Annotated in this window: 59 protein-coding genes, 1 tRNA gene and 1 pseudogene (1 of these 61 cut by a window edge); 32 read left to right on the top strand and 29 right to left on the bottom strand. The window is 58.1% G+C overall.

Features of this window, described 5'->3' with window-relative positions; all coding sequences use genetic code 11:
- A protein-coding gene (locus BMZ40_RS16425) for a phosphatidate cytidylyltransferase (protein WP_218143790.1) crosses the window boundary here: on the bottom strand, window positions 1–150 show its beginning. Its footprint begins 798 nt before the window's first position; 150 of the gene's 948 nt are visible here — the first part of the coding sequence; the start codon lies at window positions 148–150; its stop codon lies beyond the left edge, outside the window.
- Window positions 147–752 (bottom strand): CDP-alcohol phosphatidyltransferase family protein, encoded by a 606-nt coding sequence (locus BMZ40_RS16420; protein ID WP_092378483.1) that lies wholly within the window; start codon window positions 750–752, stop codon window positions 147–149. Before BMZ40_RS16420 ends, BMZ40_RS16425 begins: the two co-directional genes overlap by 4 nt.
- Before the next feature lie 494 nt (window positions 753–1,246).
- Here BMZ40_RS16420 and BMZ40_RS16415 point away from each other — a divergent pair, with 494 nt between their 5' ends.
- Entirely contained in the window at window positions 1,247–2,443 is a 1,197-nt protein-coding gene (locus tag BMZ40_RS16415; RefSeq protein ID WP_092378400.1) for a pyridoxal phosphate-dependent aminotransferase, read from the top strand.
- Between the two features lie 347 nt (window positions 2,444–2,790).
- Here the strand turns inward: BMZ40_RS16415 and BMZ40_RS16410 are convergent, their stop codons facing one another.
- From BMZ40_RS16410 to BMZ40_RS16385, 7 genes are all read right to left on the bottom strand, one after another.
- Window positions 2,791–3,471 (bottom strand): response regulator, encoded by a 681-nt coding sequence (locus BMZ40_RS16410; protein ID WP_092378397.1) that lies wholly within the window; start codon window positions 3,469–3,471, stop codon window positions 2,791–2,793.
- 28 nt (window positions 3,472–3,499) lie between these two features.
- Complete coding sequence (locus BMZ40_RS16405; RefSeq protein WP_092378395.1) at window positions 3,500–4,942, bottom strand: HlyD family type I secretion periplasmic adaptor subunit; 1,443 nt, start codon at window positions 4,940–4,942, stop codon at window positions 3,500–3,502.
- A 59-nt stretch (window positions 4,943–5,001) separates the two neighbouring features.
- A complete protein-coding gene (locus BMZ40_RS19365; protein WP_143075673.1) occupies window positions 5,002–5,301 on the bottom strand; it encodes a hypothetical protein in 300 nt (99 codons plus the stop codon).
- On the bottom strand, window positions 5,294–6,433 hold the full coding sequence (locus tag BMZ40_RS16400; protein WP_092378392.1) for a response regulator: 1,140 nt from the start codon (window positions 6,431–6,433) through the stop codon (window positions 5,294–5,296). The genes BMZ40_RS19365 and BMZ40_RS16400 overlap by 8 nt, the downstream gene beginning before the upstream one ends.
- A 714-nt stretch (window positions 6,434–7,147) precedes the next feature.
- Window positions 7,148–7,223 (bottom strand) — tRNA-Ala (locus BMZ40_RS16395).
- 57 nt (window positions 7,224–7,280) lie between these two features.
- A complete protein-coding gene (locus BMZ40_RS16390; protein ID WP_092378387.1) occupies window positions 7,281–8,492 on the bottom strand; it encodes a bifunctional UDP-sugar hydrolase/5'-nucleotidase in 1,212 nt (403 codons plus the stop codon).
- A gap of 172 nt (window positions 8,493–8,664) precedes the next feature.
- Window positions 8,665–9,174, bottom strand: a complete 510-nt coding sequence (locus tag BMZ40_RS16385; RefSeq protein WP_092378384.1) for an O-acetyl-ADP-ribose deacetylase — start codon at window positions 9,172–9,174, stop codon at window positions 8,665–8,667.
- Window positions 9,175–9,542: 368 nt separating this feature from the next.
- On the opposite strand from BMZ40_RS16385, the gene BMZ40_RS16380 reads away from it, so the two are divergent.
- From BMZ40_RS16380 to BMZ40_RS16365, 4 genes are read left to right on the top strand one after another with little or no spacing between them, the layout of a single operon-like run.
- Complete coding sequence (locus tag BMZ40_RS16380; RefSeq protein ID WP_092378381.1) at window positions 9,543–9,794, top strand: DUF4212 domain-containing protein; 252 nt, start codon at window positions 9,543–9,545, stop codon at window positions 9,792–9,794.
- Between the two features lie 22 nt (window positions 9,795–9,816).
- Window positions 9,817–11,592 carry a sodium:solute symporter family protein gene (locus BMZ40_RS16375; protein ID WP_092378375.1) on the top strand — a complete coding sequence of 592 codons (1,776 nt, stop codon included), beginning with the start codon at window positions 9,817–9,819 and terminating at the stop codon, window positions 11,590–11,592.
- A gap of 51 nt (window positions 11,593–11,643) precedes the next feature.
- The gene (locus BMZ40_RS16370; RefSeq protein WP_092378372.1) at window positions 11,644–13,557 is read left to right on the top strand and encodes a DUF294 nucleotidyltransferase-like domain-containing protein; all 1,914 of its coding nucleotides are present in this window, start codon (window positions 11,644–11,646) and stop codon (window positions 13,555–13,557) included.
- Between the two features lie 2 nt (window positions 13,558–13,559).
- Window positions 13,560–14,294, top strand: coding sequence for a 3'-5' exonuclease (locus tag BMZ40_RS16365; protein ID WP_092378480.1), 735 nt, complete (start codon window positions 13,560–13,562; stop codon window positions 14,292–14,294).
- 191 nt (window positions 14,295–14,485) lie between these two features.
- Here the strand turns inward: BMZ40_RS16365 and BMZ40_RS16360 are convergent, their stop codons facing one another.
- Window positions 14,486–15,283: a sulfite exporter TauE/SafE family protein gene (locus BMZ40_RS16360; protein WP_092378369.1), complete on the bottom strand. Its 798-nt coding sequence runs from the start codon at window positions 15,281–15,283 to the stop codon at window positions 14,486–14,488.
- A gap of 185 nt (window positions 15,284–15,468) precedes the next feature.
- On the opposite strand from BMZ40_RS16360, the gene BMZ40_RS16355 reads away from it, so the two are divergent.
- Complete coding sequence (locus BMZ40_RS16355) at window positions 15,469–16,749, top strand: ATP-binding protein (RefSeq protein ID WP_092378366.1); 1,281 nt, start codon at window positions 15,469–15,471, stop codon at window positions 16,747–16,749.
- 61 nt (window positions 16,750–16,810) lie between these two features.
- On the opposite strand, the gene vapC is transcribed toward BMZ40_RS16355, so the two are convergent.
- From vapC to BMZ40_RS16300, 11 genes are all read right to left on the bottom strand, one after another.
- Window positions 16,811–17,218: a type II toxin-antitoxin system tRNA(fMet)-specific endonuclease VapC gene (gene vapC, locus BMZ40_RS16350; protein ID WP_218143789.1), complete on the bottom strand. Its 408-nt coding sequence runs from the start codon at window positions 17,216–17,218 to the stop codon at window positions 16,811–16,813.
- The gene (gene vapB / locus BMZ40_RS16345) at window positions 17,215–17,442 is read right to left on the bottom strand and encodes a type II toxin-antitoxin system antitoxin VapB (protein WP_092378363.1); all 228 of its coding nucleotides are present in this window, start codon (window positions 17,440–17,442) and stop codon (window positions 17,215–17,217) included. Before vapB ends, vapC begins: the two co-directional genes overlap by 4 nt.
- A 258-nt stretch (window positions 17,443–17,700) precedes the next feature.
- On the bottom strand, window positions 17,701–17,952 hold the full coding sequence (locus BMZ40_RS16340) for a hypothetical protein (RefSeq protein ID WP_092378359.1): 252 nt from the start codon (window positions 17,950–17,952) through the stop codon (window positions 17,701–17,703).
- Window positions 17,953–17,984: 32 nt separating this feature from the next.
- A complete protein-coding gene (locus tag BMZ40_RS16335) occupies window positions 17,985–18,935 on the bottom strand; it encodes a hypothetical protein (RefSeq protein WP_092378356.1) in 951 nt (316 codons plus the stop codon).
- A gap of 101 nt (window positions 18,936–19,036) precedes the next feature.
- Entirely contained in the window at window positions 19,037–20,032 is a 996-nt protein-coding gene (locus BMZ40_RS16330; RefSeq protein ID WP_092378352.1) for a glucokinase, read from the bottom strand.
- A 102-nt stretch (window positions 20,033–20,134) separates the two neighbouring features.
- Entirely contained in the window at window positions 20,135–20,533 is a 399-nt protein-coding gene (locus BMZ40_RS16325; protein WP_245751130.1) for a hypothetical protein, read from the bottom strand.
- 21 nt (window positions 20,534–20,554) lie between these two features.
- Window positions 20,555–21,016: a DUF3124 domain-containing protein gene (locus BMZ40_RS16320; RefSeq protein WP_092378347.1), complete on the bottom strand. Its 462-nt coding sequence runs from the start codon at window positions 21,014–21,016 to the stop codon at window positions 20,555–20,557.
- 37 nt (window positions 21,017–21,053) lie between these two features.
- A complete protein-coding gene (locus tag BMZ40_RS16315; protein WP_092378344.1) occupies window positions 21,054–21,464 on the bottom strand; it encodes a hypothetical protein in 411 nt (136 codons plus the stop codon).
- Between the two features lie 172 nt (window positions 21,465–21,636).
- A complete protein-coding gene (gene yjjX / locus BMZ40_RS16310) occupies window positions 21,637–22,212 on the bottom strand; it encodes an inosine/xanthosine triphosphatase (RefSeq protein ID WP_092378342.1) in 576 nt (191 codons plus the stop codon).
- A complete protein-coding gene (locus tag BMZ40_RS16305) occupies window positions 22,191–22,535 on the bottom strand; it encodes a DsrE family protein (RefSeq protein WP_092378338.1) in 345 nt (114 codons plus the stop codon). The genes yjjX and BMZ40_RS16305 overlap by 22 nt, the downstream gene beginning before the upstream one ends.
- Before the next feature lie 11 nt (window positions 22,536–22,546).
- A complete protein-coding gene (locus BMZ40_RS16300) occupies window positions 22,547–22,990 on the bottom strand; it encodes a DMT family transporter (RefSeq protein ID WP_092378334.1) in 444 nt (147 codons plus the stop codon).
- 151 nt (window positions 22,991–23,141) lie between these two features.
- Here BMZ40_RS16300 and BMZ40_RS16295 point away from each other — a divergent pair, with 151 nt between their 5' ends.
- From BMZ40_RS16295 to BMZ40_RS16255, 9 genes are all read left to right on the top strand, one after another.
- Window positions 23,142–23,663 carry a nitroreductase family protein gene (locus tag BMZ40_RS16295; RefSeq protein WP_092378331.1) on the top strand — a complete coding sequence of 174 codons (522 nt, stop codon included), beginning with the start codon at window positions 23,142–23,144 and terminating at the stop codon, window positions 23,661–23,663.
- Entirely contained in the window at window positions 23,660–24,226 is a 567-nt protein-coding gene (locus BMZ40_RS16290) for an NUDIX hydrolase (RefSeq protein ID WP_092378328.1), read from the top strand. The genes BMZ40_RS16295 and BMZ40_RS16290 overlap by 4 nt, the downstream gene beginning before the upstream one ends.
- A 34-nt stretch (window positions 24,227–24,260) precedes the next feature.
- Complete coding sequence (locus BMZ40_RS16285) at window positions 24,261–25,931, top strand: glutamine--tRNA ligase/YqeY domain fusion protein (protein ID WP_092378325.1); 1,671 nt, start codon at window positions 24,261–24,263, stop codon at window positions 25,929–25,931.
- Window positions 25,932–26,015: 84 nt separating this feature from the next.
- Window positions 26,016–26,771: an arginyltransferase gene (locus BMZ40_RS16280; protein WP_092378322.1), complete on the top strand. Its 756-nt coding sequence runs from the start codon at window positions 26,016–26,018 to the stop codon at window positions 26,769–26,771.
- 42 nt (window positions 26,772–26,813) lie between these two features.
- Window positions 26,814–27,998, top strand: coding sequence for a cysteine desulfurase family protein (locus tag BMZ40_RS16275; RefSeq protein ID WP_092378320.1), 1,185 nt, complete (start codon window positions 26,814–26,816; stop codon window positions 27,996–27,998).
- A 1-nt stretch (window position 27,999) separates the two neighbouring features.
- Window positions 28,000–28,602 carry an iron-sulfur cluster assembly scaffold protein gene (locus BMZ40_RS16270; RefSeq protein ID WP_092378317.1) on the top strand — a complete coding sequence of 201 codons (603 nt, stop codon included), beginning with the start codon at window positions 28,000–28,002 and terminating at the stop codon, window positions 28,600–28,602.
- Between the two features lie 16 nt (window positions 28,603–28,618).
- Entirely contained in the window at window positions 28,619–29,533 is a 915-nt protein-coding gene (locus BMZ40_RS16265) for a TIGR01777 family oxidoreductase (protein WP_092378314.1), read from the top strand.
- Window positions 29,534–29,643: 110 nt separating this feature from the next.
- The gene (locus tag BMZ40_RS16260) at window positions 29,644–30,957 is read left to right on the top strand and encodes an ATP-dependent 6-phosphofructokinase (protein ID WP_092378311.1); all 1,314 of its coding nucleotides are present in this window, start codon (window positions 29,644–29,646) and stop codon (window positions 30,955–30,957) included.
- 6 nt (window positions 30,958–30,963) lie between these two features.
- Window positions 30,964–32,037: a hypothetical protein gene (locus BMZ40_RS16255; protein ID WP_092378308.1), complete on the top strand. Its 1,074-nt coding sequence runs from the start codon at window positions 30,964–30,966 to the stop codon at window positions 32,035–32,037.
- Here BMZ40_RS16255 and BMZ40_RS16250 read toward each other — a convergent pair whose 3' ends face one another.
- The 3 genes from BMZ40_RS16250 to BMZ40_RS16240 all read right to left on the bottom strand — a co-directional run bounded on the left by BMZ40_RS16250 (window position 32,038) and on the right by BMZ40_RS16240 (window position 33,233).
- The gene (locus BMZ40_RS16250) at window positions 32,038–32,373 is read right to left on the bottom strand and encodes a hypothetical protein (RefSeq protein WP_092378303.1); all 336 of its coding nucleotides are present in this window, start codon (window positions 32,371–32,373) and stop codon (window positions 32,038–32,040) included.
- A 21-nt stretch (window positions 32,374–32,394) separates the two neighbouring features.
- Window positions 32,395–32,715 (bottom strand): PilZ domain-containing protein, encoded by a 321-nt coding sequence (locus tag BMZ40_RS16245; protein WP_177193232.1) that lies wholly within the window; start codon window positions 32,713–32,715, stop codon window positions 32,395–32,397.
- Between the two features lie 71 nt (window positions 32,716–32,786).
- Window positions 32,787–33,233 carry a 2-thiouracil desulfurase family protein gene (locus BMZ40_RS16240; RefSeq protein ID WP_092378296.1) on the bottom strand — a complete coding sequence of 149 codons (447 nt, stop codon included), beginning with the start codon at window positions 33,231–33,233 and terminating at the stop codon, window positions 32,787–32,789.
- A 77-nt stretch (window positions 33,234–33,310) separates the two neighbouring features.
- Between BMZ40_RS16240 and cobT the strand changes: the two genes are divergently transcribed.
- Entirely contained in the window at window positions 33,311–34,369 is a 1,059-nt protein-coding gene (gene cobT, locus BMZ40_RS16235; RefSeq protein WP_092378293.1) for a nicotinate-nucleotide--dimethylbenzimidazole phosphoribosyltransferase, read from the top strand.
- Between the two features lie 92 nt (window positions 34,370–34,461).
- Here cobT and hemC read toward each other — a convergent pair whose 3' ends face one another.
- Genes hemC through BMZ40_RS16220 form a run of 3 tightly spaced genes read right to left on the bottom strand, consistent with a single transcriptional unit; the run spans window position 34,462 to window position 36,294 of the window.
- On the bottom strand, window positions 34,462–35,397 hold the full coding sequence (hemC, locus tag BMZ40_RS16230) for a hydroxymethylbilane synthase (RefSeq protein ID WP_092378290.1): 936 nt from the start codon (window positions 35,395–35,397) through the stop codon (window positions 34,462–34,464).
- Between the two features lie 21 nt (window positions 35,398–35,418).
- On the bottom strand, window positions 35,419–35,661 hold the full coding sequence (locus BMZ40_RS16225; protein ID WP_092378287.1) for an FmdB family zinc ribbon protein: 243 nt from the start codon (window positions 35,659–35,661) through the stop codon (window positions 35,419–35,421).
- A 9-nt stretch (window positions 35,662–35,670) separates the two neighbouring features.
- Window positions 35,671–36,294 (bottom strand): D-sedoheptulose 7-phosphate isomerase, encoded by a 624-nt coding sequence (locus BMZ40_RS16220; RefSeq protein WP_092193944.1) that lies wholly within the window; start codon window positions 36,292–36,294, stop codon window positions 35,671–35,673.
- Window positions 36,295–36,728: 434 nt separating this feature from the next.
- Between BMZ40_RS16220 and BMZ40_RS16215 the strand changes: the two genes are divergently transcribed.
- The 14 genes from BMZ40_RS16215 to BMZ40_RS16150 all read left to right on the top strand — a co-directional run bounded on the left by BMZ40_RS16215 (window position 36,729) and on the right by BMZ40_RS16150 (window position 52,808).
- Window positions 36,729–37,892 (top strand): ABC transporter substrate-binding protein, encoded by a 1,164-nt coding sequence (locus tag BMZ40_RS16215; RefSeq protein ID WP_092378284.1) that lies wholly within the window; start codon window positions 36,729–36,731, stop codon window positions 37,890–37,892.
- 118 nt (window positions 37,893–38,010) lie between these two features.
- On the top strand, window positions 38,011–38,925 hold the full coding sequence (locus tag BMZ40_RS16210) for a branched-chain amino acid ABC transporter permease (protein ID WP_092378281.1): 915 nt from the start codon (window positions 38,011–38,013) through the stop codon (window positions 38,923–38,925).
- Window positions 38,926–38,986: 61 nt separating this feature from the next.
- On the top strand, window positions 38,987–40,063 hold the full coding sequence (locus BMZ40_RS16205) for a branched-chain amino acid ABC transporter permease (protein ID WP_092378278.1): 1,077 nt from the start codon (window positions 38,987–38,989) through the stop codon (window positions 40,061–40,063).
- A 48-nt stretch (window positions 40,064–40,111) separates the two neighbouring features.
- Entirely contained in the window at window positions 40,112–40,879 is a 768-nt protein-coding gene (locus tag BMZ40_RS16200) for an ABC transporter ATP-binding protein (RefSeq protein ID WP_092378275.1), read from the top strand.
- Window positions 40,879–41,604 (top strand): ABC transporter ATP-binding protein, encoded by a 726-nt coding sequence (locus tag BMZ40_RS16195; protein WP_092378272.1) that lies wholly within the window; start codon window positions 40,879–40,881, stop codon window positions 41,602–41,604. Before BMZ40_RS16200 ends, BMZ40_RS16195 begins: the two co-directional genes overlap by 1 nt.
- A gap of 76 nt (window positions 41,605–41,680) precedes the next feature.
- On the top strand, window positions 41,681–42,202 hold the full coding sequence (gene thrB, locus BMZ40_RS16190) for a homoserine kinase (protein ID WP_092378474.1): 522 nt from the start codon (window positions 41,681–41,683) through the stop codon (window positions 42,200–42,202).
- Complete coding sequence (locus tag BMZ40_RS16185) at window positions 42,199–42,795, top strand: hypothetical protein (RefSeq protein ID WP_092378269.1); 597 nt, start codon at window positions 42,199–42,201, stop codon at window positions 42,793–42,795. The genes thrB and BMZ40_RS16185 overlap by 4 nt, the downstream gene beginning before the upstream one ends.
- Before the next feature lie 29 nt (window positions 42,796–42,824).
- Window positions 42,825–43,322, top strand: a complete 498-nt coding sequence (locus BMZ40_RS16180; protein WP_092378266.1) for a hypothetical protein — start codon at window positions 42,825–42,827, stop codon at window positions 43,320–43,322.
- Between the two features lie 240 nt (window positions 43,323–43,562).
- A complete protein-coding gene (locus BMZ40_RS16175) occupies window positions 43,563–45,590 on the top strand; it encodes a type VI secretion system Vgr family protein (RefSeq protein ID WP_092378263.1) in 2,028 nt (675 codons plus the stop codon).
- Window positions 45,587–46,462, top strand: coding sequence for a DUF4123 domain-containing protein (locus tag BMZ40_RS16170; RefSeq protein ID WP_092378259.1), 876 nt, complete (start codon window positions 45,587–45,589; stop codon window positions 46,460–46,462). The genes BMZ40_RS16175 and BMZ40_RS16170 overlap by 4 nt, the downstream gene beginning before the upstream one ends.
- Window positions 46,462–49,875 (top strand): hypothetical protein, encoded by a 3,414-nt coding sequence (locus BMZ40_RS16165; RefSeq protein ID WP_092378256.1) that lies wholly within the window; start codon window positions 46,462–46,464, stop codon window positions 49,873–49,875. The genes BMZ40_RS16170 and BMZ40_RS16165 overlap by 1 nt, the downstream gene beginning before the upstream one ends.
- A gap of 34 nt (window positions 49,876–49,909) precedes the next feature.
- Window positions 49,910–51,103 carry a hypothetical protein gene (locus tag BMZ40_RS16160; RefSeq protein ID WP_092378253.1) on the top strand — a complete coding sequence of 398 codons (1,194 nt, stop codon included), beginning with the start codon at window positions 49,910–49,912 and terminating at the stop codon, window positions 51,101–51,103.
- 3 nt (window positions 51,104–51,106) lie between these two features.
- Window positions 51,107–51,550, top strand: a complete 444-nt coding sequence (locus BMZ40_RS16155; RefSeq protein ID WP_092378250.1) for a hypothetical protein — start codon at window positions 51,107–51,109, stop codon at window positions 51,548–51,550.
- 67 nt (window positions 51,551–51,617) lie between these two features.
- A complete protein-coding gene (locus BMZ40_RS16150; protein ID WP_143075671.1) occupies window positions 51,618–52,808 on the top strand; it encodes a hypothetical protein in 1,191 nt (396 codons plus the stop codon).
- A 123-nt stretch (window positions 52,809–52,931) separates the two neighbouring features.
- Here BMZ40_RS16150 and BMZ40_RS19705 read toward each other — a convergent pair whose 3' ends face one another.
- Entirely contained in the window at window positions 52,932–53,087 is a 156-nt protein-coding gene (locus tag BMZ40_RS19705; RefSeq protein ID WP_177193231.1) for a hypothetical protein, read from the bottom strand.
- Between the two features lie 71 nt (window positions 53,088–53,158).
- On the opposite strand from BMZ40_RS19705, the gene BMZ40_RS20080 reads away from it, so the two are divergent.
- A complete protein-coding gene (locus BMZ40_RS20080) occupies window positions 53,159–53,287 on the top strand; it encodes a hypothetical protein (RefSeq protein ID WP_281243816.1) in 129 nt (42 codons plus the stop codon).
- 268 nt (window positions 53,288–53,555) lie between these two features.
- Entirely contained in the window at window positions 53,556–55,622 is a 2,067-nt protein-coding gene (locus BMZ40_RS16145; RefSeq protein ID WP_177193230.1) for a WD40 repeat domain-containing protein, read from the top strand.
- Between the two features lie 11 nt (window positions 55,623–55,633).
- Here BMZ40_RS16145 and BMZ40_RS16140 read toward each other — a convergent pair.
- Window positions 55,634–55,957: pseudogene (locus BMZ40_RS16140) on the bottom strand (hypothetical protein); the annotation flags it as partial.

Here is a 55,957-nt window from a genome sequence, read left to right as displayed (position 1 = left end):
TCTCGTGCGCACCAGCACTTCGCTGCGTTGCCTGTCTTGGCCGGAGCGATGTACCTCCTTCAGGGCCACACCAAGGGTGACCACGGCCAGGACGGCAAGTGTGGAGATCATGAAGAGTCTGGAAGGCGGCAACGCGTGAAGCGCGATCATGCCGCTCCTCCCTGCAAAGCCTTCCCGGCCCTCCGGAAAATCGTGACGACCAGCAGCATGACAATCCCGATCATAACAGCATGAGGCCAGGTCTCTCGCGGCGCCCCGCTCGCAAAGGCCAGCGAGAGCAGGCCAAAGGCCGCGGCACGATCACTCTTGCCCATGGGGCCGTCATATCGCCGACCGCCCCCAAACTGGACACCGAGAATCCCGACCATCTCGCTGAGCGTCCCCAGCACCACAGCCATCACGACCAACGGCGCGGAGCATCCCGGCACCACAGTCAGGGGCAGATACAGCGCCGCGTCGGAGACCACGTCGCCCAATTCGTTCAGCATGGCGCCCACATCGGACCGCATTCCGTGCTCCCGCGCCAGCATCCCATCCAGCGCATTGAAAGCCATCCGCACGAACAAAGCGCACGGCAAGACCGCAAGGGTCCATCTTGCCCCGGCGGAAAGCCAGACAAGACTGCCCGCCGCAGCAGACAAGATCGTGGCCGAGACAGTGACCTGATTTGCCGTAACACCATTATCCGCCAGAAATCGGCAGGCGGGGCGGAGCATATTCTGAAACTTGGATTTCAACGCATAGACGGTCATGACAGGACTCATCACCAATCCTGCGCGCACGGACGCACAGTGTGGCCTGATAGACATGACGGGAAAGACGATTCCATCCCGTGTTTGCGTCGTGACAGTGCAGAGAAAATCCTCGACCCACAATCAGGGTAAATACTTATTTTTAAAAGAATAATATGCGCTTTTTATTGAAGAAGACAGCGATTTTGCCAATATTATAAAAATGGCAGGGGGAACTTGGATTGCTTCTGCGACACCAAACAATACCTTGAATACGTGAAGCTCCTCCATTACCTCCGACGATACGGGTACAACGATTATCTGACATCGGACACTTCGCCTGCTCACGGGGACATCAGGCGCACCTTCAAGGCCAATGCGCGCCTGAGCAATGCCGTGTGAACCATGCTGGACAGCATCGAAGACGAGATCACCCGGCTCATGCACGCCGAGGACTATCCGGTTGCCTGGCGTTTCATCGAATCAGCAATTTTCAAACTCAAGTGAGGTCATCCATGCGCATCGCAGACAGAATCGCACGACTCGGCACCGAGACGGCCTTTGCCGTGGCCGCCCGCGCCGCCGCCCACAAGGCCGCCGGCCACGAGGTCTTTCCCTTCCATCTGGGCGACATGAACATCCCGACGCCCCAAAACGTCATGGACGCCGCCTGCGGGGCCATGCGCGCCGGGAAGACCGGCTATTGCCCGAGCCCCGGCATCCCGGAACTGCGCGACGCCCTGGCCGGGGATGTGAGCGCGGCCAGGGGAGTGGACTACTCCATGGAGAATGTGGCCATCCAGCCCGGCGGCAAGCCCGTCATCGGCAAATTCATCATGGCCTGCATGAATCCTGGCGAGGAGGTCCTCTACCCCAACCCGGGCTACCCCATCTACGAGTCCCAGATCGAATACCACGGAGGGGTTGCGGTGCCCTACCGCTACGTACGTGACGACGCGGGTTTCCATATCGACCTCGATTACCTGGAGAGCCTCGTCACGCCGCGAACCAAGGCCATCATCATCAACGACCTGCAAAACCCGCTCGGGGCCGAATGCACGCCGCAGGAGCGCGAACGACTGGCCTATCTGGCCATGCGCCACAACCTGTCAGTCCTTCTGGACGAGGCCTATTTCGACATCCGCTACGGCGGAAAAAGCTCCTCGCTGGCCGCCATTCCAGGCATGCAGGCACGCAGCATCATCCTCTACACCTTCTCCAAGAAGTTCGCCATGACAGGCTGGCGCCTGGGTGCCGCCATCGGGCCCAAGGCGGTCATCGACATCATCGCCAAGCTCAACGTCAACGACGAGTCTTGCTCCAACCACTTCATCCAGCACGGCGCCCTCGAAGGCCTGACCGGCGACCAGTCCGGTCCCAGAGCCATCCTTGAAACCCTCAAGGAGCGGCGCGACATTGCCGTCGATTTGCTGAACTCCATGCCCGGCGTGAGTTGTCCCAGGCCCGAAGCGACCTTCTACCTCTTTCCCGAAGTCACGGAACTCATGGCGCGCAAGGGCTTCGGCGCCGACTATGCGGCCTTCGCCGAGGACGTCCTGGTCAGAACGGGCGTCTCGCTCTGCACGCGCCTGCACTTCGGCCGCCCTCTGCCCGGGGAGAAACAGCGCTTCGTACGCCTTGCCTATTCGGGCATAGGCGCGGACGAAATTCGCAAGGGCCTGCTCGCCTTGAAAGCCTACGCGGAAGCATAGCCGCCCTGAATCCGACACAAAAAACACGACCCGACAAAAGGCATACCAAGACCGTGCTGCAAAAAAGTAGCGAAAAAACCTGAGAGCCATCCCCTCGAACGTATGCCCAGCATGGGTAGGCGGGCCATGTAGAACAATGGCGCGAAATCCATTCTTTTCAAATAGTTAAAAAGTCGTCATCCCCTTCTCCAAGGGGATGACGACTTTTTTGCGATAATGAAAAATCTTGCGATGCAAATAAAAAATCCCACGCTCACTATTAAAAATATGAAACGAGGAATTTTGAAATTTTCATGAACAAACAATCTTTTATGCGAATAAAAAATTTTTTCATACTTTCTTCTGCGTTAGTTTTTTAATTTTTTCTTCTGACTCTCATCAATTATAGTATCCAATACATAAAGTTTTCTTTGGCGAAGCTCGGAAAGATTGTGAATTCCGAGTTTCACGAGAATATTTGATCTGTGTTTATTCACGGTCTTGATGCTGATGAAAAGAATATCGGCAATCTCCTTGCTCTTTTTACCGTCAATAATAAGCCTCACTATCTGCTTTTCCCGTGCCGTAAGATTGTGCAGAGGAGGAAGGGATTTGCGATGTTGGTTGACCAAGAGATAATCATCGACAATTATCTTGGCCAATTTTGGGCTTATAAACACCTCATTTTTAAGAGAATAATGAATCCCCAAGAACAATTCTTCCGGCCCTGCCCCCTTGAGCACATAGGCGTTGGCGCCAAGGGCAAGAGCTTGAAAAAGCAGTTCGTTCTCTTCGCAAATGGTCAGCAAGATAACCGGAACCTTCGGCGCCGCCTGTTTCAACTGCCGCAGTACCTCCGTGCCGGGGATGTCGGGAAGTCGCAGGTCGAGCAAAACAATATCCGGGTGGACCATTCCAAAAAGCCTCAGCGCCTCCTTTCCACTGCCCGTATCCGCTTCGATACTGAATCCGCCCCGCATCTCAATCATGGTTTTCAATCCCTTGCGCAACAGGAGGTCGTCTTCAACCAAGAGAATCGTTTTTTTCATGCCCTTTCTCCGTAATAAGTACGTCCCATCACCTCTCCAGTAACGAGCTTTGTGCAGTTTTGAGGATAGGTTTCAGAATATATTCCAACACGGTCTTCTTTCCGGTGAGTACGTCCACCTCCGCAACCATACCTGGTATGATCGGGAGTTCTTCGCCAGCACGTCCTTTCAAGGATGCTTTATGCGTTCTTACCTTGATGAGGTAATAACTCTGTTTTTGCTGCTCGTCCGTGATGGCATCGGCGCTTATATGCTCCACGATGCCCGGCATGCTGCCGAAGATCGAAAAATCGTACGCCGTGATTTTTACATCGGCGGCCTGACCGGAATAAAGAAACGCGATATCTCGCGGCGAAACTTTTGCCTCTATCAACAGAGAATCTTCTCTCGGCACGATTTCAAGCATCTCCTTGCCGGCACCGACTGCTTCGCCGATCGTGCTCACAAAAACCCGCTTGACCGTGCCGTCCACCGGAGACCTGACACTCGTGCGGTCCATTTTGTCTTCCAGCGCGGGCAAGGTCTCTCTCACGCCTTCCATTTGCGTGCGAATCGCGGTGAGTTCATCCAGTATGGCGGAGCGTTGTCTGCCCTTCTGCTCCTCGATGCGATGATTAGCCCCCTCGACAGCCGCGAGCACCTTGGGGATTGCTATACGCGTATCGGCAATCTGGCCGGAAAGATCGGAGAATTCGCGCTGCGCCCGCAAGAGATCCATGTCCGAAGCCGCGCCTTTGGCTGTCATGCCGCGAATCATCTCCACTTCCTGTTTGAGCAGAGCATGGGTTTTCAGCTGAAAATCAAGCCGACTCCTGAGCTCCTTGAGCTCCTGGACGCGTTGCTCACGCTCACACTCAAGCACGCTCAACGCGCTCCGGCGACTGTCATTTCGCGAACGCAAAAGCCGACGCTGATTCTCGACGAGATGCGGCTTTTGATTCAGGATCTCTTCGGGAAAATCCATGTCCTCCCTCGCATTAAGCTCAGCCTCCAATCGGGCGATGGCGAGAATGGAATCAAGGTAGCCCGAGTGCTGTTCCCGAAATCTGGATCCCATCTGAATCTGATTCAGCAGGATGAGCAGTTGTCCCTTTGAGACCAGCTCCCCTTCACGGACCAGTATTTCCTTGACTATTCCTCCCTCGAAATTTTGGACACGCTTTATATCGGATGACGGAATGACTTTGCCAAAACCCCTTACCGTTTCATCGAGCGGAGCGTACGCGGCCCACGAAACAACGACAACAAACAAGAGTATGGCGGCAATCAGCAGACTATTGGCCACGAACTGATCCTTGGAATCGAGATCACGCAACTCCCCCACAAATCCATAAGCCGCGCCAGCCTTGCCCTTCGCCTCGGACCGAGAGGTCAATGCTGTTTTTGGTGCGGCAGGATCTTCCGAGCCGCTCTCGCCAACGATTCCTCCAACTTGAGGCTGAAGCCCCGGCCGATTTTTTTGCGAGTTCATTTCACTTCTCCCTTGCATCGTCGTTTCTCTGGAGTGACCGGAACGATCCTGGCGTGCATTTACAGCCCCACTGCCTTCTTTGATCCACACGCTTCACCGACCATCGTCTTTAATGACGACACTGCAAAAAGTCGCAAAAGAACCCGAGTGTCACTCCCGCGAAGGCGAAAATCCCTTCTTTTCAAACAGTTAAAAAGGAATGGATCCCCTTCTTCAAGGGGATGACGACTTTTTGCAGTGACCTCTTTAATGCTTTGATTCCCGCAAGAGGTACGCATTGATACTAAATCCCAATTCAATCCATCAAGAAATGTTGCAGATTTCGACAAAAATGACTTAACAAAAGTAAATTCATTCATAAGAAAACATGTCCTTGATAGCCATTATTTCATTCAATGATGCGATAAATATGTCTACAAGCTTGGGATCGAAATGATTTCCTTTCTCGCTGAGGATGATCATGATCGCATCATCCACAGTAAATGCATGTTTATATGCTCTTCGTGAAATCAAGGCGTCAAAGACGTCCACAAGTCCGACAATCCGCGCTTCAATGGGTATGTTCACACCGCGCAAGCCCTGTGGGTAGCCCTTTCCATCCCAACGTTCGTGATGCGACAAGGCCACCCTGTGCGCCACGCGCAACAAATCAGACTTTCCATCCGCCAAGGCCCTCGCGCCGATCACGGTATGTTGCTTCATGATTTCAGATTCTTCAGAAGTGAGCTCGCCCGGCTTGAGTAGAATGTGGTCCGGAATGCCTATTTTTCCAAGATCGTGCATTGAACTTGCCAAACTCAATTGTTCGGCTTCTTCTCGCGACATTCCGCATTTCAAAGCGATTACTTCAGTGTATGCCTGAATGCGGTTGATGTGATTTCCAGTGTCTACATCACGCATTTCTGCAGCAAGACATAATCTGAAAATCGTCTCCCGCTTTACTTCATTGAGCTCAATATTTTTTTCTTCAAGTTTTTTTGTTCTCTCAACCACTTTTATTTCAAGATTTGCATTATGCTCTTTCAATTTACGCTCAGCAATTTTAAGCTTCAAGTGTGTTCGCAGCCGAGCATTGACCTCAATCGTATCAAAAGGCTTTTTTATGTAATCTACAGCGCCAAGTTCAAAAGCTTTACTCAGGCTTAAAGGATCGTGTGCTGATGTAATGAAAATAATTGGAATATCGCTAGTATGCTCATTGTTTTTTATATATTTGCAAATTTCAAAACCATTCATGTCAGGCATGAACAAATCAAGAAGTACTATGTCTGGTAATGAGTACGACAAAGAATCAAATGCTATCTTGCTGTCTTGAGAAACGGAAATTTTTGAGTATGATTTAAGCGCCTCGATCAAAACAAGAATATTGATTTCATAATCATCTACAATAAGAATCCTGCATTCTTCCAATTCATCATTGTAATGATATATTTCATTATTCAAATGAATATGTAATTGATCAAATTCTCTGATTATTTTTTGGATTTGCATAAAAACCTCTTGTATAAAAATGGTTTTTATCGTTACTATAAATAAAATTGCGCGAAAATTAAGGAATTCTCACCCATGAGTACTTACATTACTTGCATATACTTCTTAGCTACAATGCCTATTCAATAGTATTTTCATAAACGCTTCCCTACTCAATTTGATACGTACTTATTAAAAAACCATTGCGTAAAATTGAATGAAGTCACCGGAAGCTGACTGCACCCGTCAAATCAGAATTCAGCAAAAGACTGTAATAATAGTAGAAAACATCGCATCACCACAAGCTGAAAAGTCGACACCCTACTTGAAACACCATGCAACGGCGACCAAAAAAAGCACCACAATCAACAAATGGCGGAAAAAATATTCTGGGCACAGATGAGTAGTAATTCGAAGAGGAAAGCAACAGTCAAAATCGGAATCCCGGAAACTCTGCTCTACCGCCAATCAGTTTGCGCTGTATTACCTTGAAAAACATGACCAAGGCCTGCCCGGAGCAGCGCCTGTATTTTGAAGTGAGGCGACGGATCAAAGGTGAAATGGGGGGGGATCGACGCGGGAAGTCTGGAGTAATTCTTGGCCGCCATGAAAATATGCAAGCAGTCTGGCGGCGCGTACGGCAAAAAAAACGCCGCAAACGAAAAAGCCGCCCTTTCGGACGGCTTTTTCGTTTGCGGCATTCAAGTAAACATAATGTTTTTTCAAGCGTTTAAGTGGTGGAGCTACGCGGGATCGAACCGCGGACCTCTTGAATGCCATTCAAGCGCTCTCCCAGCTGAGCTACAGCCCCACAACGCGAAAACGGTTACTGCCCAAACCATTTTAAAAAAGCAAGCATTTTTTCCAGCTATTCGAGTTCATCCAGCATTTCATGAATTTGCGCATCGGGCTCCGCTCCCAGGAGCACTGGCATGGTCTGGGTGATGCGCGCAATGCCTGCATCCCGGTGTTCCAGACGGACAGATCCAAAACCACGCCCCCCTGGGACGGCGGGGATGTATGCGGGCCTTCCTCGCGAAAACTCCATGCTGTCGCCCAGAATCACCCCGATCTCCTCGGCTCCGCCAAGCAGGCCGGCCATGTCCTCTCTTCCAAACTGCGTCAGAAGCACAATGCAGTCCACCTTGTCTTGCAGCCCCGGCAAAAGAGCGCGCAGGGCGCGAGCCGGGGCAATGAAGCGTGCTCCGGTAATCACTGCCCCGGGAATCGGGGGCAATAGACTCACTACGGCTACCCTGAGTCGGTTTCGCTCGAAAATCGCATAAGGCTTGATCCATGGCGAGGCGCCCTTTCCGAACTCCAGATTGGAGCAGACAAGGGGAAATTTCGCCATGCCGACAAGCTCCCGGAGCGCCACCTCGCCCATGGCCAAATCTTGCGGCCCGAGGCCCATGGCGTCGTAGCGCATACGGTTCATGGCCCGGACCAGGACCTTGTTTGTCATCTCCGAGCCAGCAAATCCCGAGGCAAATGCGTCTCCCGCGTCAAGCAGAAGGACACCCGGATCCTTTTCCCTGAAATACGCAATCGTGGACGGACGCCGGGCCAGCCCGCCCACGTCTCCTGTCAGGCCGGACTTCGGGAACACGTCTCCCCGGGTGTCGCCACTGAAAAGAATCGTGACGCCGGGTTCGGGAGGCGCGGCGGGCGCAGGCGTGGTCGCGGGCGCGGGCCGAACCGTGGGCTCAGGTGCCACGGGAGCGCGCAACGCCTTGTCGAAGCGTTCCTCGAACTGCGCGTAAACACTGCTCTTGCCCCCATGCGTGCGGTAGGCAATGGAAAGGCCGGCCAAGAGGCGGGCCACGTCGCCCATTGCCGGGTCCTGCTCCAGGCTGCGGACCCGCTGCAACCAGTCGGCGTAGGGGGAATTGTACGTAAAGCCGTAGCGCCGAAAAATGTCATCTTCCCGGAAAACGAGAAACTGCTGATGCAGGGTGTTCAGAACCTCGAACTCGGGAAGAATGGGCGCTTGCACCGCGACCGGCGCCTGAACCGGAGCGCGTTGCCCGGAGCAGGCAAAAAAGGAGAAAAGGCACAGCAGGCAGACGATGATCTTCATGTTCTTCCCGGCAATTGTGTTCAGTGGATGCTCATCGCGTATAAGCGGCGGATTCAAAACGCTTTGTTGCCCAAGGTCTAGCCCATGCCCCCTGCAAAATAAAGGGGCTCCGCCCAGGACGCGAAAGTCAGGCGCGGCCCTCAGGCAAGAAAACGCCCCGCATCCGGAATCATCAGTCACCTTCTTTGGCAAGACATTGCTCGTACAAGCGCCGCATTGATTCGGAAAAGCATGCAATGACCACCGAGGCTGGCGCCAGATGCTCGCGCTGAAAAACCCGAACCTGGGACACGGCCACGGCACAGGCTTCTGCCGCCGGAAAACCGTACGCTCCGCAACTGATGGCCGGAAAAGCCACGCTGCCCAGGCCGTGCTCCAGCGCCAAAGTCAGGCAGGCCCTGTAGCAATTGGCCAATACTTCCCGCTCGCCCTGCCCGCCGCCTTTCCAGACCGGGCCTACGGTGTGGATTACGTATCTGGCAGGCAGACGGTAGCCTCTGGTTATCCGCGCCTCTCCTGCAGGGCATCCCCCAAGGGTGCGGCATTCGGCCAAGAGTTCGGGACCTGCCGCTCGATGAATGGCGCCGTCCACCCCGCCTCCGCCCAAGAGCGAAGAATTGGCCGCGTTGACGATGGCATCCACCTGCAATGTCGTGATGTCGGCTACGACAATGGAAATCATGATATCCCTCCTTCACTCGGCAATGTGTGAATTCGACCGCTGACCCTGCGCCTGACGCAAGTCACGGCCAAAATGAGTCCGTTCCCCGCCGTAAAACGCTTCCAGAGCCTCTGCACAATGTGCGTACATAGTTCGAACATCCACTTATTACCATCACTTATCACCTACAACCGAACGGTAGCCGCAACCCGGTCAGCGGCTACAAATTCCCATTAGCCAGTTCAATTCGACTCCTTTCGCCAATAACCTGTTTCTCCCTCCATTCACCGGAAAGCAGATGCAATGCTTTGCAAAGCGTGTCAGAAAACATCCAAGCTCAATCGGGTGAAGCCACATTTCATCAACGCTTTTTTCACAGGGGGGACAACATGGATATGTCAATGCAAAGTTACTGGAAAAGAAACAAAACGTACATGCTCATCCTTTTGGCCATCTGGGCGACGGTATCCTACGGATTCGGGATTTTATTCGTCGAACAACTCAACGCCTTCCATCTTGGCGGATTTCCTCTAGGTTTCTGGTTTGCCCAGCAAGGGTCGATCTATGTTTTCGTACTCATCATCCTTGCCTACTTCCTGCTCATGGATCGGCTGGATAAGAAATACGACGTGCATGAATAGCAACTGACCAACCGGAGGAATCATGTCACTGCAAATCTGGACTTATCTCATCGTGGGCGCGACGTTCGCCCTCTACATAGGAATCGCCTGGACATCCCGCGTCAAGGACACAAAGGGCTTTTACGTCGCCGGAGGCGGTGTTCCGCCCTTGGCCAACGGAATGGCCACGGCGGCCGACTGGATGAGCGCCGCCTCTTTCATCTCCATGGCCGGCATGATCTCGTTCATGGGCTATGCTGGCTGCATGTACCTCATGGGCTGGACCGGCGGCTACGTGCTCCTGGCCCTGCTCCTGGCCCCCTATCTGCGCAAGTTCGGCAAGTTCACGGTCCCGGACTTCGTCGGCGACCGTTATTATTCCTCGGCGGCCAGGCTCGTGGCGCTGATCTGTGCCATCTTCGTCTCCCTGACCTACGTGGCCGGGCAGATGCGCGGGGTCGGCATCGTCTTCAGCCGCTTTCTGGAAGTCGACGTCAATACCGGAGTCATGATCGGCATGGTCCTGGTTTTCCTGTACGCGGCCATCGGCGGCATGAAGGGCATCACCTGGACCCAGGTGGCCCAGTACTGCGTGCTGATCACGGCCTTCCTCATTCCGGCCATCGCCATCTCGCTCAAGCTGACCGGCAATCCCATCCCGCAGGCAGGTTTTGGAAGCACCATTCTCGCTGGAGCCGACTCGGGCAAGTATCTGCTCGAAACCCTGAACCAGATCGGCAGGGATCTTGGCTTCGCCGAGTACACCAGCGCGTTTGGCGCGGGCACGAAACCCATGATCGACGTCTTCGCCATCACCATGTGTCTCATGGTCGGCACGGCCGGACTGCCCCACGTCATCATCCGTTTCTACACCGTGCCCAGCGTCCGGGCCGCCCGCCTCTCGGCCTTCTACGCCATTCTGTTCATCGGCATCCTCTATACCACGGCTCCGGCTCTGGGCGCGTTCTCCCGCTATACCCTGACCAAGGCACTGAGCGAAACATCGTACTCCTCGGTACCCGCCTGGTTCGGCAACTGGGAAAAAACAGGTCTTCTGGCCTGGGTGGACAAGAACAATGACGGCATCATCACCTACAGGGCCGGTGCGGCCTTCGCGGGCAAGCCAACCTACAGCGGAGAAACGGGTGCACACGGCCAGCGACTGATCACGAACGCGCCTCTCGACAACGCCAACGAACTTTACATAGACAACGACATCATGGTCCTGGCCACCCCCGAAATCTCGCAGCTTCCGCCCTGGGTCATCGCCCTGGTCGCGGCAGGCGGACTTGCCGCTGCCCTGTCCACGGCGGCCGGACTCTTGCTGGTCATCGCCTCGTCCATCTCCCATGACCTCTACTACCGCATCATCAACCGCGGCGCCTCGGAGAAGATACGCCTGCTCGTGGGCCGGGTCATGATCGGCGTGGGCGTCATCATCGCGGGATACTTCGGCATCAACCCTCCGGGATTTGTCGCCCAGGTCGTGGCGCTGGCTTTCGGACTGGCTTCGTCCTCCTTCTTCCCCATCATCGTGCTCGGCATCTTCTGGAAGCGCGCAACCAAGGAAGGAGCCATCAGCGGCATGATCAGCGGTATCGGATTCACCATGCTCTACATCGTACAGACCAAGTTCATGGGCGTGTCTCCCTGGTTCTTCGGCATCAGCCCCGAAGGCATCGGAACGGTGGGCATGGTCATCAACTTCGCGGTCACATTCGGCGTCTCCATGATCACCAAGGCTCCGCCGCTCGCCGTGCAGGAGATGGTGGAAAGCGTGCGCATCCCGCGCGGAGCGGGTGCGGCCATCGATCACTAGCCAAACAAAACAGGGGCCGGGAAACCGGCCCCGCAACCCAAGGACAACGCCATGAACGCGGGAATTCAGCCTGCGGGATACGACAGCATCATCACCTTTCTTGAGAGCACTCTGCCCTTTTCCGAACTGGAGAGGCAGAGTCTTGTCCGTCTTGCCCGAGGCTGCCTGGTGGACTTCTTTCCAGCCGGAACGCGGCTGCTGCGCCGGGGGATTAGCGAGGTCGACGGCCTCTACCTGATCCAGAAAGGAGCCATCCGCCTTTTTCTTGAGGACGAGGGCATTCTCATGGACATCCGCACCGAAGGGGCATCCCTTGGCGCACTGTCGCTTTTCAACGGTGAAAAGGCGGCCATGGATGCCGAAACGGTCGAAGACACCTTCATCATCAAGATTCCCCGCGACCGTTTTTTCGAAGCCGTGCATCTCAACCCGGGCATCCCGCGCTTCTACCTCAAATCCTTCGCCGACACGTTCCTCTCAAAGGCCTTCGAGGAAATGCGCTGCAAGACCCTCCCGGCTCATGAAGACCACAGCCTGCATCTCTTCAGCAATCCCGTTGGCGATCTCGTCTCCCGCGAACCCGTCAGCGTGCCCTTTGGCCTGAGCATCCAGGCCGCGGCCAAGGAAATGATCCGGCACAACACGGGCTCGCTCCTGTTCCGTGAACCCTCTGGGGAGATCTGCGGCATCATCACGGACACGGACCTACGCAAGGCCATGGCCCTGGGCCTTGACCTGCAGGCCCCGGCCGAGACCATCATGACCACGCCGGTGGAGAGCATCGACGCCGGAGCGGTATGCTTCGACGCCCTGTTGACCATGATGTCCAAGAACATCCATCATCTCGTGGTCAAATCCAACAACAGGCTGCAAGGCATCATCAGCTCCCACGACATCATGCTCCTGCAGGGCCGCTCGCCCATGTCCGTGTTCCGGGAAATCGCCTCGCGCACCACCATCCCCGGGCTCTATCCGCTGCACGACAGCATCACCCCGGTCATCCGCACCCTGGTCCAGCAAGGCGCCAAAGCGGGCAACATCACCCGCATGATCGCAATCCTGAACGACCAGATCATGTCCAAGCTCCTTGATCTCATGCTGCGCGAACTGGGTCCGCCTCCGGTCAAATTCTGCCTCCTGCTCATGGGCAGCGAGGGCCGCCGCGAGCAGACCTTCGCCACGGACCAGGACAACGCGCTGGTCACTGAAAACTGCGGAGTGGATTTTCTGGAGCGCGCGGCCGAGACCTATTTTTCGGCCTTCACCGAACGCATGGTCGGGCATCTCATAAACTGCGGCTTTCCGCGCTGCCCTGGCGACATGATGGCCTCGAACCCCCAGTGGCGAGGCTCGCTTGATGCGTGGAAAAACCGGGTCACCACCTGGACCACCGCGCCCGAACCCGAGCGCGTCCTGGCCAGCTCCGTTTTTTTCGATTTCAGGGGCATTTACGGGCACAAGGATCTGGCCGAAAACCTGCGCCTGCACGTCACCAACGCCTGCGCCGGCAAAGATCTGTTCCTGCGCTACCTGGCCGCAGAATGCCTGAATTCCAAACCGCCGCTGACATTCTTCAAGAATTTCATGGTTGAAAAGGATGGAGCCCACAAGAACACCCTGGACATAAAAACCAGGGGCCTGCTGCCCTTCATGGACTTTGCGCGGGTCATGGCTCTTTATCACGGAATCCGGGAAACGAGCACCCTTGGCAGGCTTGAACTGCTGCATCAGGAGGGGCATCTATCGCGCGATTTGTTCCACGAAGCGCGGGAGGCCTTCGAATTCCTGCTGCATTCGCGGCTCATGCACCAGCTCGAACAGATGGAGCAGGGCGTGCCACCGGACAACCGCCTTGACCCGGGGACCCTCTCGGCGCTGGAAAAAAGAACCCTGCGCGAAGCCTTCGGCGTGATCACCCCGCTGCACGGAGTGTTGCGCGAAGTCTTCCGGCTGAACATGGCATGAGCATGAATCTTCCCACACCGAAAAGTCTGCTCGCCCTGATGGGACTTGGTCAAAAAGGCTCAAGCCTGCCCGCGCTGGACGAAAACAACCGTCTATGCCGCCAGCTGGACCAGACCCGCCCCCTGGAGGATTACGTCTACACGGTGCTGGACACGGAACTGACCGGCCTCTCAGCCCGCAAGGAGGAAATCGTCTCCATCGGAGCCGTGCGTGTGCGCGGACTGGCCATCGTGCCGGGCGAAAGCTTCAGCGTTCTGGTGCGGCCCAGCATTCCGCTCCCCAAGACAAGCACCCTCATCCACCGCATCACCCCCGAGGCCATCGCCAAGGCCCCGCCCCTGGTCGAGGTCCTTCCCGGGCTGATCGAATTCTGCAAGGGCACCCTCATCGTCGGCCACCACGTTGGGTTGGACATGAGCTTCCTGAACAGGGCCTGCAAAAAGAATCACGGCCGACCACTGGCCAATCCCTGCCTCGACACCATGCGCATGGCCATGCTGTGGCGCGAGAAGCGCACGCCCTCGCATTACGAACAGTACAACCTGAGCATCTCCTATGTGCTGACCGACCTGGCCCGGGAGTTCGAACTGCCCCGTTTCACGGCCCACGATGCCTTGGGCGATGCCCTCCAGACAGCCTACCTCTTCATCTACCTGGCCAAGAAGATCGCCGGCAACAGGCCGCTTACCCTGCGCGAATTGTTCCGCGCCGGACAGAGCTGGCGCTGGTACATGTAGAACCGTCACTGTCCCGGAGGCGAACGCGTCAGTTCCCGGTCGGCTGAAACCGACCGAGAGCGCCCGGCAAATGGCCAAAAAAAACGGAACGATTCCCCGTTATGGAAGAATCGTTCCGGATCAGTCAAAGACGCAATCATCCGGCAGGCAAAAAAACCGGGACCGCAAAGGACCCGGCCGCCCCGCCCCGGCTAGAAAAGCGAAACCAGCATCTTGGTGCCGACCAGAAAGAGGATCAGCGCGAACACCCTCTTCAGTTTGTCCACGGGCAGGCTGTGAGCCAGACGCACGCCCAGGGGAGCGGTGATGACGCTCATGACCGCGATGGAGATCAGCGCCGTCATGGATATGTAGCCGAGGGAAAAAGGCGGCAGGTTTTCGGTCCCAAGGCCGTTGACGATGTAGCCCAGGGTTCCCGCCACGGCGATGGGAAAGCCGATGGCTGCGGAAGTGCCGATGGCCTTGTGGATGGGAATGTTGTGCCAGACCATGAACGGCACGGAAAGTGTGCCCCCGCCGATGCCGACCAGGCTCGAAACCACCCCGATGACATTGCCCGCCCCAAACATCCCCGCCGTTCCAGGCATAACGCGCGACGGCTTGGGTTTCTTCCCGGAGAGCATCTGGTAACAGACGTAGTAAAGAAAAATGACGAAGAATATCTTGAGCGCTCCGGTGCTCATCTGCGCGGCCACCCAGGCTCCGAGGAACGTGCCGACCAGGATGCCGACTACGATGCGCCTGACCACGCTCCACTCCACCGCGCCCCGGCGATGATGGGCCATGAAGCTCGAAACCGAGGTGAACATGATGCTGGCCATGGAGGTGCCCAGCGCCATATGCATGATCAGCTCCTGGGGCAGGTTCTGCAACTCCATGCAAAAAACCAGCATGGGCACGATGACAAGTCCGCCCCCGATGCCCAGCAATCCGGCCAGAACGCCGGCCACCGCGCCCACGGCCAGATACAAAGCGACTACTTCAAACATGAGATCCTCCCGATGGAGGCCGCGCAGGACATGCCGCGAACGACCCGATAAATTGGTAGGACCAATATTTGAACCAGTCTGACGTGCTTGTCAACGCCGCGTGGCGCAAATGAGCGGATTCGTGCTTGCAATTCCGGCTGGGGCGGGGGCATCATCGCCCATCAACCGCGCAACCAGGGACCATCATGGGACACATCACAAGCAAGGACATCTTCCGCAAACTCGGACACCGCCTCGACCAGGCCCCGGTGCGCACCCCGTGGACACCGATCTTCAGACAATTGGTGGAAGAGCTGTATTCCCGGCCCGAGGCCGAACTGGTCGCGCGCATGCCCTACCGCCCCTCTACCTTGGAGCGCATCTCAGGCATGCTTGGCGAACCCGAAGACGCCCTGCGCCCCATGATCGAAGGACTCTGCGCAAAGGGCCTGGTCATCGATATCTGGGACGGCGCGCGCTACCAGTACATGGTCAGCCCCATTGTCATCGGCTTCTTCGAATTCACCATGATGCGCACCGGGCCGGATCTGCCGCGCGCACGCTGGGCGGAACTTTTTCAGGCCTACATGTTCGGAGACAAGGATTTCCTGCATGCCAATTTCGGTGACGGTCAGGCCACCTCGGTCATGCGTGCCCTGCCGCACGAAGAGGCGCTGGGTGAACATGTGGAGATTCTGGATTACGAGAAGGCTTCCGCGCTCATCGAGGAGCACACGGAATTTTCACTCGGCCTGTGCTCCTGCCGCCACGAGAAGCACCACCTCGGGCACGCTCCCTGCCGCACGCCCATGGACACCTGCACCTCCATGGGCACCGGCGCGCGCTTCCTGATCCGCAACGGCTTCGCCAAACCCATCGACAAAATGCAGATGCGCGACATCCTGGCCCGCTCCCGGGACCAGGGCCTGACCCTGACTGCCGACAACGTCCGCCGCGACGCCGGCTTCATCTGCCACTGCTGCGGCTGCTGCTGCAATCTGCTCCAGGGCGTGCGGGAGACCGGATACACGGGCATCCTGGTCACCTCGAACTTCGTGGCCGTGGTGGACGAAAACCTGTGCACGGGCTGCGGCCTGTGCGCCAAGGCCTGCCCGGTCAACGCCGTGGATATGCACGCACGGGAAGCCGCCAACGCGTCCCGCAAGCCCGCGAAACTGGCGCGGATCGAAGAAGTGTGCCTGGGCTGCGGGGTCTGCGCCCTGAAATGTCCAACCGGAGCGCTCAAGCTTAAGCCTCGCCCGCAAAAAGTATATCACCCCGAAGACAGCTTCGAGCGGGTCATGCTCCAGGCACTGGAACGCGACACCTTCCAGACCTTCATCTTCGATAATCCAGAGAGCCGCACCCAGGAGTTCATGCGCGCCCTTGTCGGCGGATTCCTGAAACTCCCGCCGGTCAAACGGGCGCTCCTGGGCGAAAAACTGCGCTCGCGCTTTTTGTCGGCATTGCGCCGGATGGCGGGATAGATAACGACATCAAATTTTTGTCACCGCGCAGGAAACGTGCGCTTTCAACGTGCCACTGATCTCATTCCACCGTCCAATTTTCCATTCGCAGGTGCGGAACGCGCACAAACTCCTTCAAATTATTGCTCACCAGAACACAATCCAGTGCCAGGGCGTGGGCGGCGATGAGCATGTCCAGCGAGCCGATAGGTGTGCCTTGCCGTTCCAGACAGGCTCGCAGGTCTCCGTACCGCCCTGCAGCCGAGTCATCATAGGGCATGATTTCCAGCGGGGCCACGAATTGCGTCAGTGCGATCCGATTCTGCTCGGGACGCGAACTTTTGGCCGCACCATACATCAGTTCACTGAACGTTATGGACGAAATGCCGATGCTTGAAACATCAGCCTTCCGAAAACGCTCCAGCACCTGCGTTGGGCTGCGCTTGATGACGTAAATGCAAATATTCGTGTCCAGTAAATAGGTGATCACAGCTCTTCCCGCGCATCAAGCGGCGGCTGCTCCCTCGTGTTCATGAAATCGGAAGAAAACTGGTCCAGACTGTTCACCAGTGGCGACCATGGATCGTCCTTGGGCAATAAAATTACCATGTTGCCGATTTTCCTGACGTACACGTCCTCTCCGGAAAACCGCAACTCCTTGGGTAGCCTGACGGCTTGACTTCGACCATTGTTAAAAAGCTTGGCGGTCTGCATGGTGAACCTCCGTTTTTGATAGATACCATGATATATACCACCAAGACCCTATTGGCAATTCGGAGGACTACCCAGTTATTAAAAGATTCGGAGTTTTAAGAATTTCAGCCAAAATACCAAATTGAATTCAGGAGCAGGTGGGCTCTTTGAACTCACCCTGTGCTTTCCTCAAGAGGGATCAATGCCCTCCCCACCACCGCTGGCGTGCTCATGACCCCGGGCAGACTGCGGTCAGGGGGCTGCAAAGCCCCCTTAAGACTATTCCTCCGGTTCCGAACTGTAGGTACGGATGGAAACGATCTCCTCCCAGCCATAGTAGGTATTTACGGACATTCCCTCTTCCTTCTCGGTCACGCGCAGAAAGTCGGAGCCCAGGAAAAGAACGGCCTTTTCATAGATCCGGCCTTCATTGATCTGAATCTTGAGCCCTTTTCTGAGCTTGCGCGAGAGTGTCCCATGCAGAGGCATGGACGCATATTCCACCACTTTTTCCAGACAACTTACGTTCACAATTCCTCCTTTGCGGATTGGTTCGTTGGGATCTACCACTTACCCGCGCCCATGGAGCACATGGGTGACAGCGACGGCAGCGGCAGAAAAAATCGGGAAGCCGTGACTCCTTCGGTCTTGACCTTGATGCGCGGGGAATCCGCGAAGGTGAAGCTGACCTGTCCGGGGCTGAAATCAAGAGTGATGGAGCCCGCCTCCATGCGTTCGCCATCACAGGGGTGACGGCGCAGGGGCGGGGCCAGGGTTCGCTTGCGGCCGTTTTCCAGCTCCACCTCGAAAGCGTGAGCCGCCGTCGTCAGGCCAAGCAAGGCTCCATTCTCGCGGAAGCGCAGTGAATTTCGATCGCCGCAGATACCCACCGCGTCCTGGTCAAAGGCCAAAAGTTCGCCCAGAGGCGTCCGCACGGCCACGGGACTGGCCGGTTCCAGGGAGCGCAACACCCCGCTGTCGAAAAACGAAACTCCGGACCTTGCACCGATGTTTCCCAATGGAGTGGGCACTTCGAGCACCGTGTCCGGCCAGAGGGTCAGGCTGCGCAGATTGCCTTCGGGGCCAAAATAGACGCAGACCGGCTTGACCCGGGCGCATCCGATGGGCGTGTCCAAGTTCAGGGGCGTGGCCATGGCGGCCTCGTCCTCCTGGGTCCAGTAACCGCTCAAGGTGCCGTTCAAGGGGAAGACGCGCTTGACGGCTCCGGTATCGTAGAAGGTGACCTGTTCGGCGGGCAGCATGCCAAGCGGAGTCGGGACCATGACCTGCTCTTCCAGCGGAAGATTGCGGAGCATGCCGTTTGGATGAAAGGAGATGGCCGGCAACTGGCGTTTGCGCAGGCTGCTGGCGGTGAACTGGGGGACAAGGGAACCAAGGGGTGTGAACAGCGGACAAGACCGGGCGGCGATGCAGGACTGCACGGTGCCGCCCGAAAAAAACTCGATGCTGGGAAGGGTTTCAAGAACTCCGAAAGGCGTTGTGATGACGGGCATGGCAGCCTCCTGTTGAGGAGGCTGAAGCAGCTCTTGTGCCAGTCACAACTAATTGATTTTTATACTGGCAGCTTAAAAAATACCGACACTTTCGTAGGTTGCTACCTCACAAAAATGTGGCTGACGTCCTTTATACCAGCGTCTAGGAGCGATCGTCCGTGGCTGGCCGCGCCGCGCAGGCCCGTATCGGGGATGGTGATCAGCCGGACGGGAACCTCGGCCAGAAGATGCCCATAGGCCGGGCAATCGCAAAATTCGCGCAAAAATTCATGGTGAGTGGCAAAAAAGGGATTCTTGACCGCTATCCCGCCGCACAGGTCAAGGCCTCCCCAGGCCAACACATTGAGAACGTAGCCCCTGCACACGCGGCCGAAGAACCGCGCGAACCAGGCAGTCGTTTCGCTTTCAGGCCCGATCTCCCGGGCCACCTCCGCCGGGGACAGGTCGCGCCCCGTCAGAAACAGGTGCATGGCGACAAGGCCCCGGCCCGAGACCACGATGTCGCCGAATGCGTGGGAATGGCCGGTGCGGTCCTTTAGAAAGCGCAGAAACTCGAACTCGCGTTCGGTGACAAAAGCCAGGGGAGCGTGACCGCCCTCGGAGGGCAAGGCCAGAAAATCAGGACAGCCGGAGGTCAGGGGAGCCAGGGCGCAAAGGCCAAGCCCCGTCCCCGGGCCTACCGCCGCCACCACTCCGGACCGAGGCACTCCCTTCTGTATCGAAATGGAGGACCCGGCCGCGTCGCGGGTCCGGCAGCCAAGGGCCTGAGCCACGAAATCGTTGATCAGGACGGTTCGCTCAAACGGTAATCCGCCCGTGGACTCACGCAGATCGATGTCCCAGGAGGCATTGGTCAGGCTGCAACTCACCCCGTCCCGAACAGGTCCGGCCACGGCCAGGACGACCTGATCCGCGTCCATGGGATCAAGGCTCAAGCCCCCCTCCCGAATCCGCAGCAGCAAGTGCTCAAGGGAAGAGACCGAGTCGGTCAGGACGGTAAATGACTCCAGAAGTTCCGGATCCTGGCCCGGCGAATGAGCGAAAAGTCCAAAACGGCTGTTTGTCCCGCCGATGTCGGCGGCCAGAATATACGCCATGCGCTGCTCCTGAAAATAAAAGCAGTGATCCGCTCAAGGTCTGCCAGTCATGGGCCTTGACCGGCAAGGACACGCCCTCTTCGGTCAAAAAGCCCAGCCGCCCTATTTTGCCGCGCCGGCTCCGGCTTCACGGATACGCTCGACCACATAGGTCACGAGATCCTCGTCGGCCTCGTCGACGTTGAAGCAACGGGCATCCTCACCCATGAGACCGCCGGGAACCCAGTCGCCCTGCTCCTGTTCGTCGGTGACCAGATCGTCGTAAAAGCAGACCGAAAGCCAGCGCTGTTCCGGATCGTCGTCGATGACGTCGATCAGCGCGAAGAGGTCCCGTCCCTGCTGGTCCGGATGCGCGCCACGCAGGGAATAGGTGATGCCCGGGCGGGCCTTGAAATCAAGGGTTACGCCATCGACAGCCTCAAGAGCCTGTCTGAAAACCAGAAATGCATCCTTGGCTTCGCAGGAATCCCACGTGGAAACAAACGCCTCAAATTCTTCCATCACGTTCTCCATCCGTACTCCCTAATCGTGTGAGTGTTCTTGAATTTCCCTCGCCTGGGAAGTGAAGGAAATGCCCTGTCCCGACTGGGCTCCGATCATGACCGACTCCACCACCGGAGCATTGATCGCATCCGGGGCCTCCCAGCGCACCAGAAAATTGGCTCCCGAACCGCCCTTGACGTCCTTTTCGGCCACCACGTAACGAATCGAGGCCAGCGGCTTCATCTCCAAAGGTGCCTCAAGGTAGTGTCGGACCAAATGCCCTTCGGTATCGTAATAGTCCACCGCCGTCAGCCTGAGACTTCCGCGCGGATCGGTATTGCGGATGGACAGGGTCACGGCCAGATTGAACGGCCGCTCCTTGTCCCCGGTGTAGATGTGCGAATACACGGGCACGTAGAGCAGCTGGCCCGAAGACAGGGCCGGGCCGCCGCAAAATCCGGGCAGGGGAATGAGAAGCAGGCACAGAATGATCCAGCGCATGAGCGTCTCCTTTACGGGGCGCCGGGCCCCGAAAATGCTACGATTCGACTTCGCCCATCTTGGGAAGAAGATTTTTTGGAGCCTCGGATTCGTAACGAAACGTGTGGCTGAACGGCGTCATGACGTCCAGGGCCTGCTCCAGGCTCGCGCCCTCATCCATCAGCTTCTCGATCTTGGCGCGCTCCTTCCACATGTCGCCAAGCGGATCGTGGTCCTTGTTCTTGACCGGCGCCACGACCTTTTCCCAGTCATAGGAGTCGGCCTTTTCCTTGGTCACGATTTCCCAGTATTCTCCCGGCTTGCGAGCCCTTGAGGGATGCGAGGCGGTGGCCTCGTCCAGGATTTCGGAGAAACGCGGCACATCCTCGTCCCAAAGGGCGATGACGGCCTCGGGCTTCTTGAGCACATCTCCTTCTTTGCAGCGATAGACCAGATATGAGCGGGACATATTTTCCTCGTTGGCAATATGGTTGAACTTACGATTGTTTCAAAACGCTTCTTGCAGGTTGACCACTAAATTTGGGCGCGCGGGAAAAACCGGGACCGCAGTTCATGACAATGCACGCGAAAATCCTTTTTTTCAAGGCGACGTAGACAACCCGCGGCGCGGGACCAAGCGGCTAAAGACCCATGCGGACCAGGGCCATGGACACCGCCGGCCGGCTGTAATCCATGCGCGTGACCCGCCCGCCGCTCAAAACCCCGATGATGCCTTGGGCATATCCGATACGCTCGTTCTCGGTCAGCCCGGCCCGGCGCACGGCCGGATCAAGTTCCAGGCCCTCGACCACCACCAGCCGGGTCACTTCCGGGGGCAGCTCGAAAGCGGGGCCAAGCCCCAGATACATTTCGCGGCCGTCGTAAATGGCGCAGGCCGTCAGATTCATGTAGCCGGTATTGGACCCGGGCACCTCGATGAGGCCCGATTCCAGGGCCACGGACAGGGTGCAACCGGCAAAGGCGTTCCTGGCGCGATTCTTTGCTCCGCGCAGGGTCTCTTCAATTCCGAGAGGCTGATCCGGCACCTCGGAGGGAGCGGACACGGGCTCGAACCGGGCCAGGGGGAAAGGCCCCAACATGACCTCGCGGATGGCTCCGAGCTTGACCGGGTTGAGCGAACCGACCCGGATGACCAGCGGAGCGTCACCACCCTGGCCGATCTGGCTGTCCCGGATCAAAACGTGATGACCTGGCATCCCGCTTCCATGTAGGAGCGCATGGACGGATGGCCGTTCATGTCGCCGATGAGCGCGACACCTGCGGCTTCGACCTCGGCGGCGACGCCGAGCTTGACGGAGCAGGCCTTGCATGCGCCGTCAAGCAGTCCTGCTTCGCGAACCTTGGCGAAAAGCTTGGCCAGGGGGTGCTCGGGTTTGACCAGGGCCGGGGCCAGAGCCACGGACGCGCCTTCCATGACGACGCGGACTTCGTGCCCGGCGGCGTGCATGTCGAGCGCGTTCAGAAGCACGTGGATAAAGCACATGGGGTCGCCGTTGAATACGAACAGCACTGTTTTCATAAGCAAGCTCCTTAAAATTTGCGGATCAGCACCACGCCGGTGAAGAGCAGGATCGCGCCCAGAATCCGCCACATGGAGATGGGCTGAGCCGGGATTCCAAGCCACCCGAAATGATCCAGGACCAGGGAGATGCCCATCTGTCCGGCGATCAAGAGAGCCATGACGCTCATGGCTCCAAGGCGCGGCACGGCGACGATGGTCATGGTCACGAAGAAGGCCCCCATGGGCCCGGCCGTCCAGGCCCACCACGGCAGGCTCATCATGATTTTCCCGTCGGGCCAGGGCAGGCGCAGGGACAGGCACAAAAGGCCCAAGACCAGCGTTCCGGTCAAAAATGAAAAGAACGAGGCCAGGTACGGACTGCTCATCAGGTGTGCGGTCACGGCGTTAACGGCCGGCTGGACCGGCATGAGACACCCAGCCAGCGCTGTCAAGACGAGAATCAGTCCATCCATTGTTCCTCCATTGTTCCTCCTTGGAAAGCACCAGGATTCGGCGATTGCCGCCCAATGAGGGCTTTGATACGGTATGCGTCCGCACTGATCAAGGAGTGCGGTCACAACCACCATGGCCGATCCTTAAAAGAGCGGCCGGGGAGAAAAAACCATGCTCGAAATCCTGCGCAAACGCCGCAGCATCCGCCACTACACTCCGCAAGCCATCGAGCCCGAAATCCTGGCCCAGCTCAAGGAGGCCGTGCTGCGCTCGCCGTCATCCCGGGGGCTCGATCCCTGGGAATTCATTTTCGTCACGGACAAAGCCCTCCTTGAAGCCCTGTCCACGGCCAAACCGCACGGCGCGCATTTTCTGCGCGAGGCGGCCCTGGGCGTGGCCGTGCTCGGCAACGAGGACAAGGCCGACACCTGGATCGAAGACTGCGCCATCGCCTCCATCATCCTCCAACTGGCCTGTGAGAGCCTGGGGCTTGGCAGCTGCTGGGTGCAGATTCGCCTGCGCCCACACGACCAGGAAAGATCGGCCGAGGACCGCGTGCGCGAGATTCTGCACATCCCCCCCCATTTGCGGGTTGAATCCATCATCAGCATCGGGTATCCGGCCAAATCCCTCGCGGGACACGCCCGCGAAACACTCAAGGATCACACGATCAGGGCCAACACCTACTCATGACCACAACCGCCGGTCCCATCCGTCACGACCGCTACCGTTTCTGCCCCGCCTGCGGAGCCCCCCTGGAGTTGCAACGCCTGCGCCCGGACGAGCCGCCCCGCCTGGTCTGCTCGAAATGCGCGGGCGTGGTCTATCTCGACCCCAAGGTCGTAACCTGCGTCATCCTCGAGATCGGCGACAAAATACTGCTCCTGCGCCGCAAGCGACCGGACGACACCCACAAATGGCTCCTGCCCGGAGGGTATGTGGATGAAGGCGAGCCCGTCGAACTGGCCGCCATCCGCGAAATCCGCGAAGAGGTGAATCTCGACATCACCCTGGACGGACTGGTCGGCGTCTTCTCCTATGCCGGATGGCCGCCGGTCATCATCGTCTACAGCGCCCACATGGACACGGCGGAACCCAGTGCGGGCGAGGAGACCGAAGACCTCGCCCTCTTCACGCGCGAGCAGATACCCTGGGACCAGCTGGCCTTTCCGAGCACCCGCGACGCGCTCCTGGCCCATATCAACGGGCGGGCTTGTGAGCCCATGCCCCTGACCGTAAGCGATCAACACTCATAACCCCAAAGACGCCACGCAGCATTCAAGGATCACCATGGACACGCCATCCGCACCCTCAAATTTTTTGCGCGCCATCATCGAGGAAGACCTCAGAAACAACAGGAACGACGGCCGGGTCTGCACCCGATTTCCCCCCGAGCCCAACGGGTTCCTGCATATCGGTCACGCCAAGTCCATCTGCCTGAACTTCGGCCTGGCGCGCGACTACGGCGGACGCTGCCACCTGCGCTTCGACGACACCAACCCGGGCAAGGAAGATCCGGTCTATGTGAACTCCATCAAGGAGGACGTGCGCTGGCTCGGCTTCGATTGGGGCGAGCACCTCTACCATGCCTCGGACCACTTCGAACGTCTTCATGACTTCGCGGTGGAACTGATCACCAAGGGCAAGGCCTACGTCTGCTCGCTCTGTGCCGAAGACACGCGCCTGTATCGCGGTACCCTGACCGAGCCCGGCAAAAACAGCCCCTACCGCGACCGATCCGTGGAGGAAAACCTGGATCTCTTCTCCCGCATGCGCGCCGGGGAATTCCCCGAAGGCGCGCACATCCTGCGGGCCAAGATAGACATGGCCTCGCCGAACATGAACATGCGCGACCCGGCCCTGTACCGCATCCTGCATCAGGAGCACCAGAACACGAAAAATGCGTGGTGCATCTACCCCATGTACGACTTCGCCCATGGCCTGTCCGATTCGCTGGAGCACATCACCCACTCCATCTGCACCCTCGAATTCGCGGACCACAAGCCCCTCTACGACTGGCTCCTCGACCAGCTCGATGTTCCCAGCCGTCCCGTTCAATACGAATTCAACCGCCTGAACATCAATTATACCGTGACCAGCAAGCGCAAGCTCAAGAACCTGGTCGATGGCGACGTCGTGGCGGGCTGGGACGATCCGCGCATGCCCACCATCTCCGGCCTGCGCCGCCGGGGCTTCCCGCCTGCAGCCATCCGGGACTTCTGCGAGCGCATCGGGGTCAGCCGCTCGGACAGCTGCGTGGACATGGGCGTGCTCGAAAACTGCGTGCGCGAGAATCTGGACGCGGCCGCTCCCCGGGCCATGGCCGTGCTGCGGCCGATCAAGCTGATCATCGAGAACTACCCCGAAGACAAGGAAGAGTTCTTCGAACTGGCCAACCATCCCAAAAACCCCGAAATGGGCAGCCGGAAGGTCGGCTTCTCGCGCGAGATCTTCATTGAAGCCGAGGATTTCATGGAAAACCCGCCCGGCAAGTATTTTCGTCTCTCGCCCGGTCGCGAGGTGCGTCTGCGCGGAGCCTATCTGGTGACCTGTCAGGATGTGCTCAAAAAATCCGACGGGACCATCATGGCCGTGATCTGCACCTATGACCCCGAAAGCCGGGGCGGGGACGCCCCCGACGGGCGCAAGGTCAAGGGCACCCTGCACTGGGTCGGCGCCCGGCACTGCGCACAGGCCGAGGTGCGCCTCTATGACCGCCTCTTTACGGTGGAATCACCGGGCAAGGATGCCGATTTCCTGACCCAGATCAACGCTTCCTCCCTGGAGGTTCTGACCGACTGCAAGATTGAAAAATCCCTGATCCAGGCCGCCCCCGAGGCGCGCTTCCAGTTCGAGCGGCAGGGCTTTTTCTGCGCGGACCGCCATGATCACGGGACTGGCCGCCCGGTCTTCAACAGGACCGTCACATTGCGTGATTCCTGGTCCAAAACGGCGAAATAGAACGGCAATGAGCATACCGGACGGCATCGATGGGGACGAATCCCGCATGTCGTCCGGTATGCACAAGGAGCATTGGGCGCGGCCATGATTCTCTACTCCCAACCTGAATTTTCGCCGCCCGCGCCCTGCCCCTATCTGCCGGGCAGAACCATGGTCTATTCCTTCTTCTTTGCCGACAGTCTGAACGCCGACGAGCTTTCCTGGTTTTTGTCCCGGGGCTGGCGCAAATTCGGCCACTATTTCTTTCGTCCCGCCTGCCCGGATTGCCGGGCCTGCACCCCCCTGCGCATACCCGTGCAGCGATTCCAGCCCAGCCGCGGGCAAAAACGCGTACTACGCCGCTGCAGCCATGTCGGCGTCAGTTTCGCCCCGGTCCGCTACGAAAAAGAACTTTTTGACCTGTATCATGTACATTCCAAGGTTCGTTTCGGACAAGAGAGCACCTTCGATGAATTCATCGCCAACCTGCACTCCTCGCCCTGCCCGAACCTGCTGGCCCGCTACGAGGATGACGGTCGTCTGCTTGGGGCCGGATATCTGGACCTTGGCAGCGATGGCCTGAGCTCCGTCTATTTCGTCTTCGATCCCGCCGCGTCGAGCCTGAGCCCAGGCATCTTCAGCGTGCTGCGCGAGATCGAGGAGACAAAAAAACGAGGACTTGCCCACTACTACCTGGGTTATGTAGTGCCTGGATGTGAGCGTATGGCGTACAAGGCCGGATTCCATCCGCACCAGCTCTTTTGCTGGGAAGACGGACTCTGGTACGAGGACGGCGAAGAGCCGAAATCCCCGACTCCGGGCGTTCTTCACCCCTTTTCGGGGTGGACAGGTCCGAATTAGGGATTAAGATTTCATCGTAATTTTGCGAAACAAGGAGCCGCCATGGAAAATAGAACCGTTTACTTTGACAACAATGCCACCACTCCTCTGCATCCGGGCGTGAAAGAAGCCCTGATCGAGGGTCTTGAAATATTTGGGAACCCTTCCAGCATGCATGGTTTCGGCCGCGAGGCGCGGGAAAGGATCGAGGATGCGCGGGAAAAAGTCGCGTCCTTCATCGGCGCGGATGCCGACGAAATCCTTTTTGTTGGCAGCGGCTCCGAGGCCAACAACACGGTCCTGTCCCTGCTGCATTGCGACAGCACGCGCTGCTCATGCGCGCTGAGCGGACGCAACGGCCTGGTGACCACGGTCATCGAACACCCCTGCGTGCTGAACACCGCCCGCGACCTTGGGCGCAAGAGCCACGACATCACCTACCTGTCCGTGGACAAATACGGCCGCATCGACCTTGAGGAACTGCGCCGGGCCGTCACGGACAAGGTTGGAATGGTCTCCATCATGATGGCCAACAACGAGATCGGCACCATCCAGGACATCAAGGCCGCGGCCCGCATCGCCCATGAGGGCGGAGCCCTTTTTCACACCGACGCGGTGCAGTCCGTGGGCAAGATCCCGGTGGACGTGCGCGACCTGGACGTGGATTTTCTGACCATCTCCGCCCACAAGCTTTACGGCCCCAAGGGCATCGGAGCCCTGTACGTCAAGAAGGGCGCGCCCTACTGCCCGCTCATCCTGGGCGGACACCAGGAAGGCGGCCGCCGCGCGGGCACGGAAAATTCCCTGGGCATCATCGGCATGGGCAAGGCCATGGAACTGCGCGGAATTGAAATGGAAGAAGAGGAAAAACGCCTGCTTGAGCTCAAGAACATCCTGAAGGCCGGCATCGCCGAAGCCATCCCGGACGCGCTCTTCATGGGCCACCCCGAGCACTGTCTTCCGGGTACGCTGAGCGTCTCCTTTGCCGGGGCCGAGGGCGAAGCCATCCTTCTTTACCTCGATCTGGTCGGCATCGCCGTGTCCACGGGATCGGCCTGCGCGTCGGGCTCCCTGGACCCGTCCCATGTCATCATGGCCACGGGCGTGCCGGTGGAAAACGCCCACGGCTCCGTACGCATCAGCCTGGGCCGCGAGAACACCCTGGAAGACGTGCACTACATGCTCCACCACCTCCCCATCATCATCGACCGCATCCGGACCATGTCCACTGCGTACAGGAGAAAATAACATGTCAAAATGGACCTATTCGGACAAGGTGAAGGACCACTTCATGAACCCGCGCAACATTCTGCGCGAGGACAACGAGGCGGACTTTCACGGCATTGGACAGACGGGCAACATCAAGTGCGGTGACGAGATGATCGTCTACATCAAGGTCGACCCCGCGAACCTGACCATCACAGAGTGCAAGTGGCGGACATACGGCTGCGCCAGCGCCATCGCGAGCACCTCCATCCTCTCCGAGATGGTCATCGGCATGACCCTGGACCAGGCCTACGCCATCACTGCCAAGGATATCCTGAAAGAGCTGGGCGGTCTGCCGGACAACAAGGTGCACTGCTCGGTGCTTGGCGACAAGGCGCTCAGGGCCGCCATCGACGACTATTACGGCAAGAACGGCATGGAAGACCGCATCAAGACCCAGAGCGCGAAGATCGTGTGCGAGTGCATGCAGGTCACGGACGAGGACATCGAGCACGCCGTCCTTGAAGGCGTCAGAAGCTTCTCGGAACTCCAGGACATGACCAAGATCGGCACCGGCTGCGGAGAATGTCACGAAAACGCACAGGCGGTGATGTCGGGCTACATCCAAAAACACTTCGGGCTGTAACGGACGGGAGGTTTCCATGAAGATCCTTGCTTTCGGCGCGACCGAATTCGTGGGGGCGCACCTTGTGCCCCATCTCGCCGAGCGCGGCCACGAGGTTACCGTGGCCGCCCGCTCCGGAAAGGCCAGGTTTTCCCCTCCGATTCGCGTTGTGACCGCCGATCCGGTCACGCCGGGCCCCTGGCAGGATCTGGTCGGCGAGCACGACGCGGTGGTCAACTTGGCCGGAAGCCCGGTCATGACCCGCTGGAACAAGGCCGGCAAGGAAGCCGTCCTGCAATCAAGGGTCCTGAGCACGCGGCACATTGTCGATGCCCTGGCCCGCACCACGGGCAAGACCCTGCTCTGCGCCAACGCCATAGGCTTTTACGGCGACGCCGGAGACGCCGTCTGCACCGAGGAAACCCCGCGCGGCAACGGCTTCCTGGCCGAGGTCTGCAAGGCCTGGCAGGCCGAGGCCCTGCATGCCCAGGAGTTCGGACACAGGGTGGTCATCCCGCGCATCTCGGTCGTTCTTGGCCATGGCGGCGCGCTGGACAAGATGATCACGCCCTTCTCCCTGGGCCTTGGCGGCAGGATTGGACACGGGCGGCAGTGGTTCTCCTGGATTCACATAAACGATCTGACGCGGGTCATGAGCTTTCTGCTGGAAACGCATGAAGCCTCGGGCCCGTTCAACGCCTGCGCCCCGGAACCCGTGACCAACGCGCGTTTCACCCAAAGCCTGGCAAAGAGCCTGGGCCGCCCGGCCATTCTTCCCGTACCCTCCTTCGCGCTGCGCCTGGCCCTCGGGGAGGCGGCCGGCATGCTCCTGACCGGTCAGCGCTGCCAGCCCGAGGCACTTGTGCGCCTTGGATTCGAATTCGCCTTTCCGGGCCTTGACGCGGCCCTGGCCGACATCATCCCCGCATTCAAGACCGCGCGCTCCTCCTGAATTATTACAACTCGCCGCGCTTCTTGTTTTTTAGGCCACCCTGGCTTAACAAACAGGAAGCTTTTCTCATTTCAGTGCCCTTTTCAAGAACGCAACCTCATGGAGACGCAATGGGCAACGCGCCAAGCATCGATACTTCCGTCCCCACCCTTGGACCATGCAGGGTCGACAATCCCTTGCCCTACTGCCACCATATCGACGACAGTTCCAAGATGCCCCTTTATCTCTCCAGTGAAATCCTCGACGGAGCGACGTCAAAAACCGTCTATGAATTCGAGGAGGCGGGACCCAGGCAACAAATCTATTTCGACCCGCCCAAGACCAAATGCGCCATCGTGACCTGTGGCGGGCTGTGCCCGGGCATCAACGACGTGATCAGGGCCATCGTCATGAGCGCCCACCACAATTACCACATCTCCGGGATCTACGGAATCCGCTACGGCCTGCAGGGCTTCATCCCCAAATACAAGCACGACATCATGGAACTGACCCCGGACAGCGTCCGCGACATCCACGAATTCGGCGGCACCATCCTGTCCTCCTCGCGCGGGCCCCAGGCTCCGGAAGAGATCGTGGACGCGCTGGAGCGCATGAACATCTCGGTCCTGTTCATGATCGGCGGCGATGGCACCATGAAAGCTGCCAGCTCCGTGACCCAGGAAGTGCTGCGGCGGGGCCTCAAGATCTCGGTCATCGGCATCCCCAAGACCATCGACAACGACATCAACTTTGTGACCCGCTCTTTTGGCTTCGACACGGCCGTGGAAAAAGCCACCGAGGCCATCCGCTGCGCCCACATCGAAGCCCTGGGAGCGCCCGGCGGCATCGGCATGGTCAAGCTCATGGGCCGGGAGTCGGGTTTTATCGCGGCCCAGGCCAGCCTGGCCTTGAAAGAGGTCAATTTCGTGCTGGTTCCCGAAGCGCCTTTCGAGCTGCACGGCCCGGACGGCTTTCTGGTTCAGCTCAAAACCCGCCTGGAGCAGCGACAGCACGCGGTCATCGTCGTGGCCGAAGGGGCCGGTCAGGACTTGTGCCGGATCGACAACCAGGTCGATCTCTCGGGCAACCCCATCCTGGGCGACATCTGCGATGTGCTGCGCTCGGAAATAAAAAAATTCTTCGCGACCACGGACTTTCCCTACACCCTCAAATACATCGACCCCAGCTACATCATCCGCTCCATCCCGGCCAACTCCAACGACCGCATCTACTGCGGCTTCCTCGGACAACATGCCGTACACGCGGCCATGGCCGGCAAGACCGGGATGGTTGTGTCCAAACTGCAGGAGCGCTACCTCTACCTGCCCCTGGATCTGGTCACCGCCAAGCGGCGCAAACTCAACATCTACTCCAATTACTGGAGATCGGTCATGGAATCCACCGGACAACCCCAATCCATGTTTAACTGCGCCACAAAGGCATAGAAGCTCATGAAACGAATTCTCGCCATCGCTTTCATTCTGGCCCTGGCCGGCGGCTACTGGTTCATGCAGAACCGCGACCGTTTTTTCCCGAAACCGGTCGCCACGGAAGTGGCCCCGCAGCGCTGGCAGGTCGGCACAGGACAGCCGGCCCCCGTGGTTGCCGTGCAGGAACCCGTCAACGCGACCGTCACCGGACCTGAAGACAACGCCACCGCCGAAGGCAACGCCACCACGCCCGCCTTCCCGGCCGACGAGATCGTTCGCCATGACTTCATCGAGGACTTAAGCAGCTATCTGGTCGCCCGCTATCTGCCTGGCGGGACCAAGAAGAATCCGGGAGCCGAGGGACGTTTCGACCTCAACGTCAAGTCCGTGAACATCCGCTACGGAGTCGATTTCAACGGATTGAACGTCGATCCAGCCGATACGCTGGGAGCGCGCAAGGTCATCTTCACCCACGTGCTGAAAGAGCCGGTGCTCGATTTCCTGCACGCGGCATACACGCCGCTCTTTCTGGACAGCCTGGAGCGGGCTCTGCAATCTACCACCTACACCCTTCCTTCAGGACAGATGGCCGTCGTGAGCGAGGCGCAGCGCAAGGAAATGCTGACGCTGCTGGCGACGCGGCTGAAAACCATCGGCCAGACCATAAGCACCCTGGCCAGAACGGACTCGATCCGGCTTTTGGTCACGAAATATCTTGAGGATATGGAGAGTGTCAGCCAGGCGCACCTGGCCTTCTGGAACATGCAGGGGGAGGAGGCATCCATCTCGGCCAGAAACGAGGCCAGCGCCCGCATCAAGACCACCATCCAGACCCGCGAGATCTCGCGCCAGCGCCTCCTGCAAGCCATCGTCAGCGCTTCGAACCCGCAGGGCATGGACGCCTCTGAGCTGATCTACATGGCGCAATGGGTGTATCGCCGAAGCCTGGATGACCCAGGCTCACTGGCCGGCGTGGCCAAGGCCGGAGATCTTCTGGTCAGGACGGCGGAAGCTGTGCAGGAACGCGCCCTGGAACCCCAGCCGGAAGTGGACCCGGCGCCGACGGGCAACCAGACCCTGGGCCAGGCAGAATAGTCAGGACAAATAACTTCTGTCGAGACGGCAGGACTGAACAACGTCCCCACCCGCCTCGTGCAGGACGAACTCTATCTCGCCCCGACGGCCCAGTCGGGGCGAACATTTTTCATTGTTCCACAAGGTCAACCAGCCCGGCCCCCACTCCGAATAGGGAAACGACAGGGTCCCGATGCGGTACAGCTCGGCAACGCTCCAGCCAGCCGCTTCAAGCTCGGCCAGGTTCTGTCTGAACCAGGCCAGGGATCTGACATGGGCCCGCGCCAATTCCTTGGAAATTTTCTCATTCTTCAACAATTCCCCGGTCGCCTCAAGCTCCTGTTCAAATGCGGACATGCTTCTTCCTGTTTGCGTTCATCAGTGACAGACAGGATGCGTGTACTGCACCCCGATCCCGAAACGGGTTTGTTCCAAGCAGCCCAAATCCCTGGTCCAGCGCACCCTGCCATGCGAGGTCCTGTGCGCGGCCAATCCCGATATTTCGGGATTGATGTTCAAGAGCTGGACATAAATCTGGGTGCCGGTCCTGAGCGGCGCACTGGCTTCCATGCAAAGCCCCCCTTCGCTCACGTCCACGAGCTGGGCATCGCTGTATTCCTCGCTGCCGAGCAGGCTGTACCGCACCCTGATCTCTTTTCGCTGACGCGTGAATTCGCGTCTGTTTGCCGTGTTTGTCATTGCGCCCTCCATTCATGCGGATGAATCATCAATATTGGTAATTCATCCACGACAAAAGAAAAGATCCCGAGTCAATCAAGTTCGTCGGGCACGAGCAGCAAAAAACCCTGCGCCCGCAGATACTGCGTCAGGGCGCCGTCTCCCTCGATGCGTCGGCTGGAAAAGGTGCCATCATAAATGATGCCCCGCCCGCAGCTCGGCGAGCGCGGCTGTAAAACGGCCGCCCGGGCCCCGGTCAGCCGGGCCACTCGCTCTACCTGCAGGACCCCGCGTTCGAAGGCTTCGGTCAGGTCGGCCCCGTCCCTGGTCACGGCCCGGCCGTCGAGCAGCTCCACGGCCGAACGCGGCGTGGGCAGACCACCCAGCTGTTCCGGGCAGACAGGGATCAGAACATGATCCCTGGACAGGGCCATGACCCTCTCGTCCGTCTCGCAGCGTCCGTCATAACGGCAATATATCCCAAGCAGACAGGCGCTGACCAAAATGGGCCCGTGGTCTTTCAAATCCTTTCTTGTCATCGTTTTCTCCATCCTGTAGCCCTTTGAACGCGACAATTCGCATCAAAATAACGTGAAATTCCGGAGGCTTCATATCCATGCTTCAGTCCACCATCGCCAAGATCCGCCCCCTTGACCGCGCATACTTCCAAAAAGCCCAGGCCCACCTCGATTCCCAGACAAAACCCAAGGGCAGCCTCGGTGTCCTGGAGCGTATCGCCTGCCGCCTGGTGGCCATGGCCGGTGGCGAAGCGCCCAGTGTCGACCCGGCCCGCATCTACACATGCGCCGGGGATCACGGGGTAGCCGCCCAGGGCGTGAGCCTTTTTCCCCAGGAAGTGACGCGGCAGATGGTCACCAATTTCGTCATGAACGGCGCGGCCATCAACGTGCTGACCCGCACTGCGGGAGTGGACCTCAAGGTCGTGGACGCGGGTTGCCTGGGCGACAGGTTTCCTGATCACCCGGCCCTTGTCCAGTGCAAGGTCGCGCCCGGCACCCGGGACCTGAGCACGGAAGCGGCCATGAGCCGAGAGGAATGCGTAAAAGCCCTTGAAAACGGAATCGCTCTGGCCAGGGCCGCGCACGCGGACGGCATCGTGACCCTCGGCACCGGAGAGATGGGCATCGCCAACACGACCCCGGCCACGGCCCTCTTCTGCGCTTTTCTGGGCCTGACTCCCGCCGTCATCACCGGCCCCGGCACGGGCCTTGGAGCCGAAGGGATGCGCCACAAGATAGCGGTCATCGAAAAGTCCCTGGCCCTGCATGCCCCCACCATCGCCAAGGCCGACCCCATCGATATCCTGGCCTGCCTTGGAGGATTTGAAATCGCGACCCTGGCTGGCTTGATCCTTGGCGGAGCGAGCCTTGGCATGCCTCTGATCATCGACGGCTTCATCTCGTCCAGCGCCTATGTCGCGGCTCGCGCCATCTGCCCGCAGGTGGCCGAATACGCCTTCTTTTCCCACGCCTCGGCGGAACCCGGTTTCGCCGCCGTCATGAAGAGCCTGGACGCCAGCCCGCTCCTGCACCTGGACATGCGCCTCGGCGAAGGCACCGGCGCGGCCATGGCCGTCTTCATCCTGCGCAGCGCGGCCAACCTCTACACCGACATGGCCACGTTCTCGGCGGCCGGCGTGCACAGCGGAGAATAGCCCCGGTCAGCCATGACCGTATCCGAAATGTCAAAAGGGCGGGCGGATAAACCGCCTGCCCTTTTTCGTTGCACTCCGGATCAGGATTCGTCTCAGACCGCCGCGCCGCTCCGGTAGACCTCGTCCAGAATCTCCTTGCCGCCATCGGCCAGCACGGCCTTGGCCACGTCCGCACCAAGAGCGACGGCGGCGTCTGCCGGAGCCGTTGCCTGACGGCGGATGACCCGCTCGCCGCAAAGGTCGGCCACCAGGCCCGTGAGGGTAACCTGCGAGCCGCTGAGGGTCGCGTAGCCGGCGATGGGCACCTGGCAGCCTCCGTCCAGGCCGAACAGGAAGGACCGTTCCGCCTGCACGCAGATCTTGGAGGGCGCATGATCCAGAAAGGCCAGGAGCTCGTCCAGCTGCGGACGGTCGGCGCGGTATTCGATGCCCAGAGCCCCTTGGGCCACTGCCGGATAGAACATGGGCGGGGCCAGCTCCTGCATGTGCGGAGCGGAAAGTTCAAGACGATTCATGCCCGCCGTGGCCACGATGATGGCGTCGAATTCATCGGCCATGAGCTTGCCCACCCGCGTGTCCAGATTGCCGCGCAGGGACAGGATGCACAGGTCCCGGCGCAGGCCCATGAGCTGGGTCTGGCGGCGCAGGCTGCTGGTCCCGACCCGGGCTCCGGCCGGAAGCGACGCGATGTCAGGGTAGTTGACGCTCAGGAAGGAGTCGGTAGGCACCTCGCGTTCTGGGATGATGCCGAGCTTGAGGCCGTCGGGCAGCTGGGCTGGCACGTCCTTCATGGAATGCACGGCGATGTCGGCCTCGCCGGCCAGGAGGGCTTCCTCGATTTCCTTCACGAAAAGGCCCTTGCCGCCGATCTTGGCCAGGGGCACATCGAGGATCTTGTCGCCCTTGGTCTTAATGATGTTGAGCTCGACGGTCATGCCCGGATATTGGGCACGAAGCAGACCTGAAATGTGATGAGCCTGCCACAGGGCCAGCTTGCTGCCACGGGTGGCGATGCGAATGGTGTTCATCAAGAATGGATCCTTAGGATTTTAGCCGCAGCTGGAACAATTGCCGCCGGAGCAGGTACCGCAACCGCTCTTGCCTCTGGTGGTGATGGCGCTGGCAGAGGGAGAGCCCATGACGATGGGGCCTCCGGTCCGGAACACGCCACGCGAAATGAGCTTGGTCGTGTCCGCGGCGCCGCAGGCTGGACAGACGGGTTGCTCCCCGCCGAGAACGATTTCCTCGAATTCCTTGTGACAGGAATTGCAGACATATTCGAAGATGGGCATGCTTCCTCCTTATGGTTGCTCCGAACCCAGAAAAGGTTCGAGTTCCGCAACCGCTTCAAACAGATAATAGTCCACCAGACCGCACAGAAGGTGGCCGATGGCTCCGTGAATTTCCTGGACCAGAGGCGTCCGGGTGTCCGGCACGATGAGGGCGTGATGACAGTGGGCGAGCATGGCTCCGCCGCCTCCTCCGCCAAGACCCACCGTGACCAGCCCGTTCTCCAGACCTACGCGCAGCGCCTCGTTGACGTTGGCGCTGCGACCCGAGGTGGAGATGCCGATCAGCACGTCCCCGGGGCGACCCAGGGCCTGGACCTGCTTGCTGAAAATCCGGTCGAACGAATAGTCGTTGCCGATAGCGGTCAGGGCCGAGGTATCCGTGGTCAGGGCGATGGCTGGCAACGGAGGCCGTTCCATCATGAAGCGGTTGACCAGCTCGGCCGCGAAATGCTGCGCATCGGCGGCGCTGCCGCCATTGCCGCAAAAAAGGATCTTTCCGCCGGCCGTGAGGCTGAGAGCCATGGCCCGGGCCACTTCCGCCACTTGGGCGGCATTGTCGGCAAAAAAAGTCTTGCGCAGCACGGCGCCTTCATGCGCATGGTCCGTTATGATCTTGTGCACCCGCTCCGTCATGGACACCTCCCGTGCTCGTTGAACAGGACCATGGTTTCTAAGTCCCCCCCAGCCCTTTGGCAAGGTTTTCTTCCCCGCATCAATCCCGGCATCTTTTACAAATATGTAAATATGTCACACAGGACTTCTCTTTGTTTTAACAATTTCGACATTGCGCCCCCAGAGAAGTACCCATTTGCCCTTTTTCAAAAATACCAATCCATCCGGATTGTCAAACATTGGCGCACCCTCAGGGGCCGCATCTCGCCTTCGTGCCGTTCAGGCATAATGATTGCACAATCAATTCAGGGCTAAAGGTGCTGAATCACGAAGTTCTTTCGCGGGACTCGCAATTTCGTAGAAAAGCGTGCACGCACCTAAAATAACTTTCTTTTTTTGGTTATTTCCATTAGAAAAACCATCACTTTGTAACACTTACTTCATGGAGGTTGTTTGTGAAGAAATCCGCCCGTGTTTTACTTGCCCTGGCATGTGTGCTGCTCTTTGCCGCGGCTGCTGGAGCCGAGACCCTCAAAATCGGTTTCAACATCCCGCTGACCGGCGACATCCCCAAAGTGGGTGAAGAATCAAAGTTTGCCGCCGAGATGCTCAAGGAAGACATCAACGCTGCAGGCGGCCTTGAAGTCGGTGGCACGAAGTACCAGCTCGAATTCATCTACGAAGACAACGAATCCAAGGCTGAATCCGCCGTCTCCGCCGCCCTGAAGCTCATCGAGCGCGACAGCGTGCTGGCCATTGTCGGCCCCAACTCCAGCAAGCAGGCCGTTCCGGCCGGTCAGGTCTGTGACGACAACCAGACCCCGATGATCTCGCCCTGGTCCACCAACCCCGACACCACCAAGGACCGCCCCTGGGTTTTCCGCGCCGCCTTCCTTGACCCCTTCCAGGGACCCGTGGCCGTCGACTTCGCCATGGAGCAGTTCGGTGCCAAGAAGGCCGCCGTTCTCTACGCTCTCGACAACGACTACTCCAAGGGTCTGGCCGAAATTTTCCGTGACGACTTCAACGCCAAGAACGGCGCCGGCGCCGTTGTTGGCTTTGAATCCTACTCCTCCAAGGATCAGGACTTCAGCGCCCAGCTGACCACCATCCTGGCCGCCAAGCCCGACTTCATCTTCCTGCCCAACAACTACAACGAAGTCGCGCTGATCATCAAACAGGCCCACGACCTCGGCTGGAAGAATCCCTTCATGGGTGCCGACGCCTGGGGTAACTCCGAGCTGATGGCTCTTTGCGGCGACAACTGCAAGGGCCAGTACTTCTCGACCCACTACGCGGCCGCCGGCGCCTCCGGCGAAACCAAGGTCTTCATCGACCGCTACAAGGAAAAGTACGGCTATGAGCCCGCCGACGTGGCCGCTCTGACCTGGGATGCGACCAACCTGGTGCTCAAGGCCGTCCAGAACACCGGCGGCCTGACCGGCAAGACCCGCGCCGACCGCAAGGCCATCCGCGACGCCATGGCCGCCATCCCCGAGTTCCCGGGCATCACCGGTAACATGAAGTTCGACGCCGAAGGCGATCCCATCAAATGCGCGGTGGTCGTCAAGATCAGCGAGCAGGGCGAATTCGTGTTCACCAAGTCCGTTTGCCCGTAACAGATTGATCAAGGTGCGCGGGGTTTGAACTCCGCGCACTTTTTTTGTTTCAAAGCCCGGCCGGGCCTTTCATTGTCAACAGAAGTCAACGGGACACTGGACTCATAGGGGAAAACTCGTGCTCGCAAGTATTATCCAGAACCTCTTCAACGCGTTTCAGTGGGGAAGTTTCTACTCCCTGATCGCGCTTGGCTATACGCTGGTGTACGGCGTGTTGCGTCTGATCAATTTCGCGCACGGCGACATTTTCATGGTTGGCGCGTACATCGCGTTCTTCATCGCCACGGCCATCCTGGGCCTGGCCGTCTCACTCCCGGGCTGGGTGGTTTTGGCCATGGTCATTCCCTTGACCATGATCCTCACCGCCTTCGTGGGCGTATCGCTGGAGCGCATCGCCTACCGGCCGCTGCGCCGCAAAGGCGCGCACCGCCTGTATGTCGTCATCACCGCGCTCATGTGCGGGCTGGTTCTTGAAAACGGCAACCTCGCGCTGCTCGGAGCCAGCCGCAAGAGCTTTCCCGAACTCGTGGACAAGGTCGTCTACACCGTCGGCGATCTGAGCATGACCAACCTGAAAATCGGAGTCGTGTTCTCAGCAATCCTGGTCTTCATCTTTCTGCATTTCATCGTCACCAAGACCAAGATCGGAATGGCCATGCGCGCCATCTCCTACGACAAATTCGCGGTACCGCTCATGGGCATCCCCATCGATACGGTCATCGTCTTCACGTTCATTCTCGGTTCCTCTTTCGCCGGACTGGCGGGGCTGCTTTTCGCCCTCTCCTACCCCATCCTGGACCCTTACATGGGCGCAATGATCGGCTGGAAAGCGTTCATCGCCGCCGTGGTCGGAGGGATCGGCGACATTCGCGGGGCTTTCCTGGGCGGCTTTCTCCTCGGTTTCGTGGAAATTCTCGTCGTCGCGGTTTTCCCGTCGACCTACAGGGACCTGATCGCTTTCGCCATCCTGATGACCATCCTGTGCATCAAGCCCACGGGCATGTTCGGCGTGGCAGGCACGACCAAGATCTGAAGACGGATACAGAATCGGATCGAGCGTTCTCTTCTTTTTCATTTGGTACTCGAGGAATTCAATGCGAAAACTAACCGTCCCCACGCTCCTGCTGGCGATTACCGGTGTGATAGTGTTCATGTCCCATCAGGAATACATCGACCTGTACATTCAGTCCGTCATCATGTTCATGGGCGTGAACATCATCCTGTCCAGCAGTTTCAACATCGTGAACGGCTACATGGGCGAGTTCGCCTGCGGACACGCCGGATTCATGGCAGTTGGCGCCTACGTGACCTCCGTCATCAACGTGATGCTCTTCACCGACGACAAGGTCTTCGGCGCGGCGCTGCTGCCGCCGGAAATGGCCGTCTATCTCTTTCCCTTCACCCTGCTGATCGGCGGAGCCGCTGCGGCGGTGGCTGGCGTGCTGGTGGCCATTCCCTCGTTCAAGACCCGCGACGATTATCTGGCGATCATCACCATCGCGGCCAACTTCATCATCATCAGCACCATCATCAACATAGACAAGATCGGCGGCGCCAGAGGCTTCATGGGCATGAAGAAAGTGCTCTTCGCCATGGGCGACAGCTACGACATCCCCTGGATTCTGCTCTGGGTCATCGTCTTCACCTTCGGCACGGTGTTCATCATCCGCCGCTACGTGACCTCGACCTACGGCAAGGGCATCATCGCCATCAAGCAGGACGAGGTGGCCGCAGAGATAATGAGCGTCAACACCAACAAGATGAAGCTGGTGGCCTTCATGCTTTCAAGCGGCCTGGCCGGCATCGCGGGCGGACTCTTCGCGCACATTCTGGGCTACATCAACCCGAATTCCTTCGGGATCCTGAAATCCACGGAATGCCTGGTCATGGTGTATCTTGGAGGAATGGGCTCGCTCAGCGGTTCGGTCATCTCCGCGATCCTGTTCACCCTGCTCCTGGAATCGCTGCGCTTCATCATCCCCTGGATGAACACCGCCATGCACTACATGCACCTGCTCCCCGATAGCTATGAGCTGAGTCAGGTCTGGAAATGGGTCATCATTCCCCTCATCCTCATCCTGCTCATGCAGTTCAGGCCCGAAGGCATCATGGGCAATCGGGAGCTGTCCGACATCTTCCCGAAACTGAAGAAATTCTACTCGTTCAAGTAACGCGCTCACAGCAGCGAAAAGCGATCGTATTCATCATCCGGAGCTTCTATGTCCCTTTTGCAGATTCAAAACATGACAAAAACCTTCGGCGGCCTGTGCGCGGTGTCGGACTTCTCCATTGCCATCGAAGGCAACGAGCTCATGGCCCTCATCGGTCCCAACGGCGCGGGCAAGACCACGGTCTTCAACCTGGTGTCCGGATTCTATTCGCCGACGGAAGGGTCCCTGGTCCTCAAGGGCAAATCCCTGGCCGGTCTCAAGCCGCACCAGGTCACGGCCATGGGGATAGCGCGGACCTTCCAGAACATCCGCCTCTGGCACGACATGACCGTGCTTGAGAACATCCAGATCTCCCAGCATTACAACCTCGGTTACAATCTCGTGGACGCCTTCCTGCGCACCCGTCGCTACATGGGCAACGAGAAGCGCATCGCCGACCGGGGCTATGAGATCCTCGAAGCCCTCGATCTGAGGCAGTTCGCCGAGGAGAAGCCCAAGAACCTTCCCTACGGCCTGCAAAGACGCGTCGAAATAGCGCGCGCCCTGTCCATCAACCCGTCGCTGCTACTGCTCGACGAACCCGCAGCCGGGCTCAACTCGTCCGACGTCAACGATCTTATCAAGCTCATCGGCTGGATTCACGACGAGTTCAAGATTGCCATCTGGATGATCGAACATCAGATGGACGTGGTCATGTCGCTGTGCTCCTGGATCAAGGTCGTCGATTTCGGCGTGACCATCGCGGAAGGAACTCCGGAGCAGATCCAGAACAATCCGGATGTCATCAAAGCTTATCTTGGAGACGAGAATATATAATGCTGCTCGAAGTCAAAAATCTCTATGTGAAGTACGGCAACATCGAAGCCCTGCACGGCATTTCCTTCACCGTGGCCAAGGGTGAGATCGTCACCCTGATCGGAGCCAACGGCGCGGGGAAAACGACCACCCTGCACACCATCACCCGCGTCCCGCCGCCGGAAGGACCGAAGATCACCCAGGGCGACATCCTCTACGAGGGCAAGAGCATCATCGGCACGGAAGCGCACAAGGTCGTGCAGGACCTCAAGATCGCCCTGTCCCCCGAAGGGCGGCACATCTTCGGCAACCTGACCGTGGAGGAAAACCTGCAACTGGCCACCTACGCGCGCAAGGACAACGACCAGATCCAGGTGGATTTCAAGAGAGTCTACGACCTCTTCCCCCGACTCTTCGAGCGCCGCAAGCAGCGCAGCGAATCCCTGTCCGGCGGCGAACAGCAGATGCTCTCCGTGGGTCGGTCGCTGATGACCGGAGCCAACTTCATCATGCTCGACGAACCCTCCATGGGACTGGCGCCGCTTCTGATGTACGACATGTTCCGGGCCTTGAAAGAACTCAATTCCCAAGGCATGACCCTGCTGCTGATCGAGCAGAACGCGCGCATCGCCCTGCAGTTCGCGCACCGGGGCTATGTGCTCGACACCGGGGCCATCGTCGCCTCCGGCAACGCCCGGGAACTGATGAACAACCCCGACGTGAAAAAAGCGTATCTCGGAGGCTGACGGCCTCGGCGCCTCCCGTGTTCCAACAAGCCCGGGCGTCATGCTTGGGCTTCATTTTTTTGAGCGGATCGAAAGCATGAATCACCAGAACATCATCCTCATCGGCATGGCCGCCACAGGCAAGTCCACCCTCGGCAGGCGTCTGGCCAGACGGCTCGATTGGGCCTTTGTGGACACGGACCTGCTCATGGAAGCCTGGTGGGGCGCGCCCCTGCAGCAGATTAGGGATCACCTTGGCCTTGAGGCCTTCGTGCAGGCCGAAGCGGAGCAGATTCAGCGCATTCACTTGAAGCAATGCGTCATCGCCACTGGCGGCAGCGTGGTCTATTCCGAGGAGGCCATGGCGCACCTGCAGGGCCAGGGACACATCGTCTATGTACAGACGTCCTTCGAGAGCATATCCCGCAGGCTGACCAATCCGAGCTCAAGAGGACTGGCCATCGGGCCCGGCCAGACCCTCAAAGATCTTTACGACGAGCGCGCCCCCCTGTATGCACGCTTCGCCCAGCTGACGGTGAACACCGACGGAGCGACCCCCGATCAGACCTGCTCCGCCATCACCCTTGGACTATCCCGAACCACACAGGATGAGCCATGATCAAGAAAATACTTCCCGCCCAGGCTTTTCGGAAACTGGCCGCCCTCTATACGGACATGCAGACCAGCTACTCCGCCCACGCACAGACCCTGGGCCTGAGCTGCGACGGTTGCCCGCAGAACTGCTGCACCAGTTTCTTTCAGCACCACACCCGAATCGAGTGGGCCTATCTGCTGCACGGCCTTCGGGAGCTGCCTGCCGACCGCCGGGCCGCTTACGAGGAGCGGGCGCGCGCCTATGTGCGCGAGGCCACGGACGCCCTGTCCCGGGGCGAACGCCCGTCGATCATGTGTCCGCTGAACGACGACGGGCGCTGCGGCGTCTACGCCCACCGGCTGATGATTTGCAGGCTGCACGGCGTGCCCAACAGGCTTCGCTACCCCGATGGCCGCGCCATCGATTTTCCCGGCTGTTTCCGCAGCCAGGAGCTGTGCGCCGGGACGGACTCCTTTCCTGTCCTGGACCGCACGGCACTGTATACCAGACTCATGGAGCTCGAAGTGCAGTTCGTCGGCCCCCGGCAAATCCGCGCCCTGCCCCGGGTTGATCTGACCCTGGCCGAGATGATAGTGCAGGGCAGTCCCAAATTGTGATGATCACGATGAAATGCAAGGAGACGAGCATGCGTCCACGTCTGATATTGTCGCTTGTGATTGCGGTTTTACTGCTTACAGGGTGCGCGCATCTGAGCGTCGTGCATCTGGACAAGAACCCCTGGACCCTCGGTCAGCAGGAGACTCTTGTCATGCGCTACTGGGAATTCAACTACACGAGCCGCCTGGAGGACAACAGGCTGATCGTATCCGGCACGGCCATTCCCGTGGCCGGCGCCATCCCCGAATGGGCGACCTGGATCCAGGACCTGTGGATGCAGATCTACCTCAGCGACGACCAGAGCCGCGTCCTGGCCAAGGACCTGCGCCTCTATCTGCCCACCAGCCTGGACCACGAAAAGGGCGTGCCCTTCGAGTTCCACCTCACTCCCGAATCACTGGGCTCATCCGGCCCGCTGTACATCTCTTTCGGTTACCGCATGGAGCTGACGGCGGAAAAAAACACGCTGGGCGCGGCCGGAACCTCGCAGGTTTTCTTCGCCAGCCAGGGCGCGCTCTTCCAGTAACCCCGTCGGCATTTTTAAGACGCATGAAAAAACCGCGGGCGCGAGCCAGCGGTTTTTTTTCGCCCCCTGCGGTCCCAGGTTTCATTTCTCATCCGAGTCTTCGCAAACCCATCGCATACCCCCTCCCGATCCCCAGACAATTCTCCTGAAATTACACATCCTCCCCAATGCGCGAGCTGGAACTAGCTGGCATCATGGATAGAAAACGTCCGCCAGCCAAACTGCGGACAGGGAGATTCCATGCCGCATCCGCCAGCCGACACACAGTGGTTCACGTTCGAAAGCCCGGACGAAACGGACTTTCGGGTCTACGCCTTTTCCGGCACCGAGGAAGTCCACAAACCCTACGAGTATGAAATCGAGCTCGTTCACGATTCAACGCGCGTCGATTTCGCGGAGCTTCTGCGCAAGCCAGCCTGTCTCGGCATCGCCGACAAAAGCGGCGGAGTCCGTCATGTGCATGGCATCATCCGCGACCTGTCACAGCTGCATTCAACCAAGTATCACACCCATTACCGCTGCCTGCTTGTCCCCCGCCTTTGGTTCCTGGGACTGACCACGGACCACCGCATCTTCCAAAACATGAGCGTGCCGCAAATCATCGAGCAGGTCCTCAAAGAACAGAACTTCACCGGGGATTCGTACGCCTTCAAGTGCTTCTTTGACTACGCACCCCGCGAATACTGCGTGCAATACGGCGAAACCGCGCTGCACTTCATCTCCCGGCTGTGCGAGGAGGAAGGCATCTACTTCTATTTCGAGCATTCCAAGGACCGGCATGTGCTCTACTTTTCGGACCGAGAGGGCGGCCCCTTGATAGCGGGCGAGAGCACGCTGCGCTTCCATCCCGGCGCAGGCACGGTAACGGACGCCGCCACCGTAAAATCGATCGAGCTCAGCCAGGCCATCGGCACCGACTCCGCCACCTTCAGGGAATGGAACTTCCAGAAGACGCGCCTCGACCTTACGGCCGCCCAGTCCGAGACGGACGCCCGCAAGGCACCGGTTCCGGTGGGCATGATGCTTGAGCAGTACCGTTATCCGCATCTCTACCGGCAGCAAAAGGAAGGCAAACGCTACGCCGACATCGAGATGCTCAGGCACATGGGCCAAAGCCGCCGCATCGACGCCAAAACCGACGTGTCGCGGATGATCCCCGGGTTCACCTTTGAACTCCACGGTCATGATCGCCGGGACATGAATGCAAACTGGTGGATCGTGCGCGTCGAACACCGGGGCGAGCAACCGCAGGTGCTGGAGCACGAGGCTCCCGACCGGGGCATGACATACGCGGCCCATGTTCAGGCGATCTTGAACACGACGCGCTTCGTGCCCATGTCGGAGCATCGCAAGAGGCGCATCTTGGGCAGACAGACGGCCATCGTGACCGGCCCGGAGGGCGAGGAAATCTTCCCGGACAAATACGGCCGCGTGAAGGTCCAGTTCCACTGGGACAGGAAGGGTGCCCACAACGAAAAAACGACCTGCTGGATTCGCGTCTCCCAGGGCTGGGCAGGCGGACAGTACGGCACCATGGCCATCCCCAGAATCGGGCAGGAGGTCATCGTCTCTTTCCTTGAGGGCAATCCGGACCGGCCCATTATTACCGGCCGGGTCTACAACGCCGCCAACCCGGTCCCCTACCAGCTGCCCGAAAACAAGACGCGCACGGTTCTTAAATCCCTGTCCTCGCCGGGCGGCGGAGGCTTCAACGAGCTGCGGGTCGAAGACAAAAAGGGCCAGGAAGAAATCTACGCCCACGCCGAAAAGGACGTGAACGTCCACGTCAAGAATGACTGGAAGGAACACATCCTGCGCGACCAGCACCGCACCATCGACAATTTTTCCTACTCGCTGGTGAAAGGCGAGGACCAGCAGACAGTGGAAAAAGACCGTAAAGTCGAACTGCTCTCGGACGACCACCTGACGGTCAGGGGCAGCAGCCACGGCAGCATCGGCCAAAAATGGCTGCTGCGCACAGGAGGCGAGGTCCACGCCAGATCAGGCGTCAAGACCGTGCTGGAGGCCGGAAGCGAACTGACCCTCAAGGTCGGCGGCAACTTCGTCAAACTCAACGCCTCCGGGGTCACCATCGTCGGCAAGAACGTGAAGATGAACGCCGGAGGCGGACCGGGTTCGGGGACGGGGGCGAGGCCGCTTCTGCCGCTGATCTCTGAAGTACCGGCCGTCCCGCCTGCGCCGTGCATGCAATGCCTGCGCAATGCTGCCGACCACCGTGAACCCTTCGTTGAAGGAGAAGACGCATGAGCACTGTACCTACAGACTGGTTCAGGATTCAAGCGGAACGCGGTCTCCAGCCCTTCCTGATCCTTGAAGGGGCCTCACAAGACAATGCCCAGCAGGCCCTGCACGAACTGGAAGAGGCTCCTGATTATGCGCCTCTTTTTGCCTTCATCCCCGCCCTGCGTGAAGCGCTTCCGGTCAGCCCCATGCTGGTCCGGGTGACGTCGTCCAGCCCGATTGTCTCCTGGTTCCTTTCGGAGGATCGCTTTTCCCGCCTCGGCCTCTTTCTCGCAAGCAATCATGACACCGAGTCCGCGGCAAAACTGTTTGCGGGCAGACTGTTCCTGAAGAACGAAGTTGACAGTCACGTGCTGTGCAGGTGGCACGATCCACAGGTCCTGTGCGACTGCATGATGCTTTCAGAAGGATCGATCTTCCCGTTCGTGGTACAGGGTTTTTCTTCTGTACTCATGCACGGCCATGTCGCGGATTGCATGGACGCGTGGACCGTCTGCGATATCCCGGAACGAAATGTCCGATGGAACGAAACCTTACCCTTCGCCTTCATGGAGGCCTTGCATGAAGTTCGGGAAACCAGGCTGCTCGACTGGCACATTGCGACTCTGCGCGGTGGCGTCCGCCAGACCGTGGATACTATCTCGACGAACAAGCACGGATGCGACGTCCGCATCTTCCCAAGGCAATCCCACGCCGCCGTGAGCCAGGAGGAGCGCGAGGCCGCACAGGCCGAACTGCGCGCACTGGAAGCGAAATATGGAATCACAGACCAGCAGGACCTTTTCGAGGCGCGGCGGCTCAAGACGGAGCGCCGAACCACGGACATGGACGCACTCCTGCACTGCCAGGCAACTCCCGCACACACGAGGAACATCTGATGTCGCAATCTCCCGCAAAACCCGCCCCCATGAGAGAAAAGCCCGACCTGATACTCAAATGCAGGTTCAGACGCGTCATCCCCGTACGCTTCGCGCTGTGCACGCACACGGACTGCACCATCCCGGACAACGTTTCGAAGGCCTTCAAGCCGGGCGCGAGGCTGCCTGCCGTCAACCACCGCTACACCTTGCGCACCCTGGACAGCGGGTACATTTTCGCCACGTGGAGCACGCAGCTCTCCGAAGACAAGATCGCGGTCTACAGGGTGAAAAACGGCCGGTTGAGCGCTGTCGGCAACACGTATGCGGACGTTCTGGGATGCACCGACGACGCCATCATCGTACCGGGGAAGGTAAAGCAGTTCTACATGCTCTTCATCCGCATCCCCGAATCCGAGGAGGAATGGCCCAACGACCGCACCCGCGAAATCTGGAAGGAAATGCGCAAAAATCTCGCGGCCGACCCGTTCGGGCAGATGCAGCTCGTGACCCTTGGCAAGGCGGTGAACCCCGGACTGCGCCAGTACTCCTATGAAGCATCCTCAACCTGCTTTCACGCCGACGACCTGCCCCTGCACGTGGAGGAATACGCCAAAAACCCCGGCGGCCTGCTGCGGCTGCGCCAGGAGAATTTGGGAGTGAAACTCTTCGAGCGGCCCCAGCCTGAGAAAGACAAGGAATGGTCGCCGCGTGATCTGTGCGACAGACTCTCGGCGCGACAACGCTGGGACGCCTCGGCCACGCCCTTCTATCAGAAGTCCTTGGCCACGTCCTCCGATGATGCCGACCAGCCCACGACACACCACGACACCCACGTGGCCTGCCTGGTCGACCCCGTTGGCATGATCTACGACATGGTTACGGCGTATAGCGCGGGGTTGGAGGATTTATCCCTGTACGCTCGCTGGCACGAACCCATGATCGTTTCGGGGGAACTGACCAGGCTGTATGAGGAGTCGGAAGGGAGAAAGAACAGCTCGAGTCTCGCTCCATACAACGCGTTCAAAGAGAAACACACGAAAGCGCTCAACGCCCTGGAAGACCGTCTGAAACTCATCACCGGCACGTGGCAGGCCCTCATGCAGGACACGAGACCCGTCTACTCCTTCCAGTTCCAGCTCGAAAATTTCTTCCTGAGCGACGATCAGAATTCGCCATCACCCATCGACCCGGCCACAGCCTTCGACAGCGACGAAATCCCGGCCGATCCCCTGACCGTGGCCCGCCTGGCCATCCTGGCCGGGGCTTTTCACAATATCGCATCCAGGCCGCAGATTTTTCCCGCCCTGGATACCATGCTTGCCCAGGGCGCGCCATTTGCGGACTTGTTCCAGCGGACGGTGAGCGAAGGGGGCGTGCCCGGCAGCGAATACGGACTTATCCTAACCAGCCTGACGCATTACCTAACGGAGCGGGCCAAGAAAAAGGAGACGCTCCAGAGCGTTCTGCCGCTCATCTCCGCCTTCAACAAACGCCTCGGCCTGCCTGCGGCCGCGCCGACCAACACTCTGGGTCGGGGGTTCTTTCTGGCCGAGACATGGATGAACAAAAGCGAGTACGCTCCCGTACCAGGCCTTGAGGAAGTCAGGGAGGACTCCGACGCGGAGCGGGCCCTAGGCATCCTGAGCACCGGCACCGAGGCGCTTGCCGTGCCCATGGAAGCCTTCCAGAAGGAGGAGCTGGAAAAATTCGAGGCGGCAAAGGCGAAATTTGATACAGCGCAACAGCTCAAGCGGGACGCTCAGCGCAGGCTGGCGCAAAGCAGTGAGCAGCTTGCGAAAAGCGAGCGTGCCCTGGCCGAGGCCCAGGACAATCTGAACAGGACCATTGAGAAACACCATGCCGCACGCAGGGCCGGGAGCACGTACGGCTTGGAAGACGCAGTTCTTGCGGCCGAGGCCGATCTGGCCAAGGCACAGAAGAACATGGAGTGGGTCACCGTACAGGATGTGGAAATCCGGCACGATCCCTTGGGGACTGGCAAGTCGATGGTGGATATTGTTTCTGAGCATAATGCTGCCAGGATCGAATTCGACGGCGAACGCATCCTCTTTATTCAGAAATATCAAATCAACTGCGGCGCTATGGGCGTGTCCATGAGCGTTACGGACCTGCGCGTCGCCCACGTAGGGGAGGTTGTGGACCTGCAGACACGGCTGGACGATCTGCGCGAACGTCTGGCGCAAGGCATAGAAGCCGAGGAGGCCGCGAAAAAGCTGGAACAGGCCCTGCAGGCCGAGGTGGAGAAGAGGAGATTGAGTTGGCTGCAGAGTTTCGCGCAATATGGGGTTGCGGATGTTGAAGTTGGTGAGGCCCGTATCGGATGGTACAATGCAGAGACAGCGCTCCAGCGCGCCGAAATCCGCCACCGTTTTACCACCCGTCTGGGTCGAGCCGTCAATGCCCTGGACGGCGTCTTCAGCGCCGTCAACCTGATCATGGCCGTTCACCGCCTGCCCGCGGAACTGCGCTCTGCTCGCAGGGCCCCCGTGCCCTTTGTGCGTGATCTCCTTTCCGCATTCACGGACAGCCTGGCGCTCATACAGTGGGCCTTGGCCCGCAGGTTAGCGCGCTCCACCAGCACCTTGCTGGTCAGGCTGTTCACGTCTTCCGCCTGCCAGGTGACAACAATAGGTATCGCCCAAATCGTGACCTTCATCGACTTCTGTAAGTTGTACAAGGACCGTGACTACGACGCGGCCCTTTTTACCGCCGCATCCGCAGCTTCCCTGTTTGCCTTGCCCTACCTGGGCTGGGGAGGCTTCATCCTCGTCGTCGCTCTCTCCGTCGCGGCGGCGGTGCTTCAGGACGGGGTTCTGGAATCGGCCGCCACGAACAATTACTGGGCCACGGGCGCCAAACTGGATGCGTACCCCATCCACAAGCTCAAATCGCCCTTTGCCGAGGAGGACTGGTTCGACTTCTTCAAGAACATGCACGAAAAAGTGACCGAACTGTTCAGCCCGCAGATCAGCGTCGACGTCGTAGGCAAGCGCCTGCGCGTCACCACGCGTTGCATCCGCCTGGCCATGCTCGGTCCGGCTTCGGCTGGGGTTGGGGTGAGCAGGAATGGGACGTTTAGCCTGGACGGCGGACAACTCGCGCGGGAGCCTGAAGAGCAGGAACGGGACGGCATGCTGGAATGCGTTCTCGAATTCGACATAATCAAGATCCTCCTGCAGGCCAAAGACGCCATACACCTCCCCACAGGCAGAAAAGCGGAAGTCGACTGGGGCAGGTATCGATATCTCCTGAAACTCTCAACTGCGGTGTTGCACATGCACAGCGCGGACATGGAACTTTTCACGGAATACAATGGAACCTGGCAGGTCATTTCGAAACGAGACATCCTTGAGCCGGACTTCTCCGAGCAGGATATCGTCAGCATCACGAAAGCGAGCCTTCTGGCCTGATACCCTCTTGATCTCAACCATGCGGGACAAAATTATGAAACATCATTTATGCCTTGTTTCCGTGCTATTAAGCCTGGCCCTCCTCCCGGCTGTAGCCTTTGCCACGCCAGCCGAGGAGGCCAAGTATTTCTATGACGTCATTGTCTCGGGGCCCACGGACAAGGAACTGTCTTCGGAAGTCATAGTTGTGCGCGCGGCTTACACAACGTCGCTCTTCCGTCTTGGCGGGAAGTCCATGGACGCCTCGGAAAAACAATACGTGTTCAATGAACTCCTCAATAAGGGCCTCCAGGGGGACATCCACGCCCTGGCCATGGCCTCTGTCCTGCCGCACGTGGACCCGGAATTTTCCGCAGGCCATGACGTCTCGCCCATCGGGCCGTGGCTCATCCGTCATCTGGGCGAGGCCGAAGGCCACTGGCTCCTGGGAGTATTCTACCTGCACTGGCTCTCCGGCTCGCCGCCCCTGAGTCACGCCCCCGTGTACATGAACGCCCCGGATCATTTCCGCAAAAGCGCCCTGGCCGGGAACCGCAAGTCCATGCTCTTCACCAGCGATTACGCACCCAAGGGAGACGATTTCACCCCTCCCCCGGGGCAGGAACTGGAGCACCCCATGGCAGACTTTATCGCTAAAGGCGACCGGGAGAACTGGTACTGGAAGGTGCGGGCTGCGGAATTGGGGGATGCCTGGGCAAATTATTTCGTCGGCAACAAGTATGCGCATGTTCAGCCCGGTTGGCCAGTGGAGGAGACCAGCCGCATGGTCCTGTACTATTGGGACCGGGCGGCTCGGTTTGGTTTCTCTGATACAGCCGCGTGGTTAACGCTCATTCTGGACGATGGGGAGAATACTGATTCCGGGACAAAGATCGTGACCAAGCAAGACTGCAAAAAAGCATTTTTCTATTCGGCGCTGCTGGCTCGTATGGAGACTGACGGCGGATATCTGAAGGATAAAAAAAAATCTAAAGCTGGCGCAGCTGCCGAATTTCATGCCAAAAAATTCCTCAAAGGCATCCCCAAAATCAACTTCGCCCCCTGCATGACCCAGTCCCAATACGAAGCCGCCCTCAAAGAAAGCAAGATCGCCTACGACGAGTTCAAAGCCCGGCAAGCCGAGGAAAAAGCGGCCCAGCAGGCCCTCTACGACAAGGCTCGAGAAGCCCTGCCTGAGCTTAGGGCGGAACTTGCGGCTGTGGGCGTGAAAATCGGGGAGGGGCAATAAGCCATGTTTCTGCCTGTCAGCCTTCCTGTCCGAGAACTCAGTTCACAATCCAACATAGGGTTCGATGGCAAACGCCTGCGGGTCACCACGCGTTGCTTCCGCGCGGCCATGCTGGGTCCGGCTTCAGCCGGCGTCGGAGTGCGCGTTCCCAGGCTCTTCGGTCATGGACCAATCAGCAGCCTGGACGGAGGCCAACTCGCGCAGGCGCCCATAGAGCAGGAAAAAGACGGCATGCTGGAAAGCGTGCTGGAATTCGATGTGAGCAAGATCCTGCTGCAAGCCAAAGACATACTGGGCACCCCCGTGGTCAACCCTTACGACCATCGCAAACTTCACTATTCCATCGAGCCATCAGCCGCAGTGTTTCACATGTGCAGCGCGGACATGGACCTTTTTGCCAAGTCAAAAGGCTTCCCCCATGACGGTCACCCTGCAGAGGGACCTTAACGAACCGGACTTTTCCGAGAAAGATATCGTCGGCATCGCTTTGTAATACGAGCAAGGTGGGATGAAAATGAAATACGTATTATGCATATTTTCCACACTGTTTTGGCTGGCCATGCTTCCCGCCGTTGCCATGCCCACGGCGGCTGAGGAGGCAAAATTCTTTTATGAAGAAGCTTCCGGTCCAACAGACGAGGAACTGTCCTCAGAAGTCGGCATCGTACGTGCGGCCTACAAAATGTCGCTATTCCGTCCTGGCGGAAAATTCATGGACGCTTCGGAAAAACAATATCTGTTCACCGGACTCCTTACCAATGGCCTCCAAGGCGACATCCACGCTCTGGCCATGGCCTCTGTCCTGCCGCACGTGGACCCGGAGTTCTCCGAAGGCATTGACGTCACCCCCATCGAGCCGTGGCTGATCCGGCACCTGGGTGATGCCGAAGGCCACTGGCTCCTGGGCGTGTTCTACCTGCACTGGCTCTCCGGTTTGCCGCCTCTGAGCCATGATCCCGTATACCTGAACGCCCCGAAGCATTTCCGCAAAAGCGCCCTGGCCGGCAATCGCAAATCCATGCTCTTCGCCAGCGGCCATGTTCCCAGGGGGGACGACTTCACCCCACCTCCAGGCCAGGAACTGAATCACCCCATGCCGGACTATATCGCAAAAGGGGAACGAGAAAAGTGGTACTGGACGGTGCGCGCCGCGGAATTGGGGGATGCCTGGGCCAATGCTTTCGTCGGTCGGACCTACGCAAAGGTGCGGGCTAACCGAACTATGGAGGAAGCTAGTCGCATGGTCCTGTACTATTGGGACCGGGCTGCGCGGTTTGGTTACTCTAATGCAGCCGCCTGGCTATCACTCATCATGGAGGACGGAGAGAATACTGATTTCGGAACCCATGTCGTGACGGAGCGGGGCTGCAAAAAGGCTTTTTTCTATGTGGCATTGATGGCCCGGATGGAGACTGATGGGGAATATCTGAAAGATAAAAAAAAATCTGAAGCTGGCGCAGCGGCCGAATTTCACGCCCAAAAATACCTCAAAGGCATCCCCAAAATCAACTTCGCCCCCTGCATGACCCAGGCCGAATACGAAGCCGCATTCAAGGAAAGCAAGATCGCCTACGACGAGTTCAAGGCCCGGCAAGCCGAGGAAAAAGCGGCCCAGCAGGCTCTCTACGACAAGGCCCGAGAGGCTCTGCCGGAGCTTAGGGCTGAACTTGCGGCTGTGGGCGTGAAGATCAGAGAGGAACAATAAGCCATGTTTCTGCCTGTCAGCCTTCCTGTCCGAGAACTCAGTTCACAATCCAACATAGGATACGACGGCAAACGCCTGCGGGTCACCAAGCGTTGCTTCCGCGCGGCCATGCTGGGTCCGGCTTCAGCCGGCGTCGGAGTGCGCGTTCCCAGACTCTTCGGCCATGGGCCAATCAGCAGCCTGAACGGAGGCCAACTGGACCAGGAGCCTCAGGACTACGCAGTGGATGGACTCTTGAAGACCGTTCTCGAGTTCGATGTGGGCAAGATCCTGCTGCACGTGAAGGACTGGCTCGAAAAGCGCCAGGACCTGGCGACTACTCCATCGTACTGCCCTCGACCGTCTTCCACATGTTCAATAAAGACATGGAACTCTTCTCTTCAGCACAGTGCTTCATCGATGTCGCGCTGCAGCGAGACGTTACGGCCGAAGATTTTTCGGAGAGCGACATCACCCAGATCCAAGAGAACTTCTCATGATGAAAACTCTAATAATTTTTCCGTTCAAGGATATTGTCTAGCAGGAGGTGCTGTAGGAAATGTCACTTTTTCAATAATGTTTCTAATGTTTATTTTTTTCATTTATCTATGCACTCATTTTGATTTCATTGTTCAATTCAAAATATCAGCAATATTTTGATTTTAAAAACTATTATTATATTTTTTATATAATTTACATATTTAGAACTTTTATGTGTTTTTAAATTTTTTTTAAAAAATTATTTTAATGTATTTAAGGGGTAAATGTATGACTAGAATTACGTTAATTATATCTTTTGCTGTAATATTTATTATAATTGTGTATAAAAGCATGTTTAATCAATCAGAAATTTTTTTACAAATTGGTCATAGCTCGGGTGTTAATTCAATAACATTTAGCCATGACGGCCTCATGTTAGCGTCTGGAAGTGATGATAATACAATAAAAATTTGGAATAATCATAACGGCGATCTATTGCGCACTTTAAAAGGACATAATGGTCGAGTCACTTCAGTAGCTTTCAATAAAGATAGCTCGATACTTGTTTCTGGCAGCGATGATAACAATATAAATGTTTGGGATGTAAAGAGTGGTGAAATTATAAGAAAGCTTTGTGGCCACTCTGATACTGTCACTTCTGTAGCATTCAGTCCGGACGGGGAAATATTGGCCTCTGGAAGCGAAGATAATACGGTAATACTTTGGGACTTGAACAGTGCTAAGGCGATTCATACGCTCGAGGGTCATACTTTTAGTGTTACTTCAATATCTTTCAGGTCGGATAGTTTGATGCTGGCATCCGGTAGTAAGGATAACACAATAAAGCTTTGGGATGTAAAAAATCCAAAAGTTGTGCGCACTCTCAATAGTAATAAATATATCTACTCTGTATCTTTCAGTCCGGACGGATCGACGTTGGCCTCAGGCAGCGAGGATCAAACAATAACGATTTGGGATGTGAACAGTGGCGAGAAGGTGCACACGCTCAGTGGTTATAATGGAGTGCCTAATGATAATGTCTACTCGGTCTCCTTTTGTCCGAATGGGACAACGCTGGCTTCAGCTGGGTGGAAGACGACAACAATTTGGAACGTGAAAAGCGGCGAAATATTGTACAAGTTCAGTGGTCATGACCATAATGTTGCTTGTGTGGCCTTCAGCCCGGATGGTACGACGGTGGTTTCGGCCAGCAAAGACCGTAGGATAAAATTTTGGGATGTAAAAAGCGGAGAGGCTATGCACAAACTCAGTGGCCATGGTAATACCGTCGCTTCTGTATCTTTCAGTCAGGATGGGAAGAAAATGGCTTCGGGCAGCCATGATGGCTCTGTAAAAGTCTGGGATATGAAGAGAGGTAGTGCATCGCACACGCTCGATAACAATGGTGAAGGTATCATTGCGGTTTCCTTGAGTTCGGATGGATCAATGCTAGCTACTGCCAGTTGCAATGAAACGATAAGGGTTTGGGATGCGGAGAGTGGCGAAGCCTTGCGCACTTTCGGCGGCCACGGCTCATGCATGATTTCGGTTTCCTTCAGTCTGGACGGAACGACGTTGGCGTCTTGCAACATGGATGACACATTGAAGATTTGGGATGTGAAAAGCGGCGAGGTCATGCAAGTATTTCATGGCAATGGTAACGAAATCGCTTCGGCATCTTTCAGCCCGGACGCTTCAATGCTGGCTTCGGGCGGTTTTGATGGTACAATTACGATTCGAAATGTAAAAACTGGCGACGTCTTATGCTTACCTAGTAGTCATACTTCTGCTGTCAATTCACTCTCCTTTAGTTCAGATGGTGCGTTGCTGGCTTCGAGTGACGGAAGTGAAATGATCGCGGTCTGGGAAGTGAAAAGCGGTGAGATCTTGCGCACTTTCAAGGCTCGTGACCACAAAGTTATATCGATCTTCTTTAGCCCGGACGGATCGACGGTGGCTTCAAGTGGCTCGGATAACACGATTAAAATTTGGGATGTGAAAAGTGGCGAGGCACTGCGCACGCTCTACGATAATACCGATACGATTATCCGCCTAGTTGCTTTCAGTCCGGATGGGGAGACGCTGGTTTCCGGCAATTTGTGGGATGGCACGATAAAAGTTTGGAACGTGGTAGTTAAAGGAGGCATGCGAGTGCTCGGCGGAAATGCCGATTTCGTCACATCAGTATCTTTCAGTCCGGGCACGACATCGCTGGCTTCGTCCTGTTGGGATGGCACGATAATGATTTGGGATGAGAAAAGCGTAAGGGGCGTGCGTACGTTCTATGGCCCGTATGGATGGACTTCGACATCATACAATTCGAACGGGTCAATGCTGGCTTTAGCAGCCCGTTGATTTATTCATGATCAACACAGCTCGACGGTAATCTGAGTTCCGACGAATTCTTCGCCAGTCTCGCTCTTCATCTCAACCAAAATCATCGAAACGACCATCCGTCCCCAAACAATAATAACAATTTGCGCTGAATTGAGGTAAAAATACCCCTTCGGGGTCCCGAAACCTATCAACTGGCGCATCAGCAGGCCGAGATTGAACCCGGCCACGCACAAGAGGTATCGTTTGTGGACGTTTTCCTGTCCCCGAAGGTGTGTTCGCCGCATTCCGCCACGATCGAGCACATGCTGGAAACTTCGTTCGACCAACTCCGTTCTTTGCTTTGCCAGCTCGCG

Origin of the sequence: Desulfomicrobium apsheronum (assembly GCF_900114115.1) — a bacterium.
GTDB lineage: Bacteria > Desulfobacterota > Desulfovibrionia > Desulfovibrionales > Desulfomicrobiaceae > Desulfomicrobium > Desulfomicrobium apsheronum.
The sequence above is the reverse complement of the archived record's forward strand: the minus strand, read 5'-3'. Positions and strand labels throughout refer to the sequence as shown.

Excerpts from the sequence above, each read along its gene's own strand:
- BMZ40_RS16245 (WP_177193232.1), bottom strand. The coding sequence starts at position 32,715 with ATGACAAACACGGCAAACAGACGCGAATTCACGCGTCAGCGAAAAGAG.
- BMZ40_RS16220 (WP_092193944.1), bottom strand. The coding sequence starts at position 36,294 with ATGACGGAGCGGGTGCACAAGATCATAACGGACCATGCGCATGAAGGC.
- BMZ40_RS16420 (WP_092378483.1), bottom strand. The coding sequence starts at position 752 with ATGACCGTCTATGCGTTGAAATCCAAGTTTCAGAATATGCTCCGCCCC.
- BMZ40_RS16400 (WP_092378392.1), bottom strand. The coding sequence starts at position 6,433 with ATGCAAATCCAAAAAATAATCAGAGAATTTGATCAATTACATATTCAT.
- BMZ40_RS16375 (WP_092378375.1), top strand. The coding sequence starts at position 9,817 with ATGTCACTGCAAATCTGGACTTATCTCATCGTGGGCGCGACGTTCGCC.
- BMZ40_RS16330 (WP_092378352.1), bottom strand. The coding sequence starts at position 20,032 with ATGGCGTATATTCTGGCCGCCGACATCGGCGGGACAAACAGCCGTTTT.
- BMZ40_RS16300 (WP_092378334.1), bottom strand. The coding sequence starts at position 22,990 with ATGGATGGACTGATTCTCGTCTTGACAGCGCTGGCTGGGTGTCTCATG.
- BMZ40_RS16405 (WP_092378395.1), bottom strand. The coding sequence starts at position 4,942 with ATGAACTCGCAAAAAAATCGGCCGGGGCTTCAGCCTCAAGTTGGAGGA.
- BMZ40_RS16240 (WP_092378296.1), bottom strand. The coding sequence starts at position 33,233 with ATGACAAGAAAGGATTTGAAAGACCACGGGCCCATTTTGGTCAGCGCC.
- yjjX (WP_092378342.1), bottom strand. The coding sequence starts at position 22,212 with ATGCCAGGTCATCACGTTTTGATCCGGGACAGCCAGATCGGCCAGGGT.
- BMZ40_RS16250 (WP_092378303.1), bottom strand. The coding sequence starts at position 32,373 with ATGTCCGCATTTGAACAGGAGCTTGAGGCGACCGGGGAATTGTTGAAG.
- BMZ40_RS16255 (WP_092378308.1), top strand. The coding sequence starts at position 30,964 with ATGAAACGAATTCTCGCCATCGCTTTCATTCTGGCCCTGGCCGGCGGC.
- BMZ40_RS16185 (WP_092378269.1), top strand. The coding sequence starts at position 42,199 with ATGATCAAGAAAATACTTCCCGCCCAGGCTTTTCGGAAACTGGCCGCC.
- BMZ40_RS16195 (WP_092378272.1), top strand. The coding sequence starts at position 40,879 with ATGCTGCTCGAAGTCAAAAATCTCTATGTGAAGTACGGCAACATCGAA.
- BMZ40_RS16260 (WP_092378311.1), top strand. The coding sequence starts at position 29,644 with ATGGGCAACGCGCCAAGCATCGATACTTCCGTCCCCACCCTTGGACCA.
- vapB (WP_092378363.1), bottom strand. The coding sequence starts at position 17,442 with ATGCAGACCGCCAAGCTTTTTAACAATGGTCGAAGTCAAGCCGTCAGG.
- BMZ40_RS16200 (WP_092378275.1), top strand. The coding sequence starts at position 40,112 with ATGTCCCTTTTGCAGATTCAAAACATGACAAAAACCTTCGGCGGCCTG.
- BMZ40_RS16320 (WP_092378347.1), bottom strand. The coding sequence starts at position 21,016 with ATGCGCTGGATCATTCTGTGCCTGCTTCTCATTCCCCTGCCCGGATTT.
- thrB (WP_092378474.1), top strand. The coding sequence starts at position 41,681 with ATGAATCACCAGAACATCATCCTCATCGGCATGGCCGCCACAGGCAAG.
- BMZ40_RS16380 (WP_092378381.1), top strand. The coding sequence starts at position 9,543 with ATGGATATGTCAATGCAAAGTTACTGGAAAAGAAACAAAACGTACATG.
- BMZ40_RS16175 (WP_092378263.1), top strand. The coding sequence starts at position 43,563 with ATGCCGCATCCGCCAGCCGACACACAGTGGTTCACGTTCGAAAGCCCG.
- BMZ40_RS20080 (WP_281243816.1), top strand. The coding sequence starts at position 53,159 with ATGTTCAATAAAGACATGGAACTCTTCTCTTCAGCACAGTGCTTCATC.
- cobT (WP_092378293.1), top strand. The coding sequence starts at position 33,311 with ATGCTTCAGTCCACCATCGCCAAGATCCGCCCCCTTGACCGCGCATAC.
- BMZ40_RS16305 (WP_092378338.1), bottom strand. The coding sequence starts at position 22,535 with ATGAAAACAGTGCTGTTCGTATTCAACGGCGACCCCATGTGCTTTATC.
- BMZ40_RS16165 (WP_092378256.1), top strand. The coding sequence starts at position 46,462 with ATGTCGCAATCTCCCGCAAAACCCGCCCCCATGAGAGAAAAGCCCGAC.
- BMZ40_RS16155 (WP_092378250.1), top strand. The coding sequence starts at position 51,107 with ATGTTTCTGCCTGTCAGCCTTCCTGTCCGAGAACTCAGTTCACAATCC.
- BMZ40_RS16225 (WP_092378287.1), bottom strand. The coding sequence starts at position 35,661 with ATGCCCATCTTCGAATATGTCTGCAATTCCTGTCACAAGGAATTCGAG.
- BMZ40_RS16160 (WP_092378253.1), top strand. The coding sequence starts at position 49,910 with ATGAAACATCATTTATGCCTTGTTTCCGTGCTATTAAGCCTGGCCCTC.
- BMZ40_RS16180 (WP_092378266.1), top strand. The coding sequence starts at position 42,825 with ATGCGTCCACGTCTGATATTGTCGCTTGTGATTGCGGTTTTACTGCTT.
- BMZ40_RS16365 (WP_092378480.1), top strand. The coding sequence starts at position 13,560 with ATGAATCTTCCCACACCGAAAAGTCTGCTCGCCCTGATGGGACTTGGT.
- BMZ40_RS16325 (WP_245751130.1), bottom strand. The coding sequence starts at position 20,533 with ATGGAAGAATTTGAGGCGTTTGTTTCCACGTGGGATTCCTGCGAAGCC.
- BMZ40_RS16295 (WP_092378331.1), top strand. The coding sequence starts at position 23,142 with ATGCTCGAAATCCTGCGCAAACGCCGCAGCATCCGCCACTACACTCCG.
- BMZ40_RS16150 (WP_143075671.1), top strand. The coding sequence starts at position 51,618 with ATGAAATACGTATTATGCATATTTTCCACACTGTTTTGGCTGGCCATG.
- BMZ40_RS16385 (WP_092378384.1), bottom strand. The coding sequence starts at position 9,174 with ATGATTTCCATTGTCGTAGCCGACATCACGACATTGCAGGTGGATGCC.
- BMZ40_RS16285 (WP_092378325.1), top strand. The coding sequence starts at position 24,261 with ATGGACACGCCATCCGCACCCTCAAATTTTTTGCGCGCCATCATCGAG.
- BMZ40_RS16205 (WP_092378278.1), top strand. The coding sequence starts at position 38,987 with ATGCGAAAACTAACCGTCCCCACGCTCCTGCTGGCGATTACCGGTGTG.
- BMZ40_RS16315 (WP_092378344.1), bottom strand. The coding sequence starts at position 21,464 with ATGTCCCGCTCATATCTGGTCTATCGCTGCAAAGAAGGAGATGTGCTC.
- BMZ40_RS16170 (WP_092378259.1), top strand. The coding sequence starts at position 45,587 with ATGAGCACTGTACCTACAGACTGGTTCAGGATTCAAGCGGAACGCGGT.
- BMZ40_RS16360 (WP_092378369.1), bottom strand. The coding sequence starts at position 15,283 with ATGTTTGAAGTAGTCGCTTTGTATCTGGCCGTGGGCGCGGTGGCCGGC.
- BMZ40_RS16335 (WP_092378356.1), bottom strand. The coding sequence starts at position 18,935 with ATGCCCGTCATCACAACGCCTTTCGGAGTTCTTGAAACCCTTCCCAGC.
- BMZ40_RS16370 (WP_092378372.1), top strand. The coding sequence starts at position 11,644 with ATGAACGCGGGAATTCAGCCTGCGGGATACGACAGCATCATCACCTTT.
- BMZ40_RS19365 (WP_143075673.1), bottom strand. The coding sequence starts at position 5,301 with ATGAATGAATTTACTTTTGTTAAGTCATTTTTGTCGAAATCTGCAACA.
- BMZ40_RS16355 (WP_092378366.1), top strand. The coding sequence starts at position 15,469 with ATGGGACACATCACAAGCAAGGACATCTTCCGCAAACTCGGACACCGC.
- BMZ40_RS16275 (WP_092378320.1), top strand. The coding sequence starts at position 26,814 with ATGGAAAATAGAACCGTTTACTTTGACAACAATGCCACCACTCCTCTG.
- BMZ40_RS16270 (WP_092378317.1), top strand. The coding sequence starts at position 28,000 with ATGTCAAAATGGACCTATTCGGACAAGGTGAAGGACCACTTCATGAAC.
- BMZ40_RS16410 (WP_092378397.1), bottom strand. The coding sequence starts at position 3,471 with ATGAAAAAAACGATTCTCTTGGTTGAAGACGACCTCCTGTTGCGCAAG.
- BMZ40_RS16290 (WP_092378328.1), top strand. The coding sequence starts at position 23,660 with ATGACCACAACCGCCGGTCCCATCCGTCACGACCGCTACCGTTTCTGC.
- BMZ40_RS16415 (WP_092378400.1), top strand. The coding sequence starts at position 1,247 with ATGCGCATCGCAGACAGAATCGCACGACTCGGCACCGAGACGGCCTTT.
- BMZ40_RS16265 (WP_092378314.1), top strand. The coding sequence starts at position 28,619 with ATGAAGATCCTTGCTTTCGGCGCGACCGAATTCGTGGGGGCGCACCTT.
- BMZ40_RS16390 (WP_092378387.1), bottom strand. The coding sequence starts at position 8,492 with ATGAAGATCATCGTCTGCCTGCTGTGCCTTTTCTCCTTTTTTGCCTGC.
- hemC (WP_092378290.1), bottom strand. The coding sequence starts at position 35,397 with ATGAACACCATTCGCATCGCCACCCGTGGCAGCAAGCTGGCCCTGTGG.
- BMZ40_RS16145 (WP_177193230.1), top strand. The coding sequence starts at position 53,556 with ATGACTAGAATTACGTTAATTATATCTTTTGCTGTAATATTTATTATA.
- BMZ40_RS16280 (WP_092378322.1), top strand. The coding sequence starts at position 26,016 with ATGATTCTCTACTCCCAACCTGAATTTTCGCCGCCCGCGCCCTGCCCC.